The organism is Enterobacter sp. DSM 30060 (genome assembly GCF_013375955.1).
Lineage (GTDB): Bacteria > Pseudomonadota > Gammaproteobacteria > Enterobacterales > Enterobacteriaceae > Enterobacter > Enterobacter intestinihominis.
In genome coordinates, this window is record NZ_CP056118.1 from 1,256,165 (window position 1) to 1,312,473 (window position 56,309).

Consider the following 56,309-nt stretch of genomic DNA (forward strand, 5'->3'; position numbering starts at 1 on the left):
TAGTCGCAGCAGGCTTCGCAGCAGTATCAGCAGCGAAAGACAGCGGCGCATTGAGCGCTACAGCCATAGTGGTCGCCAGCAGCGTAACTTTAAACAGTGATTTCATCCATATCTCCAGGACCTGAGGTCTCTCACCCCAGTGTTAAACGTAAATGAGTGACGTACTATAAAACGTTGTGGAAGAAATCTACAGACAGACTCCCCCGAATGTCGCTTCTTTTCAGACTATTTTTGTTTAAATAAGTTTCTTGTCAGGGAGATGGATACTGTACTTAAGGAAAAAGTCAGATAAACTTCGCCGCCGCTGGTCCATTATGGCGCATGAGAGATAAACGAGGTGAATGATGAAGGATACAACGATCGAAGCGAGACTGGCTGAGCTGGAAAGCCGCCTGGCTTTTCAGGACATCACCATCGAAGAACTGAACCAGACCGTGACGGCTCATGAGCTTGAAATGGCAAAAATGCGCGATTTGATGCGACTTCTCACTGAAAAAGTGAAGGCAACGCAGTCGTCGCACATCGCCTCTCAGGCTGAAGAGACGCCACCACCTCATTATTGAGGCGTAAAAAAAGCGGGATTATCCCGCTTTTTTATTTTCCGCAGTACGGAATCAGTGGCAGCCGCAGCCGCCGTTACCGCAACCACCTTTACCGTGGCCGTGGTCATGACCATGATCGTGGCCGTGACCACCGCAGCAGCCGTCGTGGCCGTGATCGTGGTCATGGTCGTGACCGTGCGCACCATGAACGTGGCCATGAGCCAGCTCTTCTTCGGTCGCTTCACGGATAGCAACAACTTCTACGTTGAACTTCAGGTTCTGACCAGCCAGCATGTGGTTGCCGTCAACCACAACGTGGTCGTCTTCAACTTCTGTGATTTCAACCGGAACCGGACCCTGGTCAGTTTCAGCCAGGAAGCGCATGCCAACCTGCAACTCGTCAACGCCCATGAACACGTCTTTAGGAACGCGCTGAACCAGGTTGTCATCATACTGACCGTAAGCGTCGTTCGCGCCGACAGCAACGTCGAATTTGTCGCCAACTTCATGACCTTCCAGCGCCGTTTCCAGGCCGGAAATCAGGGAACCGTGACCATGCAGGTAGTCCAGCGGCGCACTCACCGGAGACTCATCAACCAACACACCGTCTTCTGTACGTACCTGATAGGCCAGGCTGACCACCAGGTCTTTTGCTACTTTCATGATATCTCCTGAGCGTGGGAAAATTGCTGGCGCAGATTGTAGCGGAATTCTGCACCCGTGTACCCTTAAGCTTAAAAAAACTCAGAGCATATCGCTAGTCTGGATGAAAAATGCCGATCACTTGCTCTTCTTTGCGAACGTGATCGCGGGCTTCTTTGTCGGCCTCACGCATCTGGTGACCGCACTTAACACATTCAACAATATCGATATTATTCTCCCGCCACATGGCCAGCGTATCTTGCGCCTGGCAGGACGGGCATTTTGCGCCCGCGATAAAGCGTTTACGTAAAGCCATCTTTCGTTACCCTTTATTCAAATTCATCCCAGCCGTCGAGCTGGCGTCGTTCCTGTTGCATCTCACGCTGGAAGATCTCCTCCAGTTCGCGACGCGCTTCCCGCACGCGGGAGATCTGCGCCGTGTCGCTGTGCACAGGCATCAGTTCACGCAGCATTCGCATATCCAGCCGGCGGAAATGCATCTGGGCGCGTTGCGCCTGGTGAGGATGCATACCCAGCGAAACCAGCGCCTTGCGCCCCAGCTCCAGCGCGCTGGAGAAGGTTTCGCGGGAGAAGTGTTTCACACCCGCCTGCAAAAGTTCGTGAGCCTCAACACGTCCGCGCGCACGCGCCAGAATATGCAGATGCGGGAAATGCTGCTGGCACAGCTCCACCAGCTTCATTGTGTCTTCCGGATCGTTACAGGTGATGACGATGGACTCCGCAGCCTCTGCCCCCGCCGAGCGCAACAGCTCAAGCTGCGTCGCATCCCCGTAGTACACCTTATAACCATATTTGCGCATCAGGTTGACGGCGCTGATATCGCGCTCCAGCACCGTAATGCGCATTTTATTTGCCATCAACAGGCGACCAATCACCTGTCCGAAGCGGCCAAAGCCCACGACGATCACCTGCGGTTTATCATCTTCCACCCACGGCGCTTCGTCTTCATCGTCTGCGGGATTAAGACGGCGCGACAGCAGTTTGTCCACCAGCTTCATCAGCAGCGGCGTGGTCATCATCGACAGCGTGACCGTCACCAGCAGCAGCGCCATCTGGTCATCTTTGAACAGCTTCTGAGACGACGCAGTGGAAAACAGCACAAACGCAAACTCTCCGCCCTGACTTAACACGCTGGAAAACTGCATCCTTTCCGAGCTGCGCAGCCCGTAAATCCGCGCGAGGAGATACAGCACCAGCGTTTTGACCGCCACCAGCACGGCGACACTCGCAATAACCCACAGCAGATGGGTATAGAGCACGCCAAGATTAAGCGCCATACCCACCGAGATAAAGAACAGCCCTAACAGCAGTCCCTTAAACGGATCGATGGCGGTCTCCAGCTCGTGGCGGTACTCGCTTTCCGCAAGCAGCACCCCGGCGATAAACGTCCCGAGCGCCATCGACAGCCCCAGCGCATCCATAAACAGCGCTGAACCAAGCACCAGCAGCAGCGTTGCGGCGGTGAAGACCTCGCGTACGCCGGATGCCGCAATAAATCGGAACACTGGACGCAGTAAAAACCGTCCGCCGATCAGCATCCCCGCGAAGGCCAGCACCTTCATGGAGATCTTCATCCAGTCGAAATGATCGTCTCCGGAGCCTGCCAGCAGCGGCACCAGCGCCAGCGCCGGGATCACCGCTAAATCCTGGAACAGCAGCACCGAAAAGCCCAGTTGCCCCGCCTCGTTGCGGTTCATCCCTTTGTCGCGCATCAGCTGAAGCGCCATCGCCGTCGACGACATCGCAAGACCGATCCCGCCAATCACCGCGGCCTGCCAGGAAAACTGCGTCAGCATCAGCAGGCCCGCCAGAATGGCGGCGCTGAGCAACACCTGCGCCGCCCCGACGCCAAAAATAGATTGCCGCAGTTGCCACAGCTTGGACGGATTAAGCTCAAGCCCGATGATAAACATCAGGAACACCACGCCCAGCTCGGAGAAGTGGAGAATTTCATCCACATCGCTGATAAACCCAAGCCCCCAGGGACCAATGGCTATCCCCGCCAGCAAATAGCCCAGCACCGCGCCAATGCCGAGACGCGCGGCAAGGGGGACCGCGACGACGGCGGCAAACAAAAACAGCACCCCGGCGAGGAGTAAATTCGAACCGTCCATTAGCGTCCTCCCGCCGGAATCGGTGACGCCAGCCATTCGCCATAGGCCCTGGCATGGCTCGCCAGCGCTTTCGGATCCTGCCGCCGTGCCCAGTAGATAATAATCGGGCTCATCCAGTGCATACGGCACATCGCCGCCGTCAGCTCAAACGGCCGCAGAATGTCGCTCATGGGGTAACGGTTCAGCCCGTCGTGACGGTAAGCGCTTTCCGGCTCACCGGTGGTGATGACACTCCGCCAGTACTTTCCCGCCAGCTGGTTGCCCCCCACCCCGCTGGAAAAGCCCCGGCTCAGCACGCGGTCCAGCCACTCTTTCAGCAGCGCCGGACAGCTATAGGTATAAAGCGGATGCTGGAACACAATCACGTCGTGCTGACGCAGCAGTTCCTGCTCGTAAGGAATATCAATAAAGAAATCGGGGTAGTGCGCGTAGAGATCGTGCACCGTTACGTTACTGAGCTGTGTGGCCGGCTTAAGCAGCACCCGGTTTGCCACCGAGTCCTGTGATTCCGGATGGGCATACAGCAGCAGCACTTTCGCTGTCTGAGACATCACTCCCCTCCCGGTTCTGTTTTTGTGTATTGTTGTCGTTTTGGGCTACCATGGCGGCCCGGTGGGGAAATTGGCCCACACCTTACATTATCATAATGACAAATTAACATAGTCGGAACATACGGCGCTTCTATGATTGTTTTCTCCTCGTTACAAATTCGTCGCGGCGTGCGCGTCCTGCTGGATAACGCGACTGCTACCATCAACCCGGGCCAGAAAGTGGGGCTGGTCGGCAAAAACGGCTGCGGTAAATCCACCCTGCTGGCACTGCTGAAAAACGAGATAAGCGCGGATGGCGGGAACTTTACCTTCCCGGGCAACTGGCAGCTCGCCTGGGTAAACCAGGAGACCCCCGCGCTGAGCGAACCGGCGCTCGACTATGTTATCGACGGCGACCGTGAATACCGCAAGCTCGAAGCGGAGCTCAACGCCGCCAACGAACGCAACGACGGCCACGCCATCGCCACCGTCCACGGCAAGCTGGACGCCATCGACGCCTGGACCATTCGCTCCCGCGCCTCCAGCCTGCTGCACGGCCTGGGCTTCAGCAACGAACAGCTTGAACGCCCGGTGAGCGATTTCTCGGGTGGCTGGCGTATGCGCCTTAACCTGGCGCAGGCGCTGATCTGCCGCTCTGACCTCCTGCTGCTCGATGAACCGACCAACCACCTCGATCTCGATGCGGTTATTTGGCTGGAGAAGTGGCTCAAGAGCTATCAGGGCACTCTGATTCTGATCTCCCACGACCGCGACTTCCTCGACCCGGTGGTGGATAAAATCATTCATATCGAACAGCAAAGCCTGTTCGAGTACACCGGCAACTACAGCTCTTTCGAGCGCCAGCGCGCGACGCGCCTCGCCCAGCAGCAGGCGATGTATGAAAGCCAGCAGCAGCGCGTGGCGCACCTGCAAAGCTTTGTGGATCGCTTCAAGGCCAAGGCGTCAAAAGCCAAGCAGGCGCAGAGCCGCGTCAAAATGCTGGAACGCATGGAGATGATTGCCCCCGCGCACGTGGATAACCCGTTCCACTTCAGCTTCCGCGAGCCGGAGAGCCTGCCGAACCCGCTGCTGAAGATGGAAAAAGTGAGCGCGGGCTATGGCGATCGCATTATTCTCGACTCTATCAAGCTCAACCTGGTGCCGGGTTCACGCATCGGTCTGCTGGGGCGTAACGGCGCCGGTAAATCAACGCTGATCAAGCTGCTGGCGGGCGAGCTTAACCCGGTCAGCGGCGAAATCGGGCTGGCGAAGGGCATCAAGCTTGGCTACTTCGCTCAGCATCAGCTGGAATTTTTACGCGCCGATGAATCGCCGATCCAGCACCTGGCGCGCCTGGCGCCGCAGGAGATGGAGCAGAAGCTGCGCGACTACCTCGGCGGCTTTGGCTTCCAGGGCGATAAGGTGACTGAAAATACAGCGCGTTTCTCCGGCGGCGAAAAAGCGCGTCTGGTGCTGGCGCTGATCGTCTGGCAGCGTCCAAACCTGCTGCTGCTCGATGAACCGACCAACCACCTCGATCTCGACATGCGTCAGGCGCTGACCGAAGCGCTGATCGAGTTCGAAGGGGCGCTGGTTGTCGTTTCGCACGATCGCCACCTGATCCGCTCCACCACCGACGATCTCTATCTGGTTCACGGCGGCAAAGTGGAACCGTTCGACGGCGATCTGGAAGATTACCAGCAGTGGCTGACGGACGTGCAGAAGCAGGAAAACCAGCCGGAAGAGTCAGCGAAAGACAACGCCAACAGCGCCCAGGCGCGTAAAGACCAGAAGCGCCGTGAAGCGGAACTGCGCACCCAGACTCAGCCGCTGCGTAAAGAGATTACCCGTCTCGAAAAAGAGATGGAAAAGCTTAACGCCACGCTTGCCGCCGTCGAAGAGAAGCTGGGCGACAGCGAACTGTACGATCAGAGCCGCAAAGCGGAGCTGACGGACTGTCTGCAAACGCAGGCGAAAACCAAATCCAGTCTCGAAGAGTGCGAAATGGCATGGCTGGACGCGCAGGAACAGCTGGAAGCGATGCTGCAAGCCGACTAACACGCCGGGAGGGTTATGGGCTTCGATACCACGAGCGAGATTACATTCCGTAAGCTCAGCATCTTCATGACGTTCATGGACAAGGGCAATATCGCACGTACCGCCGAAACGCTCGGCCTGAGCGGTGTCAGTGTTCACCGCGCGCTGCATACCCTCGAAGAGAACGTCCGCTGCCCGCTCTTTGCTCACAAAGGGCGTAACCTGATTGCCCTCCCCTCCGCATGGACGCTGCTGGAGTATTGTCAGGAGGTGATGCAGGTGATGGAGCGCGGGCTGGAAGAGTCGCGCAAGATTGCCGGTATCGGCCAGGGACGGTTGCGCGTCGGTACGCTTTACTCGCTGACGCTGGAAACCGTGCCGCGCCTGATAATGGGCATGAAGCTGCGCCGTCCGGATCTGGAGATGGATCTGACGATGGGCTCGAACGAAACCCTGCTCCATATGCTGGATGAGGGGTCGCTGAATGCGATTTTAATCTCTATCTCCGAGAGCGATATCGACCGTAACAGCCTCGAAGTGCTGCCCCTGTTCCATGACGATATTTTCCTTGCCGCACCGGCCTCTGCCACACTGAATACCAGCGGTCCCGCCGATCTGCGTGACTATAAAGATCAGAAGTTTGTCGCCCTCGCGGAAGGGTTCGCCACTTACGCCGGGTTTCAGGAAGCGTTTCATATTGCCGGTTTCGAGCCGGAGATTGTGACGCGGGTAAACGATATTTTCTCGATGCTGAGCCTGGTGCAGGCGGGGGTCGGGTTTACGCTGATGCCGGGCAGGATGAAGAAAGTGTACGAAAATTCGGTGCAGCTACTGAAGCTGGCACAGCCGTACCAGATGCAGCAGCTGATTGCGATCGTCTTTGCCCGCAACCGCGAGCAGGATCCGAGCCTGCGAGCATTGGCCGCGGAAGGGCGGATGTACGCCAGAAGTTTGCAGGACGGAGCCTGAGGCCTTGCCGGGTGGCGACGCGTTGCGTCTTACCCGGCCTACAAAATAATACAACCGAACCCGTAGGCCCGGTAAGGCGCAGCCGCCACCGGGCAAAAAAACTCACGCACGAAGCCGCCCCGCCAGATGCACCGCCACGTCCACCCCGCTGCGCTCCAGCGAAATGGATTCGCCTTCCCACGCCGCATGCCGCGTCAGGCAGGTTAATATGCCTCCCGGCGGCATCTCAATCGCCAGCCGCGCTTCACGCTCGTTAGCGGAAATCACCGCCTCCTGCCAGCGCACGGTTCGCGCCATGTTCATTGCCAGATCGTCGGCAATTTTCTCCGGCTGCCAGAGCACGCGTCCGGTACTGCCGCTCAGGTACGCGCAGCGGGGACGGGAAAGCGTGACCGATTCAAACGCCGCTGCCAGCTTCTTCGCCGGTTCCGCCAGCAGCGCGCAGTGCGATGGCACGCTCACCGCCAGCCGTTTGGCCTTGCTTGCACCCTTCGCCAGCGCGCACTCCGCCACCTGCGCCATACCGTCATCGGTTCCGGCAATCACGATCTGCGTTTCGGCGTTCAGGTTAGCGATATAGGTTCCAGTCCCCTGAATCAGGTTTTCCACCTGCGGCAGGGTCAACCCCATAATCGCCGTCAGGCCGTAGCCGTGCGGATACGCCTGCTCCATCAAATCACCGCGCAGCGCCACCAGCTTCAGCGCATCCGTAAAGTCCAGCGAGCCTGCGATAACCGCCGCAGGATAAGCGCCAATGGACAGACCGCTGACAATATCCGGCGACACGCCGCGACGTTCCAGCTCGCGCGCCCAGGCCACGCCGGCAATCAGCAGTGAAAGCTGAACCGCACGGGTGTGGGTTAACGAGGATGCGCTGTCCAGGGTATCGACTTCCGCCCCCAGCACAGCACGGGCCTGCTCCAGCTCCGTTCCCGGCAGGTTTTGCAGCATACCTTCGTGCTGTGTGCCCTGCCCCGGAAAGGTAAACAGTATTTTCATTACTCCTCCCTGTGCCATGGATCCGCTACCAGGCGCGGTCCACATTGCGTTTTTAGCAGCGTTTTGCCGTCGCGTAACCATTCTGCCAGCGCGAATCCGCCCTCGGGCGTGTCCACCTGCGTATCCGCCCGGCACAACGCACGGCTGAGCTGAGCCTGCCAGTCAGTAAACGCCTCAGGGGAAACGGTACGCGGGGCGCGGATCAGCAGATCGAGATCGCTATCGGCGTGGATCACCGGAATGCCGGTCGCCAGCGCGTAACCCGTACTGCCGGTTATCCCCCACGTCCACGGCCACGACTGCTGCGCAAGCTGAAGCGCCACCTGAACCGGCGGCTGAGTGACAAACGGCGAACGCAGCAGGTCGGCGGCAACGCTCAACTCTTCGGGCGACACCACGCGCAACACGTTCTCAGGCTTCACCCATCCGGCCGCCCGCTGGTCGCGGCGCAATCCGCGCACGCCAACGGGAATACGGCCTTCATTATCAACATCACGCCGCACCACTACCGGCAGCCCGGTATGCCAGGCCGCGTCTGCCCAGGATTCGGTAATCCCTTCCAGGGCGTCGCGCGCGGTAAGCCAGATGAGGTCGTGTGGGCGTAATGTTGCGGTCATGATTACATTCCTGAAGTCAGCGAGATAAACAGCGGCAGCGACAGGATACACAGTATGGAGCTCAACAGCAGCACGGCTTCAGCATCCGGCGACTGCACGCCAAAGCGGTTACCGAACACCACGCCAAAGAAGCCCGCAGACAGCGCAATCATCAGGATGGCGGTGATCGCCACGGAGCCGTGCAGACCGAAGATTAAAACAATACCCCAGGCAATCGCTGGCTGGATCAGCAGCTTGGCGATAGTGGAAGTGATCACCATGGTGTTGATCTGAAGCTTACGCGCGGAGAGGATCACCCCGGTCAGGAACAGCGCCGCAGCGGTCGCGGACAGTCCCAGCGGTTTAATCGCCGCCAGTACCAGCTCCGGCATTTTGATGCCGATAGCGGACAGGATCACCCCCAGCAGCGGGCCCATCACGATCGGTTTTTTAATGGAGCGCCACATCAGCACCGGCAGCATGGAAAGCGTTGAACCGGAGTTATTGCCCTCGGCGCGCGCTTTTTCACGCTCCAGAATAAGCAGGCAGAACGGGGTCATCAGCACCGAACCACAGGCGATGGAGACCGCCACGGAGAGTGAAGTAGAAGAACTTTCACCCAGCACGCTGCCCAGAATCGGCAGGCCGAGCGCCGCATAGTTTGGCAGAGCGACGGTCAGCGTCAGTACGGCCGCATCCTGCGGAGATTTTTTAAAGACTTTGGTGGCGAGGAAGTAGATGGCCGCATAGGTGATCCACATCGCCAGGGTGAGAACCAGGATCAGCGGCGACTGCGCCACAATGCCGGTCCACGGGGTTTGCACGGTGGCGCTGAACAGCGCGGCAGGGAGTGCAAAATCCATAACGAAGATATTCAGCAGGGAAACATTTTTGTTATCGACCATCTTTGCTTTACCGGCCCAGAATCCCAGCAGCATGATGACGAAAATCGGTGCAAGAGCATGAACAATTACGTAAGTCATAAATCACCTGTAGTAAAAAAGTTTAAGCACTGGCGCGATGTTTATTATTTTCAGGATGCAGGTTCCCGCGTGGACGCAACGGGCGCGCCCACGGGGTAATGCATCTGGCAGGTCTCTTTTTACTTACCAGCTGGCTCGCATACGTTCACGTACGAGCGCCGAGCTGCGGCGGTTGTCAGCACCCAGACGGTTTTTCAACGTGGTGTCCTGACGAGCGTCGCTGATGGCCTGTTGCAGGGTAGTTTTCACCCGCGTCAGATCGCTTTCGGAAGGGGCATCCGGGTTGCTGATATCCAGCAGGTCGGAGAGCAGCCCCAGCGTGGCGTAGTTGCTGATGTCGTACGCCATTGGCGGAATGGTTGCCGCCAGTTTTTCCAGCGCCTCCACGGTACGCAGCGTAATGCGCGCCGCAGACTCTTTGCCCATGGCATGGATCAGCACGCCTTTATCGTTGAAGGCAATCAGGCGGTTGGCCTGGTAGCCGTGCGCCAGAAACGCGCCGGACATGGCCTTACCGACGATAAGACCAATCACCGGATGCCCCGCCAGCCGCGCATTGGCATAGGCGGCAGCGGCGCCGGCCAGCGCCTGGTGGATACCAAACGCCTCTTCGCGACGGCCATAGGCCTGGCTTGGGACATCGATCACCGCCACAATCGGGCGCTTCACGGCTTTATCTGCGTCAGCGGCGACGGTTTCGCTGACCACTTTTGCCAGCGTCCAGCCCTCCAGCAGCCCCACTTCCCCTTGCGCCGCGCGCGGGAAGTGGTTGTTGGCGTCCGGCACCACGGCGACAAAGCGCACCGTTTCACCGTTCAGCTCGCCGTCTGCCGCCTGCACGGACGGGCATAACCCCTCCAGACGTTTTGCGTTCGGGGCCAGAGTTTCCAGCCAGAGTTCGCCACGGCTAATTGAGTTAGTCATCATTTCACCTCCCGGGCAAAAAGCGCTTTAATCTGTTCGGCATCGGCCTGTTTGCGGGTGTCGAAATTCGTCAGACGGTTCAGGTAATCGTCATAGTTATCGGTGCGATGTTTCGCCGGTACGCCTTTGGCGATGGCCTCGTTCATCGCGGCTTTCACCGCGTTCACGCCGTCGCCCACCAGCGCGTCCACCAGTCCACTTTCATAGCGCACTTCGCCGCCGGTCATGCTCCAGATAAACGGACGGTCGCGGGAGTCATACTCTTCAATGCCCGCTTCCTGCTCAATAACCTGCGGGCCGTTGAGGCCAAGACGCGCTTCGCGGGTCACAATCAGGTAGCTGCACAGCGCCGCGGCGATAGACATCCCGCCGAAGCAGCCCACGGTCCCGGCGACAATCCCGACAACCGGGGTATAGCGACGCAGGTCAACGATCGCGGCGTGGATATCGGCAATCGCCGCCAGGCCGAGGTTGGCTTCCTGCAAACGTACGCCGCCGGTTTCGAGGCACAGTACCGCCTGAGTCGGAATGCCGTTGCGGTTATCTTCCGCCGCCAGCTCCAGCGCCGCCGCCATTTTGGCACCGGACACTTCGCCCATGCTGCCGCCCTGGAAGGTGCCTTCAATCGCCACCACCACTGCAGGCTGGCCGTTGATGGTCCCTTTCGCGACTACCATGCCGTCATCGGCCTGAGGAACAATCCCCTGTGGCCCAAGCCACGGAGAGATAATGCCTTCAAACGGATCCAGCAGTTCGCGGTAGCTGCCGTCGTCGAGCAGCGCCTGCGCACGCTGGCGCGCTTTTAATTCGATAAAGCTGCTGTCATCACGCATGGTTCACCCCTTCAAAAACCTGTTCGATACGAATGCGTGCCACGCCCGGCGTCGCGCCGAAGTCGTGGATGGTCAGCTTACCTGCGGGCAGGCTGCTGACGGTTTGCAGGCGATTGAACAACGCCTCCCAGCGCCCACGGCTGTTATCGACGGAGGTGGTGATATCAATGGTTAAGGTCTGGCCCGGTTCGGCGGTGAAAAGCACCTCCATATCCCCGGAACCGACTACCCCTGCCAGCGCCCTGCCGCTTACTTCGCGGCTGGCGGGCACGGTCAATGTGATTTTTTCCATAACATCCTCTTAATGCTTTGAATAGGGCGTTTCGACGCGGTCAAGAAACAGCGTGGCGGCAAGCAGGTCTGCGGCTCCGCCCGGCGAGGCGTTAAGCGTCAGCATCTGACGGTCTAACCGCGCCAGCGCCTGCTGCCCCGCAAGTGTTGCGCATCCTCCCGCGTTCAGCACCGCACGGGCACCGTTCTGCATGGCATCCAGCCCCTCCATGCCGGCGCGTGACAGCACGCAGGTGTCGGTGAGCGAGGTCATGATCGCCATCAGCGCGTCGAGTCTGGCCTGCGTTTCGCTGCTGCCGTTGAGACGGCTAAGGTGAAGCTGCGGCAGCGCGCGCTGCATGATGTGCGGAAACGCCTGCTGAGCCTCTTCACGCGCGCCCGGTACACGGTAGCGGTGCGTGACGCGTAACCCCTTGCTGAATACTTTCGGCGCCGCGTCATCCGGCAGTTTCGCCAGCTGAGCGGCGGTGTTCGCGACGGTTTGCGCCCGGGCATCGCCGCCCAGCATCGCCACCGCGCTCACCAGCAATCCCAGCGCCCAGATCGCGCCACGGTGTGTGTTCACGCCGTCGGTAGCGGCCATCATCTGCCGTTCGCCTTCACGACCCAGGCGGCCAACGGTTTGCCTGAGGGCAATATCCGCCGGACGCTGCCAGCTCTGTTGCGCCAGCGCCTGAAACGTGGGGGTCAGGCTGTGAGCGGAGCGCTCCATCAGCGCAAGCGATAAATCGTGATGCGCGCCGTTCCCCCGGCTGTCCACCAGACCGGGCTTCGGGCTTAAACGTGCTTCGTCAATCAGACACTGCGTGGCGGTTCGCGCCAGCCATTCGGCACCGCCTTCAACCTGGATCTGGGGCAGAAGTTTCATTACCAGCTCCGGAATTTCGCAGGTGGGTTATACAGGCCGCCGGACCACTCAACGAGGTCAGCCACGCTGCCCGCAGCCAGCAGAGAGCGGGTGGCATCGGTACGACGAATGCCCATATCTTCCGGATACACAACCTTGCCGCTCTGGCGCAGTTCCGCCACGCGTTTGGCGTCAACGCCCAGACCGATATCGGTGATACCCGCCACGGCGGCGACCATGGCGCGACGCTCTTCCAGATCTTTCGCCCGGTAGAGGTAAGCAATCCCCTCTTCCGTCAGCACGTGGGTGACGTCATCGCCGTAAATCATAACCGGCGCCAGCGGCATGCCGGAGGCTTTCGCCACGTCTACGGCGTCGAGTTTCTCCACGAAGGTTGGCTTCACGCCCGCCTGGAAGGTTTCCACCATCTGCACAACCAGCTTTTTACCGCGCTGCATCGGGTCAGGCTCGGTGATCATGTTCAGCCAGGCCGGTGTGGCGTGGCGACGACCGTGCGGATCGTGGCCCATGTTTGGTGCGCCGCCGAAGCCGGAGAGACGGCCGCGGGTCACGGTTGAGGAGTTAGCGTAACCATCAACCTGTAGCGTAGAGCCGATAAACATATCGACCGCGTACTGACCAGCCAGCTGACAGAAGGCGCGGTTAGAGCGCATGGAGCCGTCAGCACCGGTAAAGAACACGTCCGGACGGGCGCGGATGTACTCTTCCATCCCCAGCTCGCCGCCGAAGCAGTGGACGCTCTCCACCCAGCCGCTTTCGATGGCCGGGATCAGCGTTGGATGCGGGTTCAAAGTCCAGTGTTTACAGATTTTGCCTTTGAGTCCGAGCTGTTCGCCGTAGGTTGGCAGCAGCAGTTCGATCGCTGCGGTATTAAAGCCAATCCCGTGGTTCAGGGACTGCACCTGGTGTTCAGCGTAGATGCCTTTAATCGCCATCATCGCCATCAGGATGTGTTCCTGTTTAATCAGGCGCGGGTCGCGGGTGAAGAGCGGCTCAATAAAGAACGGCTTGTCCGCCACCACCACGTAATCGATCCACGAGCCCGGAATATCGACGCGCGGCAGGTCGCACTCGTCGTCCACCAGCTCGTTCACCTGTGCGATGACGATGCCGTCGTGGAACGCGGCGGCTTCCACCAGCGCCGGGGTATCTTCGGTACTCGCCCCGGTGTAGAGGTTACCTTTACGGTCCGCTTTAAAACCGGCAATCAGCGCCACGTTTGGCGAAAGGTCAACGTATAAACGTGAGTAGAGTTCGATGTAGGTGTGAATCGCCCCGATTTCGAGCTGACCATCCTCCAGCAGCTGCGAAATGCGCAGGCTTTGCGTACCGGAGAAGGAGAAGTCGAGCTTGCGGGCGATGCCTTTCTCAAAGATGTCCAGATGTTCGCTGCGGCCCACGCTCGGCATGATCATATGCAGATCGTGCACGATTTGCGGGTTCACTTCGGCCAGTGAACGGGAAAGGAAATCCGCCTGCTTCTGGTTGTTGCCTTCCAGAACGACTTTGTCGCCTGGTGCGATCAGTTTTTCCAGCATGGCGACAAGATCGCCGGATGGCAGTACCTTGCCCTGCACCGGTACGGACGCCAGACGACGCGCTTTCTCGCTGCGTCGGGTGTTCCATTGCCGGGTGGGTGTTTGCCCAGATAACATTATTAACCTCCTGATTCAGCACATCATTCTGATTTGCTTAACGTTGAGTAAAGTGTGCGCTCTGGTGAGAAAGGCATCAATTAAGCGTAGGACGTAATCATTAGCCTGAGAGTAATAATCAAGGTAAAGAAATGTGATCGGGATCAGTTCATGTTTCGGAAAAACGGGCTAAACGGGGTACAATTCGGAAGGTATAGTTAATTTCTGACAAGAATCAGCATCGCCCTTATGACCCAAATCATTCCCTCAGACTTCGACATTGCAGCCGAAGAGAGCGCAGAGTTCGTGCCCATGCGCGGTGTGGCTAACCCTCACCTGCAAACCATGCTGCCGCGCCTGATCCGCCGCAAGGTGCAGTTCAACCCCCACTGGCAGCGCATTGACCTGCCGGACGGTGACTTTTTGGATCTCGCCTGGAGCGAAGATCCGGATCGGGCCAGACATAAGCACCGTCTGGTGGTGTTTCACGGCCTGGAAGGCAGCCTGCACAGCCCTTACGCACACGGTCTCATTGAGGCGGCGAAAGCCCGCGGCTGGCTTGGGGTGGTGATGCATTTTCGCGGATGCAGCGGCGAGCCTAACCGTCAGAAACGCATTTATCACTCGGGTGAAACCGAGGACGGCTCCTGGTTCCTGCGCTGGCTAAGAGACAATTTCGGCGAAGCACCAACGGCAGCGGTGGGGTATTCGCTGGGCGGGAATATGCTGGCCTGCCTGCTGGCGAAGGAGAGCGACGCCGTACCGCTGGATGCGGCGGTGATTGTCTCTGCGCCCTTTATGCTGGAGCAGTGCAGTTATCATATGGAAAAGGGGTTTTCGCGGGTCTATCAGCGTTATCTGCTCAACCTGCTGAAAGCCAACGCCGCACGTAAACTTAAGGCCTATCCGGATACGCTGCCTGTGACGCTGCAACAGCTCAAACGCGTGAAGCGCCTGCGCGAGTTTGATGATTTGATCACCTCTAAAATTCACGGCTTTGCCGATGCGATTGACTATTACCGTCAGTGCAGCGCCATGCCTTTACTGAATCAAATCACGAAACCCACGCTGATTATCCACGCCAAAGACGATCCATTTATGGATCATCACTCGATCCCCGCCCCTGACTATCTGCCGGATAACGTGGAGTATCAGCTCACCGAGTTCGGCGGGCACGTGGGCTTTGTTGGCGGCACGCTGCGTCGGCCAAAAATGTGGCTTGAGACGCGTATACCCGACTGGTTAACGGCCTATCTGGACGGTAAAAAATGATTATTCCCTGGCAGGATCTCTCTCCCGACACGCTCGATAATCTGATTGAAAGCTTTGTCTTGCGCGAAGGCACCGATTATGGTGAACATGAACGTTCGCTTGAACAAAAGGTCAACGATGTGAAGCGCCAGCTTAAAAGCGGCGACGTGGTGCTGGTATGGTCCGAACTGCATGAGACGGTGAATATCATGCCCCGCAACGCGTTTCATGGCTGATCTTACACTTTTCCAGTCAGGGAGTTGCTATGTCTGCCAGACATCCGGTTATTGCCGTTACGGGTTCGAGTGGGGCGGGAACCACTACCACCAGCCTCGCCTTCCGCAAGATTTTCGCCCAGCTTAACTTACGGGCGGCAGAGGTAGAGGGCGACAGCTTTCACCGCTACACGCGCCCGGAGATGGATATGGCCATCCGCAAGGCGCGCGATCTGGGTAAACACATCAGCTATTTTGGCCCTGAGGCCAATGACTTCGGCCTGCTGGAGCAAACCTTCCGTGAATACGGGCAGAGCGGCACCGGGCAGTCCCGCAAGTATCTCCACACCTACGATGAAGCCGTGCCCTGGAACCAGGTCCCCGGCACGTTCACGCCCTGGCAGCCGCTGCCGGAACCGACTGACGTGCTGTTTTACGAAGGATTGCACGGCGGCGTGGTGACGCCTCAGCACGACGTGGCGCGCCATGTGGATTTGCTGGTGGGGGTGGTGCCGATTGTTAACCTTGAGTGGATCCAGAAGCTGACGCGTGACATGAGCGAGCGCGGCCATTCGCGAGAGGCGGTAATGGATTCGGTGGTGCGCTCCATGGAAGATTACATCAACTTCCTGACGCCGCAGTTCTCCCGAACCCACATTAACTTCCAGCGCGTCCCCACCGTGGACACCTCCAACCCGTTCGCCGCAAAAAGCATCCCTTCCCTGGACGAGAGCTTTGTGGTGATCCACTTCCGCAACCTGGAAGGCATCGATTACCCCTGGCTGCTGGCGATGCTACAAGGTTCGTTTATTTCGCACATGAATACGTTAGTGGTACCGGGCGGAAAAATGGGGCTGGCGATGGAGCTGATCATGACGCCGCTGGTGCAGCGGCTGATGGAAGGAAAGCAAATCGCGTGAGTTGTTTTGCCCGGTGGCGCTGCGCTTACCGGGCCTACGGGCGTGCTTTTGTAGGGCGGGTAAGCGAAGCGCCACCCGCCAAAAATTAAGCCTCGATCACTTCATACGAATGGGTGATGTTTACCGCTTTCTCCAGCATTAATGCCACAGAGCAGTATTTCTCCGCAGACAGGTCAACCGCACGCGAGACCGCCGCATCCTTCAGTTCTTTGCCGGTGACGATAAAGTGCAGATTAATATGCGTGAACAGGCGTGGCGCCTCTTCGCGACGTTCTGACGTCAGCTTCACTTCACAATCGGTCACGTCATGACGGCCTTTTTGCAGGATCGACACCACGTCGATCGCGCTGCATCCACCTGCCGCCATCAGCACCATTTCCATCGGGCTTGGGGCTTTATCGCCGGAGTTGCCATCCATCAAAACCTGGTGCCCGGAAGCAGACTCGCCCAGGAACGTTAACCCTTCAACCCATTTCACGCGCGCTTGCATATTCACTCACTCCAACGTTGCATTTTTTATGACAGATTACGTGTACGTTACATTTCTCGCAACGGAAGGCGACCTGCGTCATGCTGAAGCGAGACACCAGGAGACACGCGGCGAAAGCTATGCTAAAACACTCTGGATGCTACAGTAATACATTGACGTTACACATGTATGCAGAGGACATCAAACTTTACTGGCTGCGAAACGTTACGACAGCCGACTTCCCAGGTATGGGTAAGAATTCGATTGCAACCCCAGAGTCCGGATGCATCTTATGACTCTGGTGACAGCTTATAACAGAGGATAACAGCGCATGGTGCTTGGCAAACCGCAAACAGACCCGACTCTCGAATGGTTCTTGTCTCATTGCCACATTCATAAGTACCCATCAAAGAGCACGCTGATTCACCAGGGTGAAAAAGCGGAAACGTTGTATTACATCGTTAAAGGCTCGGTGGCCGTGCTGATCAAAGATGAAGAAGGGAAAGAGATGATCCTTTCTTATCTGAACCAGGGCGATTTTATCGGTGAACTGGGCCTGTTTGAAGAAGGCCAGGAACGTAGCGCCTGGGTTCGTGCAAAAACAGCATGTGAAGTGGCTGAAATTTCTTACAAGAAATTCCGTCAGCTGATTCAGGTCAACCCTGACATCCTGATGCGTCTTTCTTCCCAGATGGCACGCCGTCTGCAAGTGACCTCTGAGAAGGTGGGTAACCTCGCCTTCCTGGACGTGACCGGTCGTATCGCGCAGACTCTGTTGAACCTGGCGAAACAGCCAGACGCCATGACCCACCCTGACGGTATGCAAATTAAAATTACCCGCCAGGAAATCGGTCAGATCGTCGGCTGCTCCCGTGAAACAGTGGGCCGTATCCTGAAGATGCTGGAAGACCAGAACCTGATCTCCGCCCACGGTAAAACCATCGTGGTTTACGGGACCCGTTAATTCCGGTCAGACGGCGTGCCGCCGCAGGGTGGCACGCCGTTTTTGTCTCTACTCCTTATGTGGCGCAGGCTGATCTATCACCCGGAAGTTAACTACGCACTGCGACAAACGCTGGTGTTGTGTCTTCCCGTGGCCGTGGGCCTGATCCTCGGACATCTTCAGCAAGGCCTGCTGTTTTCCCTCGTGCCCGCCTGCTGCAACATTGCCGGTCTGGACACCCCGCATAAACGCTTTTTCAAACGCCTGATTATTGGCGGCTGCCTGTTTGCCGGCTGTAGCCTTGCCGTGCAACTCTTACTGGCCCGCGACATTCCTCTGCCGCTGATCCTGACCGTGCTGGCGATGACGCTTGGCGTAACCGCTGAAATCAGCTCGCTGCACGCCCGCCTGCTTCCTGCGTCGCTGATTGCCGCCATCTTCACCTTAAGCCTTGCGGGCAATATGCCGGTGTGGGAGCCATTGCTGATCTACGCCCTCGGCACGCTGTGGTACGGGCTGTTTAACTGGTTCTGGTTCTGGTTGTGGCGGGAACAGCCGCTTCGCGAATCCCTGAGCCTGCTCTACGTGCAGCTTGCTGAATACTGTGAAGCAAAATACACCCTGCTCACGCAACATACCGACCCGGAAAAATCCCTGCCGCCGCTGCTGACACGCCAGCAAAAAGTGGTGGATCTGATCAGCCAGTGCTATCAGCAGTTGCACATGCTTGCCGCCAACAAAAATCATGAATATAAGCGGCTGCTGCGTACCTTCCAGGTCGGGCTGGATTTGCAGGAGCATATTTCCGTCAGCCTTCATAATCCGGAAGAGGTGCAAAAGCTGGTGGAGCGCAGCCATGCGGAAGCGGTGATCCGCTGGAACGCGCAGACCGTCGCGGCGCGCCTGCGGGTGCTGGCTGACGATATCCTCTATCACCGCTATCCGACGCGCTTTAACATGGACAAACAGCTCGGCGCGCTGGAAAAGATTGCGCGTCAGCACGCGGATAACCCGGTCGGGCAGTTTGCCGCCTGGCATTTCAGCCGCATCGCCCGGGTGTTGCGCACCCAGCGCCCGCTTTATGCCCGGGACCTGATGGCCGATAAGCAAAAACGACTGCCGTTGCTGCCTGCGCTCAAAAGCTACCTGTCGCTGAAGTCTTCCGCCCTGCGCAACGCCGCAAGAATTAGCGTCATGCTCAGCATCGCCAGCCTGATGGGAATGGCCCTGCACCTGCCGAAACCCTATTGGATCTTAATGACCGTGCTGTTTGTCACCCAGAACGGCTATGGCGCCACGCGGGTGCGCATTCTGCATCGGGCGGGCGGCACGATGGCGGGGCTGATTATCGCGGGCGTAACGTTGCACTTCCACGTGCCGGAAGGGTATACGCTGGTCGGCATGCTGGCGATTACGATGGTGAGTTATCTGATCATCCGTAAAAACTACGGCTGGGCGACGGTGGGCTTTACGGTAACGGCGGTGTACACCCTGCAGTTGCTTACGCTCAACGCCGATCAGTTAATTATTGCCCGCCTGGTCGATACCCTGATTGGCTGCCTGATCGCCTTTGGCGGCATGGTCTGGCTGTGGCCGCAGTGGCAAAGTGGATTACTGAGGCAAAACGCCCACGACGCGCTGGAGGCGGATCAGCAGGCCATTCGCCTGATCCTGAGCGACGACCCGCAGCCGTCTCCGCTGGCCTACGAGCGCATGAAGGTCAACCAGGCGCATAATGCCCTGTTCAACTCCCTTAACCAGGCCATGCAGGAGCCGGGCTTCAACTCGCACTATCTGGCAGATATGAAGCTGTGGGTCACGCACAGCCAGTTTATCGTCGAACACATCAATGCCATGACCACGCTGGCGCGCGAGCACACCATGCTGACGCCGGATCTGGCGCAGCGCTATTTGCAGTCGTGTGAAATTGCCCTCCAGCGCTGTCAGCAGCGTCTGGAGTACGACGCTCCGGGCGAGTCAGGGGATTCGAACATTCTGGAAGCGCCGGAGACGCTGACCCACGGGCCGATGAGCACCCTTGAGCAGCATTTACAGCGCGTTCTCGGGCATCTCAACACCATGCACACCATTTCGTCGGTGGCATGGCGTCAGCGTCCGCATCACGGGATATGGTTAACGCGCCGGTTAAAACGAACCGCGTATTAGCCTCTGACGATCTTCGCCACCGCCGCGGAAAAACGGGTTAACCCGTCTTCGATGTCTTTGTCTTCCACCACCAGCGACGGCGCGAAGCGCATCACGTCCGGCCCGGCGTTGAGCACCATGACGCCTTCGTGCGCGGCGGCGTGCAGGAAATCGCGCGCGCGGCCTTTGTACTGAGGCTTCAGCTCGGCGCCGATCAGCAGTCCCATCCCGCGGATTTCACTGAAGACATCAAACTGTTCGTCAATCTGCTGAAGATGTTTCACAAAAAGGGCGCGTTTCGCATTCACGCCATTCAGGACGTCCGGCGAATTAATGATGTCGAACGCCGCTCCCGCCACGGCGCACGCCAGCGGATTACCGCCGTAAGTGGAGCCGTGTGAGCCCACATGAAATGCGGAAGCAATATCCTGGGTGGTTAGCACCGCGCTGACCGGGAAACCGCCGCCGAGCGCTTTCGCGCTGGTCAGAATATCCGGCGTTACGCCGTAGTGCATATAAGCGAACAGGTCTCCGGTACGCCCCATCCCACACTGCACTTCATCAAACACCAGCAGCGCCTGGTGCTCGTCGCACAGCTCACGCAGACCTTGCAGAAATTCCGGGGTGGCCGCCGTGACGCCGCCTTCCCCCTGAATGGGTTCGACCACCACGGCACAGGTGTGATCGTCCATCACCGCTTTAACGGCGTGCAGATCGTTAAACGGCACGTGGATGATATCCGCAGGTTTCGGACCAAAGCCGTCGGAATACTTCGGCTGGCCGCCAACGGAAACGGTAAAGAACGAGCGACCGTGGAAGGCGTTATGGAAGGCGATGATTTTGGTTTTGTAAGGACTATGACGCGTGGTTGCGTAGTAGCGCGCAAGCTTAAAGGCGGTTTCGTTGGCTTCGGTGCCAGAGTTCATAAACAGCACGCGTTCGGCGAAGGTGGCATCGATGATCTTACGCCCCAGACGCAGCGCCGGTTCGTTAGTGAACACGTTGCTGGTGTGCCACAGCGTTTCGCCCTGCGTTTTCAGCGCGTCCACCAGCGCAGGATGGCAATGGCCCAGCGCCGTCACCGCAATACCGCCTGCGAAATCAACATACTCGTTGCCCTGCTGATCCCAGACGCGGCTGCCTCTCCCTTTCACCGGGATAAACTCAGCCGGTGCATAAATCGGCAGAATCACTTCATCGAATGTCGCGCGGGTAATTGCTGGTTGTTCAGTTGCCATGTCATGACCATCCATTTTTATGTCACAGTGATTGTGAAAATATAATCACAAAATATGCATAAAAAATCACAACAAGGCAACAGATATTCAGCGATTAAGGAAATTGGCCAGCAGCGCGTGCCCCTGTTCGCTGAGAATGCTTTCCGGGTGGAACTGCACCCCTTCCAGATCGTACTCGCGGTGGCGAATGCCCATGATTTCCTGCGTCTCGCTCCAGGCTGTCACTTCAAAGTCTGCGGGCAGGGTCGGCGGATCAATCACCAGAGAATGGTAGCGCGTCACGGTTAACGGATTGTTTAGCCCCAGGAATACGCCGGTACCGGTGTGCGTGATCGGTGAGGTTTTGCCGTGCATGACTTTTGCGGCACGGACAATGCTGGCGCCAAAGACCTGCGCAATGGCCTGGTGACCCAGGCAGACGCCCAGAATCGGCAGCTTGCCCGCATAGTGGCGGATTACCTCCAGCGAGATGCCGGACTCCGACGGCGTACACGGCCCGGGCGAAATCACGATTTTCTGGGGCGCCAGCGCGTCAATGTCAGCCAGCGCGATCTCATCGTTACGGCGGACAACCACCTCTGCCCCCAGCTCACAAAAATACTGGTAAAGGTTCCAGGTAAAGGAATCGTAGTTATCAATCAGCAGAATCATGGCGGCTCCTGAAAAAATGGCCGCCCTATTTTACTCAGATCCCCGCGCTTCGCTCACAACTTTGGCAAAGATAGCATTCAGGGCGGTCAGATCACCCATCGCCCCGCTCTGGTTGGCAGATGCCCAGTCGTCCGGGTCGATCCCCTGCCAGTTCAGCACGTAGCCCGCATGGATCGCCAGCTGTTCAAAGAAGATCCGCTGAGCCACGCCATTACCGCTCATAAACGGATGTAACATGTTGATTTCACAGTAGTAATGACTGATTCTGTCTGTAAACTCTTCTTTCTGAAGGCCCACCAGATATTTATCGCTTTCCAGCGAAGCCATCAGCTCATTACCCACCTTCTCGATGTACTCGAAATGGCAAAATGGAATGTCGCCCTTGGAGATATCGGCGGTGCGCAGCTCGCCAGCGCCTTTCATTTCGTTGCGGAATAAATGGCGGTGAATAAGGCACAGATGGGGTAAACCCGGTGCAGAAGGCCCCAGTGCCAGCGTCTTGATATCGGGTTCAGCGGGACCCTTGCCTTTTTCAAGGAGGCAACTGGCCTGAAGATTGACGCTACGCTGTTGCTCCCAGAGTCGGGATTTTTGCTTGTCGGTGAGTTTTTTCACTACGCCTCCCTGAATAGTCCGTTTGCCACAAGTATAAGCAGCAAAACGCGCTTTCGCAGGGAGGGCGGAAAGACACGGGCAGGATGTGCCCGTGTGAGGGAACGATTACGGCAGCACTTTCGCGGAGAGAATCACCACTGGCTTAGACGGCACATTCTGGTATGGACCGACATCGTGAGTCTGAACCTGAGAGATCTTGTCCGCCACGTCCATGCCTTTCACCACTTTACCGAACACCGCGTAGCCAAAGTCGCGCTGGCCGTGGTCCAGGAAGGCGTTATCCGCCACGTTGAGGAAGAACTGGCTGGTGGCGCTGTCTTTATCCGCCGTACGCGCCATAGAAATGGTGCCGCGCTTGTTCAACAGGCCGTTATCCGCTTCATTTTTGATTGGCGGGTTAGGCTTTTTCTGCTGCATCTGCTCGTTGAAACCGCCGCCCTGAATCATAAAGCCCGGGATCACGCGGTGGAACGTGGTGTTGTTATAAAAACCACTGTTCACGTAGTCGAGGAAGTTTTTCACAGAAACAGGGGCTTTTTGGCTATCCAGCTCCAGCTCAATATTCCCCGCAGAGGTAGTCAGCAGGACGTGAGGGTCTCCTTTGGCTGCCAGCGCAGCAGGGGAAACGGCAGAAAGAGCAAACACAGCTGCGACAGCCGCCAGTGTTGATTTGAGCATGAGAATTCCTTAACAAAGCGCAGTATAAAAAGCGAATGGCTTGATTCTAAAGAGCAGTATGACCCCAGACCAGTCTTTTACCTAATTTTACGAAATTGAAACAATTATTACCGCGCAAACGATTGCTCACCCCGCGATTTAATGTGATCTCCATCACGTTAAAGCCTGCAATTGTGCTCAATATTTTCTGAAAAGATTTAATTAGATCACTTTCGCGACTAAAATCTGCCCGCTCAAACGCAGTCATTGCGTTTTTCTTTACTTTTAACAGGCCAGACATGACTAACAGCAATCGCATCAAGCTCACATGGATCAGCTTCTTCTCCTACGCCCTGACCGGCGCGTTGGTGATCGTCACCGGGATGGTGATGGGAAATATCGCAGACTATTTCCAGTTGCCCGTTTCCAGCATGAGCAATACCTTCACTTTCCTGAACGCGGGGATCCTGATCTCTATTTTCCTTAATGCCTGGCTGATGGAAATCGTGCCGCTGAAAACCCAGCTGCGCTTCGGCTTCGTGCTGATGGTTGCCGCCGTGGCGGGCCTGGTGCTGAGCCACAGCATCGCCCTCTTCTCTGCCGCCATGTTCGTGCTGGGCCTGGTGAGCGGGATCACCATGTCGATCGGTACGTTCCTGATCACCCATATGTATGAAGGTCGCCAGCGCGGCGCGCGTCTGCTGTTCACCGACTCCTTCTTCAGCATGGCCGGGATGATTTTCCCGATGGTCGCCGCGTATCTTCTGGCGCGCAGCATTGAGTGGTACTGGGTGTACGCCTGCATTGGTCTGGTCTATGTCGCGATCTTTATTCTCACCTTCGGCTGCGAGTTCCCGGTGCTGGGCAAAAAAGCGCAGACCACGTCTGAGCCAGTTGCGAAAGAAAAATGGGGTATCGGCGTACTGTTCCTTTCCATCGCCGCGCTGTGTTACATCCTGGGCCAGCTGGGCTTTATCTCCTGGGTTCCTGAGTATGCGAAAGGTCTGGGCATGAGTCTGAACGACGCGGGTAAACTGGTGAGCGATTTCTGGATGTCTTACATGTTCGGCATGTGGGCGTTTAGCTTTATCCTGCGCTTCTTCGACCTGCAACGGATCCTGACCGTTCTGGCGGGTCTGGCAACCGTGCTGATGTATCTGTTCATCAACGGTTCCCCGGAGCATATGCCGTGGTTCATCCTGACCCTGGGCTTCTTCTCCAGCGCGATTTATACCTCGATCATCACCCTTGGCTCTCTTCAGACCAAAGTGGCCTCGCCAAAACTGGTGAACTTCGTGCTGACCTGCGGCACCATCGGCACCATGCTGACCTTCGTGGTCACGGGCCCAATTGTGGCGCACAGCGGCCCGCTGGCGGCGCTGCATACCGCTAACGGTCTGTACGCCGTGGTGTTCATCATGTGTTTCGTGCTGGGCTTTGTGACCCGTCACCGTCAACACAACCCGGTAACAGCTACCCACTAATCGCCGTAACCCCTTTGCGTACTGCAAAGGGGTTTTCCCCTGCTCACCCGCCCTGCCCGCCGATGGGTAAAAAACCCCACCAAAATTGTGCGAAAAACAAGCAAGCACAAAAATCAAACAATATCCGTAACTTATAAAAATCCTGACAAATCATAGATATACCCCCTAAGGGGTAGGTGAAGGCGTATTTGATTTGCATCAATAAGTGCCCCTGCTGAATCGTTAAGGTAGGCAGTAATAGAAAAGAAATCGAGGCAAAAATGAGCAAAGTCAGACTCGCTATCATCGGTAACGGCATGGTCGGCCACCGCTTTATTGAGGATCTTCTCGATAAAGCCGATGCTAACCAGTTCGATATTACCGTGTTCTGTGAAGAACCCCGCAAGGCGTACGACCGTGTGCACTTGTCTTCCTACTTCTCTCACCATACCGCCGAAGAACTCTCTCTGGTGCGTGAAGGTTTCTACGAGAAGCATGGCGTAAAAGTGCTGGTGGGCGAACGCGCTATCACCATCAACCGTCAGGAGAAAGTGATCCACTCCAGCGCCGGACGCACGGTTTTTTACGATAAGCTGATCATGGCGACAGGCTCGTATCCGTGGATCCCGCCGATTAAAGGTTCGGAAACCCAGGATTGCTTCGTTTACCGTACCATTGAAGACCTCAACGCCATTGAATCCTGCGCACGTCGAAGCAAACGTGGCGCGGTTGTCGGCGGTGGTCTGCTGGGTCTGGAAGCGGCAGGCGCACTGAAAAACCTCGGCGTTGAAACCCACGTCATCGAATTTGCCCCGATGCTGATGGCGGAGCAGCTGGACCATATGGGTGGCGACCAGTTACGCCGTAAAATCGAAAGCATGGGCGTGAAGGTTCACACCAGCAAGAACACCAAAGAGATCGTGCAGGAAGGCACTGAAGCGCGTAAAACCATGCGCTTTGCCGACGGCAGCGAGCTGGAAGTGGATTTCATCGTCTTCTCCACCGGCATTCGCCCGCGCGACAAGCTGGCTACTCAGTGCGGTCTGGCCGTTGCGCAGCGCGGCGGGATCATGATCAACGATACCTGCCAGACCTCCGATCCGGACATCTACGCCATCGGCGAATGCGCCAGCTGGAATAACCGCGTATACGGTCTGGTTGCACCTGGGTACAAAATGGCGCAGGTCGCCGTTGACCATATCCTCGGCAGCGAAAACGCCTTCACCGGCGCAGACATGAGCGCGAAGCTGAAGCTGCTGGGCGTGGACGTGGGCGGTATTGGCGATGCGCATGGTCGCACCCCGAACTCCCGCAGCTATGTTTATCTGGACGAAAGCAAAGAAGTCTACAAACGTCTTATCGTCAGCCAGGACAACAAAACCCTGCTCGGGGCGGTGCTGGTGGGCGACACCAGCGACTTCGGCAACCTGCTCCAGCTGGTGCTGAACGCCATTGAGCTGCCGGAAAACCCGGACGCGCTGATCCTCCCGGCGCACGCCTCCAGCGGTAAGCCGTCCATTGGCGTGGATAAACTGCCGGACAGCGCGCAAATCTGCTCCTGCTTCGACGTGACCAAAGGCATGCTGATCTCCGCCATTAACAAAGGCTGCCACACCGTTGCGGCGCTGAAGGCGGAAACCAAAGCCGGGACCGGCTGCGGCGGCTGTATCCCGCTGGTTACCCAGGTGCTGAACGCCGAGCTGGCAAAACAGGGCATTGAAGTGAACAACAACCTGTGCGAGCACTTCGCTTACTCTCGCCAGGAGCTGTATCACCTGATCCGCGTGGAGGGCATTAAGTCCTTCGACGAACTGCTGGAGAAACACGGCCAGGGCTACGGCTGTGAAGTATGTAAGCCTACCGTCGGTTCCCTGCTGGCGTCCTGCTGGAACGAATATGTGCTCAAACCAGAACACACTCCGCTTCAGGACACCAACGATAACTTCCTGGCCAATATTCAGAAAGACGGGACTTACTCGGTGATCCCGCGTTCTGCCGGGGGAGAAATTACCCCTGAGGGGCTGGTCGCCGTGGGCCGTATCGCCCGTGAGTTTAATCTGTACACCAAAATCACCGGTTCCCAGCGTATCGGCCTGTTTGGTGCGCAGAAAGATGATCTGCCGGAAATCTGGCGTCAGCTGATTGAGGCGGGCTTCGAAACCGGTCACGCATACGCTAAGGCGCTGCGCATGGCGAAAACCTGCGTGGGCAGCACCTGGTGCCGCTACGGAGTGGGCGACAGCGTGGGCTTCGGCGTCGAGCTGGAAAACCGCTACAAAGGTATCCGTACGCCGCACAAAATGAAGTTCGGCGTCTCAGGGTGTACCCGTGAATGTGCGGAAGCACAGGGTAAAGACGTGGGTATTATCGCCACCGAGAAAGGCTGGAACCTGTACGTGTGCGGTAACGGCGGGATGAAACCTCGCCACGCCGATCTGCTGGCTGCCGATCTCGATCGCGATACGCTGATCAAATACCTCGACCGCTTCATGATGTTCTACATTCGTACCGCCGATAAGCTGACCCGTACCGCGTCCTGGCTGGATAATCTCGAAGGCGGCATCGACTATCTGAAGTCAGTCATTATCGACGACAAGCTGGGCCTGAATGAACAGCTGGAATCCGAGATGACTCGCCTGCGCGAGGCGGTTATCTGCGAGTGGACCGAAACCGTGAACACGCCAGCGGCGCAGACGCGCTTCAAACACTTTATCAACAGCACCCAGCGCGACCCGAACGTGCAGGTGGTGCCGGAGCGCGAACAGCATCGTCCAGCGACCCCGTATGAACGTATTCCGGTGATGCTGGTGGAGGAAAACGCATGAGCCAGTGGGTAAACATCTGCAACATTAACGACATTCTGCCAGCAACCGGCGTCTGTGCCCTGCTGGGCAACGAGCAGGTAGCGATTTTCCGCCCTCACCACGATGAACAGGTTTTTGCCATCAGCAATATCGACCCGTTCTTCGAGGCCAGCGTGCTCTCCCGCGGTCTGATTGCGGAGCACCAGGGCGAACTGTGGGTTGCCAGCCCGCTGAAAAAGCAGCGCTTCCGCTTAACCGACGGGCGCTGCATGGAAGATGAAAGCTTCTCGGTCAAACACTACGACGTCCGCGTGAAGGACGGCGAGGTGCAGCTGAAAGCGTAACCCCTCGCCTTTTCAATAGGAAAGGCTTATGACCCCTTATGGGTAACGGCAGGAAAAACCGTATGTTCTGTACGATTCCTGCTGTTATCCTGACGTCAATTCTTCCCCCGCCATGAATGCTGTGAGGTAACGTCGTGGATCACCTGCCGATTTTTTGTCAATTACGCAACCGCGACTGCCTGCTCGTGGGCGGCGGCGATGTGGCTGAACGCAAGGCGCGCCTGCTGTTAGAGGCGGGCGCCCGACTGACCGTTAACGCCCTCACCTTCGCCCCACAGTTTGACGTCTGGGCGCAGGAAGGGATGCTCACGCAGGTGCAGGGCGAATTTGATGAATCCCTGCTGGATACTTGCTGGCTGACCATCGCCGCAACGGATAACGATGACGTTAACCAGCGCGTCAGCGACGCCTGCGAAGCGCGCCGCATCTTCTGTAACGTGGTGGATGCGCCGAAAGAGGCGAGCTTTATCATGCCATCCATTATCGACCGCTCGCCGCTGATGATTGCGGTGTCGTCCGGTGGCCGCTCGCCCGTTCTTGCCCGTCTGCTGCGGGAAAAACTGGAAGCCGTGCTGCCTCAACACCTTGGTCAGATTGCCCATTACGCCGGGCAGCTGCGTTCCCGCGTGAAGCAAACCTTCGCAACCGTGGGCGAACGCCGTCGCTTCTGGGAGAAGTTCTTTGTCAACGACAGGCTGGCGCAGTCGTTGGCCAATCAGGACACCAAAGCGGTTGAAGAGACGACCGAGCAACTCCTCTCTGAACCGCTGGATCATCGCGGTGAAGTGGTACTGGTGGGCGCGGGTCCCGGCGATGCGGGCTTGCTGACGCTGAAGGGTCTCCAGCAGATCCAGCAGGCGGACATCGTGGTATATGACCGTCTGGTCTCTGATGACATCATGAATCTGGTGCGCCGCGATGCTGACCGCGTATTCGTCGGCAAACGGGCAGGTTATCACTGCGTACCGCAGGAGGAGATCAACCAGATCCTGCTGCGGGAAGCGCAAAAAGGTAAGCGCGTGGTGCGTTTGAAAGGGGGCGATCCGTTTATCTTTGGTCGCGGCGGCGAGGAGCTGGAAACTCTCTGCAACGCGGGCATTCCGTTCTCCGTGGTGCCGGGCATTACGGCGGCATCCGGCTGTTCTGCCTATTCCGGCATTCCGTTAACCCATCGCGACTATGCCCAGAGCGTGCGCCTGGTGACAGGCCACCTGAAAACCGGCAGCGAACTGGACTGGCATAATCTGGCCGCTGAAAAGCAGACGTTGGTCTTCTATATGGGGCTAAATCAGGCAGCCACGATTCAGGCGAAACTGCTGGAGCACGGCATGGAAGCAGATATGCCGGTCGCGCTGGTAGAAAACGGTACCGCCATTACGCAGCGCGTGGTCGATGGCGTACTGACGCAGCTGGGCGAGCTGGCGCAGCAGGTTGAAAGCCCGGCGCTGATCGTGGTGGGCCGCGTGGTAGCACTGCGTGAAAAACTGAACTGGTTCTCCAACCACTAACGCACAATCTCTCTCCCGGGAGTAGTCTTGAAGCGGACTACTCCCTTCTTACCTCAGTCGATAACATACCGCCCGCGTAATGGAACTTTTCCATTTATTCCCTCGTGTTACATCCAATTTTTTGATTTTATTGACAAGGAATGCGTATGTTCAAACTGGCAAAAGCTGCCGTACTGGTCGGCCTGTTAACAACTCTGACGGCCTGCACCGGTCACGTTCAAAATACTAAAAATAATTGCAGCTACGATTACCTGCTGCATCCGGCAATCTCCATTTCGAAGATCATCGGCGGTTGCGGCCCGGCGGCACAGCAGTAAGCGTTTTTCAGGCGTAAAAAAACCGGGAATTTCCCGGTTTTTTTGTTTCGTCAGTTTTGTCGGGTGGCGGCTCCGCCTTACCCGACCTACACGGTCCTGTAGGCCGGGTAAGCGTAAGCGCCACCCGGCAAAGCGGCTTAAGGTTTCGCCACAAACCCAATCGCCTCGTACACCGCTTTCAGGGTTTCGGAGGCGCGCGCGCTGGCTTTTTCCGCGCCCTCTTTCATCACTTTTTGCAGGAAAGCTTCGTCGTTACGGTAACGGTGATAGCGCTCCTGCAACTCGGTCAGCATGCCGGAAACGGCGTCTGCCACTTCACCTTTCAGGTGGCCGTACATCTTGCCTTCAAAGTGTTTTTCCAGCTCAGGGATGCTCTGTCCGGTCACACCGGAGAGAATGTCCAGCAGGTTGGATACGCCCGCTTTGTTCTGCACGTCGTAGCGCACCACTGGCGGCTCGTCGGAGTCGGTCACCGCACGCTTGAGCTTTTTCACCACCGATTTCGGATCTTCCAGCAGGCCGATAACGTTGTTGCGGTTATCGTCAGACTTGGACATCTTTTTGGTCGGCTCCAGCAGCGACATCACGCGCGCGCCGGATTTCGGAATAAACGGCTCAGGCACTTTGAACACGTCGCCGTAAAGCGCATTGAAGCGCTGGGCGATATCGCGGCTCAGCTCCAGGTGCTGCTTCTGATCTTCGCCCACTGGTACCTGGTTGGTCTGGTACAGCAGAATATCTGCCGCCATCAGCACCGGATAATCAAACAGACCGGCGTTGATGTTTTCAGAGTAGCGCGCAGATTTATCCTTGAACTGGGTCATGCGGCTCAGCTCGCCGAAATAGGTGTAGCAGTTCAGCGCCCAGCCCAGCTGCGCGTGCTCTGGCACGTGAGACTGAACGAAAATGGTGCTCTTCTCTGGATCGATACCGCACGCCAGGTACAGCGCCAGCGTATCGAGCGTCGCCTTGCGCAGCTTCTCGGGATCCTGACGCGCGGTGATAGCATGCAAATCCACGATGCAGTAAATGCAGTGGTAGTCATCCTGCATGCTCACCCACTGACGTAACGCACCCATGTAGTTACCAATGGTCAGTTCACCTGAAGGCTGTGCGCCACTAAAAACGATGGGCTTAGTCATTATTCAATTCCTGATGTTCACTGTGCGAGAGCCCGAGTGCGGGCAACAAATCTTTGAAGTGGTCGAACACAACGTCCGGCTCACTCAACGTAATGGCTTCACCGTAGTTGTAGCCGTAGGTCAACCCAACAGACGGGCAACCTGCCGCTCTGGCAGCCAGAATATCATTGCGGGAATCCCCGACAAAGAGCAGCTCCGCAGGCGCTAATGATAATTTTCCTGCCACCAGCAATAGCGGTTCCGGATGCGGCTTTTTATTCTGCACGTCATCGCCGCCCACAATTACGGAGAAGTATTTCGCGATATCCAGCGCTTCCAGCAGAGGCGCAACGAACGGTGTTGGCTTGTTGGTCACCAGCCCCAGCGGGATGCCTTTCGCATGTAGCGCGCTCAGCGTTTCAGCGACATCCGGGAACAGGAAGCTGCCCTCTTCGACGGTCTCTTCGTAGAAACGGTCGAACAGTTTGCGCAGAATACGCTGCTGCTCATCCTGGGGAATATCCGCGTGGTCAACACTCGGTTTCCCTTGCGCAGAACGCTGAGAGGCACGTTCCTGACGAGCCCAGGTCAGCGCGCGCTCCATCAGCACGTCTGCACCGTTACCAATCCACGTCACGACGCGCTCTTCGCCCGCAACGGGGAGTTCAAGGGCATACAGCGCCTGATCGACGGCGCGGGTTAATCCTGGCGCGCTGTCGACCAGCGTGCCGTCGAGGTCAAATGCTACACCCCGAATAGCCTGCAATTTATCCATGACTTACCTTCGCCAGTTCACGGCGCATTTCATCAATGACTTTTTTGTAATCCGGTTGATCGAAGATGGCGGAGCCTGCGACGAACATATCCGCCCCTGCCGCCGCAATCTCACCGATGTTATTGACCTTCACGCCGCCGTCCACTTCCAGACGAATATCATAGCCAGACTCATCAATGCGGCGGCGCACTTCACGCAACTTGTCGAGCGTCTGAGGAATAAACGACTGGCCGCCAAAGCCCGGGTTGACGGACATCAGCAGGATCACGTCCAGCTTGTCCATCACGTAGTCGAGATAGCTCAGCGGGGTCGCCGGGTTAAAGACCAGCCCCGCCTTACAGCCGTTCTCTTTGATCAGCTGTAGCGTGCGGTCAACGTGTTCGGAGGCTTCCGGGTGGAAAGTGATGATGCTGGCACCCGCCGCGGCGAAATCAGGCACGATGCGATCAACCGGTTTCACCATCAGATGCACGTCAATGGGCGCGGTGATCCCGTAGTTACGCAGCGCTTTAAGCACCATCGGACCGATGGTCAGGTTGGGAACGTAGTGGTTATCCATAACGTCGAAATGGACGACATCCGCGCCAGCCGCGAGAGCTTTGGCAGTGTCTTCACCCAGGCGGGCAAAATCGGCCGACAGAATTGAGGGGGCAATCAAAAACTGTTTCATCCGCATCTCCTTGAAATGTGTTTACCGGCGGGCAAAGGCTCAGGGTCGATAAAGCGCCAGAAGTTCGTCCACCTTTTTACGTGTGCCGCCGTTGCTGCTAATGCTACGCCGCACTTTTACCTGAAAATGCTTCGCGGCTTTGTACCATTCGCGCGTATCAGGCGTGTCGTGATTCGAAATTAACACCGGAATTCTTTTGCTGACCAGCTTTTCCGCCATCTCAGCCAGACGCGCCTGCTCGGCCGGGCTGAAGCTGTTGGTGTGGTAGGCGGTGAAATTTGCCGTGGCAGACAGCGGCGCGTAAGGCGGGTCGCAGTAGACCACCGAGTTTACGCCCGCCAGCTCCATGCACTCTTCATAGGAGAGACAGTAGAACTCGGCATTCTGCGCTTTTTCAGCAAAGTGATACAGCTCGTCCTGCGGGAAATAGGGACGCTTATAGCGGCCAAACGGCACGTTAAACTCGCCACGCAGATTATACCGGCACAGACCGTTGTAGCCATGGCGGTTGAGATAAAGAAACAACAGCGCGCGACGGAACGGGTCCTGGCTCTGATTAAACTCAGCGCGGAACTGATAGTAAATGTCCGGGTTGTTGTTCTCTGGCGTAAACAGCTTCCGCGCCTCTTCCACATACTCATCGGTACGCAGTTTGACGATGTTATAGAGGCTGATAAGGTCGCTGTTGATATCCGCCAGGATATAACGAGAAAAATCGGTATTCAGGAATACCGATCCAGCACCCACGAAGGGCTCGATAAGACACTCGCCTTTCGGCAGGTGCTTTTTAATATCGTCGAGCAGGGGGTATTTCCCCCCTGCCCATTTCAGAAAAGCGCGATTTTTTTTCATGCTGACTAACTGATTACACCTTCTCCGGCTGTGGAGAAAGCTCCGACAGCATCCTGCGCTTTAAACATTACTTCAGATCGGCCTGCACCTGATGAATCGGCTTCGCCCACGGGTTTTTCGCCTGCACATCGGCTGGCAGCGTGGAAACGGCACGTTTTGCTTCATCTTTTGAGGCATAAACTCCGCTTACCAGAACGTACCAAGGCTGTCCGTTACGGGTCGTCTGATAAACCACATAGTTTTTCAGATTCGATTTCTTCGCCCAGGCGTTGAGGTTGTCGTAGTTAGACGAACTGCTCAGCTGCAACGTGTAGTTGCTGGATGATGCGGATTTCAGAGAACCCACGTTACCCGTCGTTTTACCTGCCGCGGTGCTGGATGCGCTAGCGGTTGGCGTAGCAGCCGGTGCCGCAGTTGCAGCAGGCGCGGTTGTGGTCGCCGTTGCTTTAGGTGCAGCGGTTGCCGCAGGCGTTGGCGCTTTAACCGGTTGGCTCACCGCAGGTTTTGTCTGCGCTGGCGCTTTCGTTTCTGGCGCTTTTGCCACGGTCTGCGGTTTCGTCTCACGCTTCGGCTCAATCACAGCCTGCTTACGCTCCTGACGCGGCGCAGTCGGCGTCTGGCGCGGTTTGGTTTCCGTTGCCGCCGTTTGCTGCTGGGCATTGCTGCCATGAACTGGCGCAACGGTGGCAGGTTCAGTAGGCAGCGTGGAGTTCACCACGGCAGCGTTAACCTGCTCCTGATTCTGCGGCTGCGTCAGCGCGTTATTCAGATCGCCCTGAACTTCAACACGCTGCTGGCCCTCCGGCGTAACAGGCGCCTGGCCCTGAGTTGGGGTCGCAGAGACGGGCGGGAGAGAGATATCCTGACCGGCGCTGGTGTTACCTGCGGTCTGCTCTGCGGAAGTGGTGCCCGGCGCTGGCTGAGCGCCATTCGCCTGGTTGCTCGCATCGTTACCAGACAGGTCGATGCTCTTCTCGGCAGACGCTGTCTGCTCGGTAGAATGGGTAGAAGGTGCTTTTAGCGCGAAACCAATGCCGACAATCAGCAATACCAGAACCAGAACGCCAAGGCCCATCATGATGTACTGACGGGAGGCCGGTTTTGCCGCTACCGCTTTTTTACGTTTGCGCGGACGACGTTCAACAGGCTGTTCATCCATTAACTCTTCTTCGGATTCATACTCCTCGTCTTCACGCTCATTTCGCGCGTTACGGCTACGCGAAGGGCGACGATCGTCTGCATCCAGATCGACATCGTCAAAGTTGATCTGCGGCTCGTTATCACGTTCTGAAGATTGACGAGAACGACCAGTACGACGATCGCTGGGATCGGGTTTCAGCTCGTCTTCTGGTTTGAATTCATCCATTTAACACCCCACTCAAAGGCTTCTGCCAACGACTCTGCATTTACCTGAAGCTAAAACGACCACCTGTTACAGCAGCCTGACCTTTCTAGTTGTTACGCCTGCTGACAATCAGCAATAGCGCCAAGTACGACTTCGTGCGGCACTCCGCCGCGCACTTCACTTTTCCCTATTGCAAGCGGGAGTACCAGACGCATCTCACCTGCCAATACTTTTTTATCGCGCATCATGTGGGGAAGGTACGCTTGCGCAGACATTTCCTGCGGACCATTCACCGGCAAGCCAGCACGTTTAAGCAACGTGATGATACGTGCTGTCTCTTCCGGCCTGAACTGCCCCAGACGTTCAGAGGCACGGGCCGCCATGACCATTCCGGCAGCGACAGCTTCACCGTGAAGCCAGTTACCGTAGCCCATTTCGGCTTCGATCGCATGACCAAACGTATGCCCCAGATTCAGTAAAGCACGTAAGCCGGTTTCACGCTCATCTGCGGCAACGACTTCTGCTTTCAGCTCACAGCAACGGCGAATACAGTAGGCCATTGCCTGCCCATCGAGGCGCAGCAGCGCATCCATATTCTCTTCCAGCCAGGTGAAGAACTCACCGTCAAGAATAATGCCGTATTTGATCACTTCTGCAAGGCCGGACGCCAGTTCGCGCGCTGGCAAGGTTTGCAGACAGTCGAGATCCACCACCACCGATGCAGGCTGGTAGAACGCGCCAATCATGTTTTTGCCGAGCGGATGGTTAACCGCCGTTTTACCGCCCACAGAAGAATCGACCTGTGAGAGCAACGTGGTTGGAATTTGAATAAAGCGCACACCGCGCTGGTAGCTGGCGGCTGCAAAACCGGTCAGATCGCCCACAACGCCGCCGCCCAGGGCAAGCAGTGTTGTATCACGACCGTGCGGTTTTTGCAGAAGTGCGGTAAAGACGGTATCCAGTACCGTCAGGCTTTTGTACTGCTCGCCATCGGGCAGAATCACACTGTCGACCTTCACGCCCGCCTGCTCAAGCAGGTGGCGTACACGGTCGAGATAAAGCGGAGCCAGCGTCTCGTTGGTGACCAGCATCGCCTGATCACCCGCTTTCAGTGGTAAGAAGGAAGCTGGATCGTTAAACAAACCAGCCGCGATGGTGATAGGGTAACTACGTTCCCCGAGAGTAACTGTAATCCTCTCCATGACGCGACATCCACCTTAAATGCTTTTACCCGCAGGCGAGTGTATATAAAGCCAGAATCAGTTGCTTTCCAGCATATGAATAATCTGGTTTGCAACCACTTTAGCGCTTTGATCGTCAGTACGAATGGTCACATCAGCAATCTCTTCGTACAGAGGATTGCGTTCATCGGCCAAAGCTTCCAGAACTTCACGTGGCGGTGTTTCAACCTGCAACAACGGGCGCTTTTTATCACGCTGCGTGCGTGCCAGCTGTTTTTCGATGGTCGTCTCAAGATAGACCACTACGCCACGGGCGGAGAGACGGTTGCGGGTTTCGCGAGATTTTACAGAGCCGCCGCCTGTTGCCAGCACAATGCCCTGTTTTTCCGTGAGTTCGTTGATCACTTTTTCTTCTCGGTCACGGAAACCTTCTTCGCCTTCTACGTCGAAGACCCAGCCCACATCCGCTCCGGTTCGTTTCTCAATCTCTTGATCAGAATCGTAAAATTCCATATTGAGTTGTTGAGCTAACTGACGCCCAATAGTGCTTTTGCCGGCACCCATAGGCCCAACCAGAAAGATATTGCGTTTCTCTGCCATTTTTTCGGTACTACTAAGACTATTCGTTAATGGTAATCCCCGCTGCGCAGACACCCGGCGTAGCAGGACATGAACTGAAACCTCATTTGCAATAGAGCGAGAGTCAGACGAAAAATTATCTCAATACTCCGGCTTGTTTGGCAACTGATTAAATCACCGTTCCCGGCGCATAAGGAAATAAGACGTAAGTCCAACTCAAATCGGTACTCCTTGTATGCTAATTCATGCCCCACGTCAAACATCTGCAACAAACTGAATGCAAAATCATTGCGGGGATCGTTACCCATTAATGAATACTGACCAGACGTGGCGTGATAAACACCACTAACTCGCGCCGTTCGTTATCTTTTCCGTCATGGCGGAACAACTGACCCAGCCACGGAATGTTGCCCAGCACGGGCACGCTGTCGCGTCCGGTTTTATTCTTTTGCGAAAAGATCCCGCCCAGCGCGAGCGTTTCCCCACTTTTTACCTCTACCTGCGTTTCGATCTCCTGCTTATCAATCGCCAGCGTTTCGCCGTCCGCCTGTTGCAGCACCTGGCCAGGCATATTTTCACTGATATGCAGCTTCAGTCGAACGCGGCCGCCCGGGAGCACCACCGGCGTGACCTCCATGCCTAATACCGCCTCTTTAAACTCAACGGAGGTCGCCCCGCTTTCGCCGCTGGAAACCTGATACGGGATTTCGCTGCCCTGCTTGATGCTGGCCGGCTGCATGTGTGACGCCAGTAGCCGCGGGCTGGCGATGATATCCACCTGCTGCTTTTGCTCAAGCGCCGACAACTCAAGATCCAGCATCCTGCCGTTGATGCGCCCGATATTAAACCCAACGTGTGTGGTTGCACTGGCCACCGACAGGTCAGCGCCCAACGTCGTGACCTGACCCACCTTACCGGCCTCCGTTGCGTCAGCGAGGTTCCATTTCACCCCCAGTTCACGCAGGCTTTTTTCACTAATGGTCACAATCTGCGCCGCCAGTTCTACCTGCTCGACGGGCAGATCCATCTGCGCTGCCCAGCGCTGGAGCATATCCACCACCGACTTGTTATCCCTGACCAGGAGACGGTTGGTGCGCTTGTCGACGGAGAGACTGCCTTTCGGGCTTAAGAGCTTTTCCGCCGCTTTTTGCAATTCGGCCGCATCCGCATAAGCAAACGGAATGCTGTGAGAGAGCAGCGGAGCGTCGAGCAGACGCTGGGCCCGCTCCTGCTCTTTACGCGTCTGTTGCTCCCGCTGCCAGGCCGCCGTATGCACATAAAAAATGCCGCCCTCTTCCCGCAATACCAGCCCGGCACTGTTCACTACCGTCTGAAGCGCCTGCCTCCAGGGCACCCGCGTTAGATTCAGCGAAAGCGAACCGCTGACATCCGGCGACACCACCAGATTGCGATCCTCCTGCGCTACCATCGCCTGTAATACCTGCACCACCGGGACATCATCCACCAGCAGGGTGACCGGTTTTGGCGTCGCGGCCCACAGGGGCTGGCTGAGTGCCGCCAGTAACAGCCCTATCCATATCTTCACTTTTTTTCGTTCCTTCTCGCTGCCATGTCCATCGCTTCGGCTCGCACATCTCGCCGACATCAACGGTCAGTTGTTGTGTATCTATCGCACTCACCCGCCAGCCTGGCGGTAACCGCATCTGCGTTTTTACCCGGTGCCAGCGGTTCTGCCCGTCCTGCATAAGGCCGATATCCCTGCTGCCGCTGACTACTCCCTGATACCGCCACTGGCTGAGTTGCCCTGCTGCGCAACGCTCTTCCGGCGCGGAGAAGGGATCCCGCATCCCGGTCAGGAAAAGCGGAGAAAGCAGGATCAGCAAACGGGTTTTACTGCGCATGACCTATCTCCAGTTGCAGGCTAAGGCGTAGCTGTTTTCCCTGTGGGGTGATGGAAAACGCGCTCACCCGCACGTTCTCAAGCGCCAGCCGGGAAAAGAGCGCCGGAACTGCGCCCCACAAGGCATCCAGCGCCAGCTCTCCCCCACTCTGCTGCGGTTTCCAGTACACCAGCCTTGCGTCCTCACGCTGAAATGCCAGCGGAGAAAAGGGCTGCACCGGCTTCACTTGCGTAACCACAGGTCGCCGCCCGGCCTTTGGCCACAGCGAGGCGTTGATTCGCTTCGCACTGCTGGCCTGCGCCTGAATATCGGCGTAGCACAGAGCAGCGGGTCTGAGCAGCGCTCCCCAAATCGCAAACGCAACGATCCCCGACGCGATCAACCAGCAAAGGACGCGCCGGGAAGGACGTGCATCTGTCCAGCGTTGATACCAGATGCCCACTGGCTACCTCCGGCTATGCAGTTGAAAAGAGAACATCCATCGCCCCTGGCTATCCTGTTGCAGTTCGCCTGCCGGTCCGGGGTTAAACCCCGTCACCCTTTTCAGCGCATCGGTCATGGCGGAGAGCGTCGGGAGTGAGGTGGTATAGCCCGTCAGGATCAGCGAGGGTGGCTGATAACGCAGCGCCGTCAGCCACGCCTGCCGGGGCATTGCACTGGCAAGGGATTCAAGCGCGGGTTGCCATGCCACCGTCTCAGGCGGCTGCGAAGGGGGTTCCAGCCCCGCAGACTGCGGCTGACGGGCTTTCAATACCTTCTGCACCGCACGCGTTCCCGCCAGATCGCTCTGCAACGCCTGTGACGCGAGAGTCTGCGTCGCCCGAAGGCTGACGCCTCCCGCCAGCATCACCAACAATGAGGCGGTAAACAGCAGCCCCCAAAAACGCAGGCGCTGATTACGTTGCTGCCGACGCCAGGGTAAAAGATTGGGCATGCTCATTACGGCGCCTCGCTCATGGCCAGCGCCAGGGCGACGGTGTAATTAGCACCACATTCTGGCAACGGCGGCTGACACAGCGTCACCGCTTCCCACGGATCGCGGGCAGCATCAAACACGGCGATATCAGAAGGAGAAAGCGCAAGCAACGCCGCCAGCTCATTCACCGTCGCCGCTTCTGTGGTGTAGCGCCGCCCCCACTGGTGACGCATCGCCCACAGCCACTGGTCTTTATCCCTCCAGGCTACGCACCGGACGGGGGCAACAGCAGAGAGAAGATTAGCCAGCGCGCCGGCATCCGGGACGATTGCGGCCAGGCGCAAACGCAGCGCTTTCGCCAGCGACAACAGGGTATCGACCTCTCTGTTTTGCGCGGCGGTAACCTGAAAAGTGTTGCTGAACGTATCCTGCGCGTAGTCAAAGCAGAGCGTATCGGGAGGCATCTCCAGCTCACGCGCTAATGCGGCGCCTACCCAGGTGAGCTGTTCGCTGTCACGCAAGTTAACGGATGGACGGGGCAACGCGCGTTGCAGAACGCGCGTTGCCGGAAATGAGAGAAATACCCGATGCGAGTGCGGCAATGTTTTCCGCCAGCCACGTAATGCGTTAACCAGTTGTTCTGGCTTAAGTATTTTGCCTTCACCCATAACCCCGTCCGACAGCGGCACCGCCCACCAGCGCCGTAAACGCCAGCCGGCCCGCTCTCTGGTCAGCGCCACGGCAATCACCTTATCCTGTTGAATATGAACGCCTGTTTGCCACGTTTTAAAAGCCATGCTTCACGATCTCCTTATCGCCCGTCGGAGTGACGGCTATATCAATGAATCAGGCTTGCCTTTATACTACCGCGCGATTGTTTAGAAACTGCCCAGGCTAAACCAAATGGGAAATCTCCGGTGAAGTTCGTAAAGTATTTATTGATCCTTGCAGTCTGTTGCATTCTGCTGGGAGCAGGCTCGATTATTGGTTTGTACAAATATGTCGAGCCGCAACTCCCTGATGTCGCCACACTTCGTGATGTGCGGCTTCAGATCCCTATGCAGGTCTATAGCGCCGATGGTGAACTGATGGCGCAATACGGCGAGAAACGTCGTATCCCACTGACCTTAAATCAAATTCCACCCGTGATGGTGAAGGCTTTTATCGCCACCGAGGACAGCCGTTTTTACGAGCACCACGGTGTCGATCCGGTCGGTATTTTCCGTGCGGCAAGCGTGGCGCTGTTCTCCGGTCATGCCTCTCAGGGGGCAAGTACCATTACCCAGCAGCTGGCGCGTAACTTCTTCCTCAGCCCGGAAAAGACGCTGATACGTAAGATCAAAGAAGTGTTCCTCGCGATCCGCATTGAGCAACTGCTGAGCAAAGACGAGATCCTTGAGCTTTACCTCAACAAGATCTATCTGGGCTACCGCGCCTATGGTGTAGGGGCTGCGGCTCAGGTCTATTTCGGTAAGTCGATCGATCAGCTCACGCTGAGCGAAATGGCGACCATTGCCGGCCTGCCAAAAGCGCCATCAACGTTTAACCCGCTCTACTCGCTGGACCGCGCCACCGCGCGCCGTAACGTTGTGCTATCGCGTATGTTGAGCGAAGGCTACATCAGCCAGGATGAGTACGATCGGGCACGCAGCGATGTGATTGATGCCAATTACCATGCACCGGAAATTGCTTTCTCATCGCCGTATCTGACGGAAATGGTTCGCCAGGAGATGGTGCGCCGCTACGGCGACAAAGCATATGAAGACGGCTATCGCGTTTATACCACCGTGACCCGCAAGGTGCAGCAGGCTGCCCAGCAGGCGGTGCGTAATAACGTGATGGATTACGATATGCGTCACGGCTATCGCGGCCCGTCCAACGTGCTGTGGAGAGTGGGCGAAGGCGCATGGGACAGCAAAAAAATCACTGATTCCCTGAAAGCGCTGCCGACCTATGGCCCGCTGCGTCCGGCGGTGGTCACCCAGGCCGATCCGCAGGAAGCGGTGGCGATGATGGCCGATGGTACATCCGTTTCGCTGCGTATGGAGGGTATCCGCTGGGCGCGTCCGTACCGTTCTGACACCCTTCAGGGGCCTACTCCACGTAAAGTGACGGATGTGGTACAAACCGGACAACAAATCTGGGTGCGTCAGGTAGGCGATGCCTGGTGGCTGGCACAGGTGCCGGACGTCAACTCTGCCCTGGTCTCCATCAATCCGCAGAACGGTGCCGTGATGGCGCTGGTTGGCGGGTTCGATTTCAACCAGAGCAAATTTAACCGCGCAACCCAGGCGCTGCGTCAGGTCGGTTCGAACATCAAACCGTTCCTGTATACCGCGGCGATGGACAAGGGGCTAACGCTCGCCAGCATTCTCAACGACGTGCCAATCTCCCGATGGGATGCCGGTGCGGGCTCTGACTGGCAGCCGAAGAACTCTCCGGCGCAATACGCTGGCCCTATCCGTCTGCGTCAGGGCCTTGGCCAGTCGAAGAACGTGGTCATGGTTCGCGCGATGCGTGCGATGGGCGTTGATTATGCGGCAGAGTATCTGCAACGCTTCGGCTTCCCGGCGCAAAACATCGTTCATACCGAATCTTTGGCGCTCGGCTCCGCGTCCTTCACGCCGCTCCAGGTCGCACGTGGCTACTCGGTAATGGCAAACGGCGGCTTCCTGGTCGATCCGTATTTCATCAGCAAAATCGAGAACGATCAGGGCGGCGTACTGTTTGAAGCGAAGCCGAAAATTGCCTGCCCTGAATGCGATATTCCGGTGATTTACGGCGACACGCCAAAATCCAATGTCCTTGAAAACAAGGATATGGAAGATGTTGCCATCTCTCAGGAACGTCAGAATCTGGCGGTGCCGCAGCCTCAGCTGGAACAGGCCAATCAGGCGCTGGTCGCCCAGAGTGGCGCGCAGGAGTATGCTCCACACGTGATCAGCACGCCGCTGTCGTTCCTGATTAAGAGCGCGCTGAACACCAACATCTTTGGCGAACCGGGCTGGCAAGGCACCGGCTGGCGAGCGGGCCGCGATTTGCAGCGCCGCGACATCGGCGGCAAAACAGGCACAACCAACAGCTCAAAAGATGCCTGGTTCTCAGGTTATGGCCCGGGCGTTGTCACCTCGGTCTGGATTGGTTTTGACGATCACCGCCGCACTCTGGGGCGCACAACCGCTTCTGGCGCGATTAAAGATCAGATTTCCGGTTACGAGGGCGGGGCTAAGAGTGCGCAACCGGCCTGGGATGCTTACATGAAGGCCGCTCTCGAGGGCGTGCCGGAGCAGCCGCTAACGCCTCCGCCGGGCATTGTCACGATCAATATTGACCGCAGCACCGGACAGCTCGCGAATGGCGGCAACAGCCGTGCCGAGTATTTCATCGAGGGTACGCAGCCAACCACGCAGGCGGTGCATGAGGTGGGTACCGAAATCATTGATAACGGCGAAACGCACGAGCTCTTCTGACGCCAACAAAAAAGCCGGGCGGTGGCGACGCCTGACCCGGCCTACAGCGTAATGCAAAACGGCAACCTTCGGTTGCCGTTTTTAATGGTGGCGCTACAAACGCCCCTGCCCCTTCAGCCACTCCCGCACCAGGAACAGTGCGCTCACGTTGCGTGCCTCGTTAAAGTCAGGATCTTCCAGCAAATCCATCAGATGAGCCAGCGGCCAGCGAACCTGCGGCAGCGGTTCCGGCTCGTCTCCTTCCAGCGATTCAGGATAGAGATCTTCCGCGACAACAATGTTCATTTTGCTGGAGAAATAGGACGGCGCCATGCTCAGCTTTTTCAGGAACGTCAGCTCTTTCGCGCCAAAGCCGACCTCTTCTTTCAGCTCCCGGTTTGCCGCTTCAAACACCGTTTCGCCCGGATCGATCAGTCCTTTGGAGAAGCCCAGCTCGTAGGATTCTGTGCCCACGGCGTATTCACGAATGAGGATCAGGTGCTCGTCGACGATAGGCACTATCATCACCGCTTCACGCGAGGAGGGGCGCATACGCTCATAAACACGACGCACACCGTTGCTGAACTCCAGATCCACACTTTCAACATTAAACAGACGCGATTTTGCGACGGTTTCAACATTCAGAATGGTGGGCTTTTGTAAGGGTTTGGTCATCTTGACGGGTCTTTGCTGGGTGAACTGGCTTTATTGTGCGATACGCCGCACGGTTTCGGCAATGTCAATTGCTCTTTATTTACATTTATGCAACGTAACTGTAGGCAATTCTCATTTCAAAACAAATGTCAAGAGGTTGAAAAGTTTCCAGGAATTTGCTGATATCGCGCCGGAACAGGCTTTGTTATCATTACCGGTCACTGGGATGCGCGTCAACATGCTCAAGTTAGACTCCATACTTGCCGATAGCCGACCACAGAATCTCATTCATTGTACAAAAGGTGCGACTGACAACACCTGTAAGAAGATAAGTAAGATGGGGAAAGCATGAGCACCATTTTGATTTTTCTCGCTGCTGTGCTGGCCTGCGCGTCGATTGCGGTGTGGGTATTCAGGCGCCGCGTACATCGCCGTTATCGGCTGCCCTTTTTGAACGCGTTTGCCGGGGCAAACACGCGCAAGCTTTCGCCAGAGGAACGCAGCACCGTTGAGCAGTATCTCGACACGCTGAACCGATCCCGGCTTTCGCCTGGCCCTACCGGCGCCAGCACCGCCCCCGTATCGCTCAACCTGAACGCCCAAAGCGACACCGTTCTGTGCGTAACGCGCTCTATTACCCGCTACGGCATCACAACCGACGATCCCAACAAATGGCGTTACTATCTCGACTCTGTTGAAGTGCACCTGCCTCCCTTCTGGGAGCAGTATATCAACGACGAAAACAGCGTCGAGCTCATCCATACCGATACGCTGCCGCTGGTTATCTCCCTTAATGGTCATACTCTGAGCGAATATGTTCAGGAAGCGCCACGCTTTGCGCTGGAACGCGCAAGCGGAACGCAGGCCTCTATTCGTGGTGAAGAGACAGAGCAGATTGAACTGCTCAACATCCGCCAGGAAACGCATGAAGAGTACGTCCTGAGCCGCCCGGATGGCATTCGCGAAGCGGTGCTGATTGTCGTCTCGTTCCTGCTCTTTTTCATCTGCCTGCTGACGCCGGACGTGTTTGTTCCGTGGCTCGCGGGTGGCGCAGTACTGCTTCTGGCCGCCGGGCTGTGGGGCATATTTGCCCCGCCGGCAAAAACGTCATTACGCGAAATTCACTGCCTGCGCGGAACCCCAAAACGCTGGGGACTGTTCGGCGAGAACGATCAGGAACATATCAACAATATCTCGCTCGGGATCATCGATCTTATCTATCCGCGCCACTGGCAGCCGTGGATTGCGCAGGACCTGGGCCACAAAACGGATATTGATATCTATCTCGACCGCCACGTTGTACGCCAGGGACGTTACTTATCCCTGCACGACGAAGTAAAAAACTTCCCGCTTCAGCACTGGCTTCGCAGCGCGGTGATTGCCGGTGGCGCCGCGTTAATCTTCCTCATGCTGCTGCTTTTCGTGCCGCTGGATATGCCGATTAAATTTACCCTGTCATGGATCAAAGGGGCGCAAACCGTGGAAGCCACCAGCGTACAGCAGCTCGAAGAAGCGGGTGTACGCGTGGGGGATACGTTGCGGCTGAAAGGCACCGGGATGTGTAATATCCACTCACCGGGCGCCTGGAACACGCGCCAGAACTCGCCGTTCGCGCCGTTCGACTGCTCTCAGATCATCTGGAATGACGCCTCTCCGCTGCCGCTTCCGGAATCGGATGTGGTCAATAAGGCCACCGCGCTCACCCAGACGATTAATCGCCAGCTCCATCCAAAACCGGATGATGATTCTCGCGTCAGCCCTGCCCTGCGTTCGGCCATTCAGAAGTCCGGCATGGTGCTGCTGGATGACTTTGGCGAAATCGTCCTGAAAACAGAAGATCTCTGCTCAGCTCAGGATGACTGTATCCGGCTGAAGAACGCGCTGGTCAACCTCGGCAACAGCAAAGACTGGGACGCGCTGGTGAAACGCGCCGAAGCGGGACGCCTCGATGGTGTGAATGTGCTTTTGCGTCCGGTCAGCGCCGAGTCGCTGGATAACCTGGTGGCGACCTCTACCGCCCCCTTCGTGATGCGTGAAACCACCCGTGCCGCCCAGGCGCTTAACAGTCCGGCGCCGGGTGGTTTTGTGATTGCCAGCGATGAAGGCAGCGACCTGGTGGATCAACCCTATCCGCAGGTTTCGCTGTATGACTATCCTGCCCAGGAGCAGTGGAGCGAATTCCAGCGTCTGGCGCAGATGCTGATGCAGACGCCATTCAGCGCGGAAGGGATCGTCACCACCCTCTTTACCGATGCCAACGGCACGCGTCATATTGGCCTGCACCGTATGCCGGATAGCGCTGGCCTGTGGCGCTATGTAGGGACATCCCTGCTGCTGATTGCGATGCTGGCGTGTATTATCTGGAACGGTTATCAGGCCGTACGCCGCTATCAGCGCTCCCGCACGCGACTGGCAGAAATCCAGGCCTACTACGAAAATTGCCTAAACCCGAAACTGATCTCCTCTTCTGAGAGCCTGATCGGATAACGTCTCTGCGCGACAAGTTGTGCTACCCTGTCGCGCACGTTTCTTCTGGCTGGAGTTCCCCCTTATGCATCTTAATATCGACTGGCAGGCGGTCGATACCGTCCTGCTTGATATGGACGGCACGCTGCTTGATCTCGCCTTTGATAACTATTTCTGGCAAAAGCTGGTTCCGGAAACGTACGGTGAACAGCAGGGGATCTCCCCGGCGGAAGCGCAGGAATTCATTCGTTCGCAATATAGCGCGGTGCAGCATACGCTAAACTGGTACTGTCTTGACTACTGGAGCGAGCGACTCGGTCTGGATATTTGCGCCATGACCACCGCCCAGGGCGCACGCGCCGTTCTGCGCGAAGATACGGTCCCGTTCCTGGACGCGCTGAAAGCCTGCGGTAAGCGCCGTATTTTGCTGACAAATGCGCATCCCCATAACCTGGCCGTGAAGCTGGAACATACCGGTCTTGCTTCGCACCTTGATTTATTGCTTTCCACCCACACATTTGGTTATCCGAAAGAGGATCAGCGGTTGTGGCATGCCGTGGTGGAAGAGACCGGTTTACAGCCGGAACGCACGCTGTTCATTGACGACAGCGAGCCGATTCTGGATTCTGCGGCCGCATTTGGCATTCGCTATTGTCTGGGCGTGACCAATCCTGATTCCGGCCTGGCTGAAAAAAGCTATCTGCGACATCCGGGGCTGAACGACTATCGCCGGATGATCCCCTCACTCACCGTGAAGGAGACGCCATGAAAGAAAAACCCTCTGATGGGGTAAGACTGGATAAATGGCTGTGGGCCGCCCGTTTTTACAAAACGCGCGCCCTTGCCCGAGAAATGGTTGACGGCGGAAAGGTGCATTACAACGGTCAGCGCAGCAAACCGAGCAAGCTGGTTGAACTGAATGCCACGTTAACGCTTCGCCAGGGCAACGATGAGAAAACGGTGGTGGTGAAAGCCATTACCGAACAGCGGCGGCCCGCAACCGAAGCCGTTTTGCTGTATGAAGAGACGGCCGAAAGCATAGAGAAGCGCGAGAAAACCGCGCTGGCGCGCAAAATGAACGCGCTGACTATGCCTCACCCGGACCGGCGACCGGATAAAAAAGAGCGCCGCGATCTGATGAAATTTAAACACGGTGAGAGCGAGTAACCCTCACCTGCATGAGAGATGAAAATGGCCCAACACGACCAATTACACCGCTATCTGTTTGAACAATTCGCCGTGCGCGGCGAGCTGGTCACCGTATCCGAAACCTGGAAACAGATTCTGGAAAACCACAACTACCCGCTGCCGGTAAAAACCCTGTTGGGCGAACTGCTGGTTGCCACCAGCCTGCTGACCGCCACGCTGAAGTTTGCTGGCGATATTACCGTCCAGTTGCAGGGCGATGGCCCAATGTCGCTGGCGGTGATCAACGGCAATAACCAGCAGCAGATGCGCGGCGTGGCGCGCGTTCAGGGCGATATCCCTGAAAATGCGGATCTGAAAACGCTGGTCGGTAACGGCTACCTGGTCATCACGATTTCGCCTGAAGAGGGGGAACGCTATCAGGGCGTTGTCGGTCTGGAAGGCGATACGCTTGCCGCCTGCCTGGAAGATTATTTCATGCGTTCCGAACAGCTGCCAACCCGTCTGTTCATCCGCACCGGTGAAGTGGATGGTCAGCCTGCTGCCGGCGGTATGCTGCTTCAGGTTCTGCCTGCGCAGGATGCGCAGACCAATGATTTCGAACATCTGGCAACGCTGACGGAAACCATCAAAGCGGAAGAGCTGTTCACCCTGTCGGCGACCGACGTGCTGTGGCGTCTCTACCACGAAGAAGAAGTGACGGTTTACGATCCGCAGGCGGTGGAATTTAAGTGCACCTGCTCCCGCGAGCGTTGTGCTGGCGCCCTGAAAACGCTGCCGGATGAAGAGATCGACAGCATCATGGCGGAAGACGGTGAAATCGATATGCACTGTGACTACTGCGGTACGCACTACGTGTTCAATTCGATGGATATCGCGGAGATCCGCAATAACGCCTCTCCGGCGGATCCGCAGGTTCACTAAGCTCTGAGCCTGTTGCCCGGCGGCGCTACGCTTGCACGGGCCTACAATGAATTGTGCAATTTTTTGATATGATTGCTAATTGTAGGCCGGGTAAGCGTAGCGCCACCCGGCAAGAAAGAGCACTAACGCCGCTGCGCATTATTGTAACTGTCGTAGCTCATATCGACACGCTCCCCAAAAATCTCAATATCCGCCCAGGGCTTCACGACAGATTTCACTTTCCTCTGCCTTAATGCGCGGTCAAGTTCTTCTCTGGTCAATGCCTCCGGCATTTTCCACGCGTCCCCGGCGATCCTCCAGCCCGTGTTGGTTTGTGTGTAAGCCACGATCGTGCGATCGGTAAATTGAAATAGCACGGCTTCAGGCTTGCCGTCGCCGTTAAGATCCAGCGGCATGAGTAAACAGTTACTCTGGGCGCTATCGCAGCTCTCAAAGCGATACTGATTGCTGAGCATGGCTTGCCACAATGCCTTATCAGGACGAGCCATTCCCGGTGCGAGCTGGACCTGTTTTTCCAGCATCGCGGCGGTCATCTTACCTGCTCCGCCAGCGTTCCTGGAGAGAAGACCATTTATTTCACGCTGGCGTTTTGGATTAGAGATAAACTGCGGATCGTTTTGCAGCGTGAGCATCGCCTCCCGCCCCTTTCGTCCAGCGTTACTGAGCATATACAGGCTGACTTGATCCGCAGTTATTCTGCCGTCCTGATAGCGGGCCATATGGCTTGCAACGCTTATTCGCCACGGATCCAGCACGGGGGTATGGATCAACGCCAGGAAGATGAGGGAAAGCAGCCCGGTCGTCGGGATGACGTACGCATGGATCTTCTGCGGCTCACGGCGCTGAATCAGAACGCTGGCGCAAAAACCGACCGCCCAGACCAGCGCCACGATGGTTATCAATACCCCGTACAGACGCTCGGGTGACCAGCCGTATTGCGAAATGCGTAGCCACAGCGCCCACCCCGCCAGAACCGGATACGCGGGTACGATAGCCACAGCAAGGCGAATCATCCCTCGCAGCGGGGCATAGTAAGGCAGCGTTTGACGCTGTGGATGCCACACTATCGTCACCAGGAATAACAGCAGCAGCGCTAAGGTGGTCAGCAAGCCCGCGGCGGATATTCTGGCTGAAATGGATTCAAAGCCGACAAAAGGCAACGCGCCAATAAAGAGCAGCGCCAGCGCCGCCATCAGGGGAAGCAGACCGGTGGCGATGAGGGTCAGCAGATTTTGCAGGGCAAGGATTAACCTTACCTGCATGCGCGTGAGCACGGCCGCACTGGCTGAAACCACGCCAATCGCCACTGAAATAAACCCGTCAGAATGAAAGAAAAGCCGATCAAAAAAGCCGATGCCGATAAGTTCGAAAAGCTCGGCCCAGAGGAAAAGCACCAGCCAGAAGAGACCATTCGAAACAAAAATAATGAGAAGTGTCAGCGCGTTATGCCAGTTTCGTTGATAAAAGTCACTGTAGAACGAGGTAGTCGGGACGGGATCCAGACGCCGCTGAAGCCATGGCAACACGAACAGCGTCATCAGCAGCAGATGAAAGCCGAAAACGAGCATCTCATCTCTGAGATTCCAGCTTTCGAGTCCTGCAACGCTCCACTTAAACCAGCCGCCCATACCCGCGACTGCCGCGCCGATCATCCCGAGTGACAGCCACAAAAATGGCTTTCTGAATGACGTCATGGCAAGAGACAACGTGGTTGTCATTACCACGGTGGCAGGTACTACACACATCAGCCACAGCGTATCCGATGGCAATTTTGCGTACTCGATATACCACGTAATTACATAGCAAATTACGCCCTGTAGAGCCCCCGCTAGCACGACGGCTACGCGCGTTGAAGGAGATAACGTCTCACGGTTTTCCATTTCTCATCCCTTGTTCATGAAAAAACTATTGTCTCATCAAGGCAAAACTCTGGCCCCCACCTCAAACTCTGAAAATAGCTGGCCCAAGAGACCTGAATCGTTTTCCCAATGTAACTCTTACGTAATTTTCTTTCATGTATGCGATTACATTCACATTCTTCTGGATAAATTCACCAGAGATTAACCTTTTAAGAACATTTTCCCCAACCAAAAAGCGATTCCTGCGATAATCTGCCCGCCCTGTGACTGGAGTCGCAGCGTTTTCCGTTAGTAAGGGTTTTGACCAGATACGTAAATCTATGAGCCCCGTCGCGGTTAACATCCCCAGAAAAACCCTACAATTTCAGGCAGTACATATTGGCTAAGGAGCAGTGATATGCGTGTTAATGGTTTAACCCCGCAAGATCTCAAGGCTTATGGTATTCACGACGTCCAGGAAGTGGTCTACAACCCCGATTACGATACGCTGTATCAGGAAGAGCTCAATCCGGCACTGGAAGGATACGAGCGAGGTGTGTTGACGAATCTTGGTGCTATCGCCGTCGATACCGGTATTTTTACCGGCCGTTCGCCGAAAGATAAATACATCGTCCGAGATGATACCACCCGCGATACGCTGTGGTGGGCCGATAAAGGCAAAGGGAAGAACGATAACAAACCGCTCTCTCCTGAAACCTGGCAGCATCTGAAAGGGCTCGTCACCCATCAGCTTTCCGGCAAGCGTCTGTTCATCGTCGATGCTTTCTGCGGCGCTAACGCCGACACCCGTCTCTCCGTTCGGTTTATCACTGAAGTGGCCTGGCAGGCGCATTTCGTGAAGAACATGTTCATTCGTCCGACCGATGAAGAACTGCAAAACTTCACCCCTGACTTTATCGTGATGAACGGCGCGAAATGCACCAACCCGCAGTGGAAAGAGCAGGGTCTGAACTCCGAAAACTTCATCGCCTTCAACCTGACCGAGCGTATCCAGCTGATCGGCGGTACCTGGTACGGCGGCGAAATGAAGAAAGGGATGTTCTCGGTCATGAACTACCTGCTGCCGCTGCGCGGTATCGCCTCCATGCACTGCTCGGCGAACGTCGGTGAAAAAGGTGACGTGGCGGTGTTCTTCGGCCTTTCCGGCACCGGTAAAACGACGCTGTCCACCGATCCAAAACGTCGTCTGATTGGCGACGACGAGCACGGCTGGGACGACGACGGTGTGTTTAACTTTGAAGGCGGCTGCTACGCGAAAACCATTCGCCTGTCTGAAGAGGCAGAGCCGGATATCTACCACGCGATTCGCCGCGATGCGCTGCTGGAAAACGTCACCGTGCGTGCCGATGGCTCTGTCGACTTCGACGATGCGTCCAAAACCGAAAACACCCGCGTGTCTTACCCGATTTACCACATCGACAACATCGTGAAGCCGGTGTCGAAGGCGGGCCACGCCACGAAGGTGATTTTTCTGACCGCGGATGCGTTCGGCGTGCTGCCACCGGTTTCCCGCCTGACCGCCAGCCAGACGCAGTACCATTTCCTCTCCGGCTTTACCGCTAAGCTGGCGGGTACCGAGCGCGGTGTGACCGAGCCAACCCCAACCTTCTCCGCCTGCTTCGGCGCAGCGTTCCTGTCGCTACACCCAACGCAGTATGCGGAAGTGCTGGTGAAACGCATGCAGGCGTCCGGCGCCCAGGCCTATCTGGTGAACACCGGCTGGAACGGTACCGGCAAGCGTATCTCCATCAAAGATACCCGCGCCATCATCGACGCGATTCTGGATGGTTCATTGGATAACGCCGAGACCTTTACGCTGCCGATGTTCAATCTGGCGATCCCAACAGAGCTGCCTGGCGTGGATACGCGTATCCTCGATCCGCGTAACACCTACGGTTCACCGGAACAGTGGCGTGAGAAGGCAGAATCGCTGGCGAAACTGTTTATCGAAAACTTCGAGAAGTATACCGACACCCCGGCGGGTGCTGCGCTGGTGAGTGCGGGACCAAGGTAAAAGCAAAAAGGCAACGAAAGTTGCCTTTTTTAATGTTTTCTCCCTCTCCCCGTGGGAGAGGGCCGGGGTGAGGGCATCAGGCCCCACCCTTTTTTAACTCTCTTTCACCTGCCCCCGTAAAACCGGCACCGGTAACCATGCGCGAATGCTCAAACCCCCCCGTTCGCTGGTGCCAATTTCCAGCAGTCCGTTATGGTTATCAACAATACGCTGCACAATCGCCAGGCCTAAGCCGGTTCCGCTGGTGCTGCGCGCGCTGTCGCCGCGCACAAACGGCTGGAACAGGTGCTTACGCTGCTCAGGCTTGATGCCCGGGCCATCGTCTTCCACCTGGAACCAGGCGCGGTTGAGTTCCGTACCGCTGCTGACTTTGATCCAACCGTTGCCGTAGCGCGCCGCGTTGACCACCATATTCGCCACCGCGCGTTTTATGGAGAGCGGGTGCATACGTACCTGAATCTCACCCGCCTGAAGGTCGGTCGCAATTTCACGTTCGTAGCCGCTTTCGGCAGCAACAACTTCGCCCAGAACCGCGTTCAGATCCGCCATCTCCATCGGCATCTCCTGCCCGGTACGCAGGTAGTCGATAAACTGCTCGATGATGGCGTTACACTCTTCGATATCCTTGTTGATGGACTCTGCAAGATAACCATCCTGCTCGCCCATCATCTCTGTTGCCAGCCGGATACGTGTCAGCGGGGTGCGAAGGTCATGGCTAACCCCCGCCATCAGCAGCGTACGGTCGTCAGCCAGCTGTTTAACGCCTGCCGCCATGTGGTTAAAAGCACGCGTTACCGAGCGCACTTCCGATGCGCCATACTCGCGCAGCGGCGGTGGGATAATACCTTTACCAACCTGCAATGCCGCATGCTCCAGGTCGACCAGCGGTCGGTTCTGGATACGAATAAACAGCCATGCGCCGCCGATAGCCAGCAGCATGATCGCCAGGGTGTATCGGAACAGCGGTGAGAAGTCGCCCTGATGAATCTCGGTGAGCGGAACACGCACCCAGATGTTGGGTGACAGCCAGGTTTTCAGCCAGACAACCGGCGAGCTTTTATTGACCTCAACGCGCACTTCCGTCGGGCCGCCAAGCTGCTGCGCCATCTGCTGGCTAAGGAATTCATAGTGCTGCGCCCAGCGCAGGCCGGCATCTTCCGCCGCTTCGTTCGAGTAGAGAGAAATGCCCAACTCACGGTAGATTTCCCGACGGAATGCCGGGGGAACAACCAACTGCGTGCCGTCCTCCAGTTGCAGTTTGTCGGTCATCAGCATACGCACTTCGTATGCCAGCACCTTATTAAACTGCTGAAGGCTCGGCAGGATCGCAAAGTTCAGCACCACCAGGTAGGTCGTCACCAGGCTGACAAACAGCAGGGTGACGATCAATAACAGCGTGCGGGCAAACGAACTTCGCGGCGAGAAGCGCATTCGCCTCATGCTTTAGAGCCGTCCGGGACAAACACGTAGCCCAGACCCCACACGGTCTGAATATAACGAGGATGCGCCGGATCTTCTTCCACCATGCGGCGCAGACGAGAGATCTGCACGTCGATAGAACGTTCCATTGCGGAGTATTCACGGCCGCGCGCCAGGTTCATCAGCTTGTCACGTGAAAGCGGTTCACGCGGGTGGCTGACCAGCGCTTTCAGTACCGCAAACTCGCCGCTGGTGAGCGGCATTGGCTCATCTTCACGGAACATTTCACGGGTGCCGAGGTTCAGCTTGAACTTACCGAATGCAATGACGGCCTCTTCCTGAGACGGCGCGCCCGGCAGCTCGTTCGCCTGACGACGCAGCACGGCGCGAATACGCGCCAGCAGTTCACGCGGGTTGAACGGCTTAGGAATGTAGTCATCAGCGCCAATCTCAAGGCCGACGATACGGTCAACTTCTTCACCCTTCGCCGTCACCATGATGATTGGCATCGGGTTGCTCTGGCTACGCAGACGACGGCAAATAGAGAGCCCATCTTCGCCAGGCAGCATCAGGTCCAACACCATCAGGTGGAAGGATTCACGCGTCAGCAGACGATCCATCTGTTCCGCGTTCGCGACGCTACGAACCTGGAAGCCCTGCTCGGTCAGATAACGTTCCAGCAGCGCACGCAGGCGCATGTCGTCATCTACGACCAGAATTTTGTAGTTCTCTTGCATTGTGTGTACTCCCAAAGGTTCGGATAAGCCTGGAACAGCGTATTCTAAAAAAGTGCACGGGTTCGACCAGCAAATTCTGGTATAAATTCTAGACGAAATTGTTACAAAGCATATTTAACAGCAGCTTATCTGTTCATTTCATCACATAAATCATTATTAATCTTGTCTGTTACACTGTGCGCTACGTATTGTGCGCAAAGACAGTTAACCGGCATTAAAGGCAGCACCATGAAAACGCCTCTGATCACCCGCGAAGGGTACGAGAAACTCAAAAAAGAGATGGATTACCTGTGGCGCGAAGAGCGTCCGGAAGTGACCAAAAAAGTCACCTGGGCCGCAAGTCTGGGCGACCGCAGCGAGAATGCGGACTATCAGTACAATAAAAAGCGACTGCGCGAAATCGATCGCCGGGTACGCTACCTGACGAAGTGCCTCGAGAATCTCAAAATTGTCGATTACTCCCCGCAGCAGGAAGGTAAAGTGTTTTTCGGCGCGTGGGTCGAAATTGAAAACGACAACGGCGACACCCTGCGTTTTCGTATCGTCGGCTATGATGAAATTTTCGGTCGTAAGGATTACATTTCTATCGATTCACCCATGGCCCGCGCCCTGCTGAAAAAAGAGGTGGGCGATTTAGCCGTTGTCCAGACGCCCGCGGGTGAAGCAAGCTGGTACGTCAACGAAATCGAGTATGTTAAATAGTCCGAGAGCGCCCTCCCCGGCTGGCATTTTTTGGTGTCAGCCCGTATAACTATCCCCCTGATTTTCGATCCACAAGATGAACTGACCATGATGAAAGAGTCGCTCTGCCGCATTATTGCGGGTGATATTCAGGCCAGAGCCGAACAGGTAGAAGCTGCCGTTCGTCTGCTTGATGAAGGGAACACCGTGCCGTTTATTGCACGTTATCGTAAAGAAGTCACCGGCGGTCTGGATGACACGCAGCTGCGTAACCTTGAGACCCGTCTGGGCTATCTGCGCGAGCTGGAAGACCGACGTCAGGCGATCCTCAAATCTATCGGCGAGCAGGGCAAGCTGACCAGTGACCTGGAAAAAGCCATTAACGGTACCCTGAGCAAAACCGAACTTGAAGATCTCTATCTGCCGTACAAACCGAAGCGCCGCACGCGCGGGCAGATTGCGATCGAAGCCGGCCTTGAGCCGCTGGCCGACCTGCTGTGGAACGAGCCGTCTCACGATCCGGAAACCGAAGCCGCCAGATTTATCGACGCCGAAAAAGGCGTAGCGGACACCAAAGCCGCGCTGGACGGCGCTCGCTACATTCTGATGGAGCGCTTCGCCGAAGACGCGGCGCTGCTGGCCAAAGTGCGTGATTACCTGTGGAAGAACGCCGATATCGTCTCCACCGTGGTGTCCGGCAAAGAGGACGAAGGCGCGAAATTCCGCGACTACTTCGATCACCACGAACCCATTTCTACCGCGCCGTCTCACCGCGCGCTGGCGATGTTCCGCGGTCGTAACGAAGGCGTGCTGCAGCTCTCCCTGAATGCCGATCCGCAGTTTGACGAGCCGCCTAAAGAGAGCCACTGTGAGCAGATCATTATGGATCACCTCGGTCTGCGCCTGAACAACGCCCCGGCGGACAGCTGGCGCAAAGGCGTGGTGAGCTGGACCTGGCGCATCAAGGTGCTCATGCACCTCGAAACCGAGCTGATGGGCACCGTGCGCGAGCGCGCCGAAGACGAAGCGATCAACGTCTTCGCCCGTAACCTGCACGACCTGCTGATGGCTGCGCCGGCTGGCCTGCGCGCCACCATGGGTCTCGATCCGGGTCTGCGCACCGGCGTGAAGGTGGCCGTGGTTGACGGCACCGGCAAGCTGGTTGCCACCGACACCATTTACCCGCACACCGGTCAGGCAGCGAAAGCGGCTGTCGTGGTCGCCGCGCTGTGCGAGAAGTACAACGTTGAGCTGGTTGCCATCGGTAACGGTACGGCGTCCCGCGAAACCGAACGTTTCTATCTCGACGTGCAGAAGCAGTTCCCGAAAGTGACGGCGCAGAAAGTGATCGTCAGCGAAGCGGGGGCATCTGTCTATTCCGCCTCTGAGCTGGCAGCGCAGGAGTTCCCGGAACTGGACGTTTCCCTGCGCGGTGCGGTCTCTATCGCCCGTCGTTTGCAGGATCCGCTGGCGGAGCTGGTGAAAATTGACCCGAAATCCATCGGCGTGGGCCAGTATCAGCACGACGTGAGCCAGACGCAACTGGCGCGCAAGCTGGATGCGGTGGTGGAAGACTGCGTTAACGCCGTCGGCGTGGACCTGAACACCGCTTCCGTTCCGCTGCTGACCCGCGTAGCAGGCCTGACCCGTATGATGGCGCAGAATATCGTCGCCTGGCGTGATGAGAACGGTCAGTTCCAGAACCGCCAGCAGCTGCTGAAGGTGAGCCGTCTGGGGCCGAAAGCTTTTGAGCAGTGCGCGGGCTTCCTGCGCATCAACCACGGCGATAACCCGCTGGATGCCTCTACCGTTCACCCGGAAGCCTATCCGGTTGTCGAGCGTATCCTGGCCGCCACCCAGCAGGCGCTGAAAGACCTGATGGGCGACAGCAGCGCGCTGCGTAACCTGAAAGCGGTGGATTTTACCGACGAACAGTTCGGCGTGCCGACGGTCACTGACATCATCAAAGAGCTGGAAAAACCGGGCCGCGATCCGCGTCCTGAGTTTAAAACCGCGACCTTTGCTGACGGCGTGGAAACCATGAACGACCTGCTGCCGGGCATGGTGCTGGAAGGGGCGGTAACCAACGTCACCAACTTTGGCGCGTTTGTGGATATCGGCGTGCATCAGGACGGT

General features: G+C 56.9%; 55 protein-coding genes (2 of these 55 running past the window's edge). 21 read left to right on the forward strand and 34 right to left on the reverse strand.

Annotation, left to right across the window (positions count from 1 at the left end):
- Nucleotides 1–106 carry the 5' portion of an FKBP-type peptidyl-prolyl cis-trans isomerase gene (gene fkpA / locus HWQ15_RS06050; protein WP_003861695.1) on the reverse strand. It extends 713 nt beyond the left edge of the window, so 106 of the gene's 819 nt are visible here — the first part of the coding sequence; it begins with the start codon at nucleotides 104–106; the stop codon falls past the left edge of the window.
- Between the two features lie 238 nt (nucleotides 107–344).
- Here fkpA and HWQ15_RS06055 point away from each other — a divergent pair, with 238 nt between their 5' ends.
- Complete coding sequence (locus tag HWQ15_RS06055) at nucleotides 345–563, forward strand: protein SlyX (RefSeq protein WP_023298761.1); 219 nt, start codon at nucleotides 345–347, stop codon at nucleotides 561–563.
- A 51-nt stretch (nucleotides 564–614) separates the two neighbouring features.
- On the opposite strand, the gene slyD is transcribed toward HWQ15_RS06055, so the two are convergent.
- The 4 genes from slyD to kefG form a co-directional block, all read right to left on the reverse strand.
- Nucleotides 615–1,205, reverse strand: a complete 591-nt coding sequence (gene slyD / locus HWQ15_RS06060) for a peptidylprolyl isomerase (RefSeq protein ID WP_003861691.1) — start codon at nucleotides 1,203–1,205, stop codon at nucleotides 615–617.
- Nucleotides 1,206–1,299: 94 nt separating this feature from the next.
- Nucleotides 1,300–1,500, reverse strand: a complete 201-nt coding sequence (locus HWQ15_RS06065; RefSeq protein WP_022649597.1) for a YheV family putative zinc ribbon protein — start codon at nucleotides 1,498–1,500, stop codon at nucleotides 1,300–1,302.
- Nucleotides 1,501–1,513: 13 nt separating this feature from the next.
- A complete protein-coding gene (gene kefB, locus HWQ15_RS06070; protein ID WP_003861688.1) occupies nucleotides 1,514–3,319 on the reverse strand; it encodes a glutathione-regulated potassium-efflux system protein KefB in 1,806 nt (601 codons plus the stop codon).
- Nucleotides 3,319–3,870, reverse strand: coding sequence for a glutathione-regulated potassium-efflux system ancillary protein KefG (gene kefG, locus HWQ15_RS06075; protein ID WP_003861686.1), 552 nt, complete (start codon nucleotides 3,868–3,870; stop codon nucleotides 3,319–3,321). The genes kefB and kefG overlap by 1 nt, the downstream gene beginning before the upstream one ends.
- A 132-nt stretch (nucleotides 3,871–4,002) precedes the next feature.
- On the opposite strand from kefG, the gene HWQ15_RS06080 reads away from it, so the two are divergent.
- Together HWQ15_RS06080 and HWQ15_RS06085 are read left to right on the forward strand one after the other, a co-directional pair.
- Nucleotides 4,003–5,907, forward strand: coding sequence for an ABC transporter ATP-binding protein (locus HWQ15_RS06080; protein ID WP_023298762.1), 1,905 nt, complete (start codon nucleotides 4,003–4,005; stop codon nucleotides 5,905–5,907).
- A gap of 15 nt (nucleotides 5,908–5,922) precedes the next feature.
- Nucleotides 5,923–6,855, forward strand: a complete 933-nt coding sequence (locus HWQ15_RS06085) for a LysR substrate-binding domain-containing protein (protein WP_063216062.1) — start codon at nucleotides 5,923–5,925, stop codon at nucleotides 6,853–6,855.
- A gap of 102 nt (nucleotides 6,856–6,957) precedes the next feature.
- Here the strand turns inward: HWQ15_RS06085 and mdcH are convergent, their stop codons facing one another.
- From mdcH to mdcA, 8 genes are all read right to left on the reverse strand, one after another.
- A complete protein-coding gene (gene mdcH, locus HWQ15_RS06090; protein ID WP_063149303.1) occupies nucleotides 6,958–7,854 on the reverse strand; it encodes a malonate decarboxylase subunit epsilon in 897 nt (298 codons plus the stop codon).
- Nucleotides 7,854–8,471: a malonate decarboxylase holo-ACP synthase gene (locus tag HWQ15_RS06095; RefSeq protein WP_063149302.1), complete on the reverse strand. Its 618-nt coding sequence runs from the start codon at nucleotides 8,469–8,471 to the stop codon at nucleotides 7,854–7,856. Before HWQ15_RS06095 ends, mdcH begins: the two co-directional genes overlap by 1 nt.
- A 2-nt stretch (nucleotides 8,472–8,473) precedes the next feature.
- Nucleotides 8,474–9,433, reverse strand: a complete 960-nt coding sequence (locus HWQ15_RS06100; protein ID WP_023307100.1) for an AEC family transporter — start codon at nucleotides 9,431–9,433, stop codon at nucleotides 8,474–8,476.
- A 123-nt stretch (nucleotides 9,434–9,556) separates the two neighbouring features.
- Nucleotides 9,557–10,357 (reverse strand): biotin-independent malonate decarboxylase subunit gamma, encoded by an 801-nt coding sequence (gene mdcE / locus HWQ15_RS06105; RefSeq protein WP_003861675.1) that lies wholly within the window; start codon nucleotides 10,355–10,357, stop codon nucleotides 9,557–9,559.
- The gene (locus HWQ15_RS06110; protein ID WP_003861672.1) at nucleotides 10,357–11,190 is read right to left on the reverse strand and encodes a biotin-independent malonate decarboxylase subunit beta; all 834 of its coding nucleotides are present in this window, start codon (nucleotides 11,188–11,190) and stop codon (nucleotides 10,357–10,359) included. The genes mdcE and HWQ15_RS06110 overlap by 1 nt, the downstream gene beginning before the upstream one ends.
- The gene (mdcC, locus tag HWQ15_RS06115; protein WP_000411786.1) at nucleotides 11,183–11,482 is read right to left on the reverse strand and encodes a malonate decarboxylase acyl carrier protein; all 300 of its coding nucleotides are present in this window, start codon (nucleotides 11,480–11,482) and stop codon (nucleotides 11,183–11,185) included. Before mdcC ends, HWQ15_RS06110 begins: the two co-directional genes overlap by 8 nt.
- 9 nt (nucleotides 11,483–11,491) lie before the next feature.
- The gene (locus HWQ15_RS06120) at nucleotides 11,492–12,349 is read right to left on the reverse strand and encodes a triphosphoribosyl-dephospho-CoA synthase (RefSeq protein ID WP_022649605.1); all 858 of its coding nucleotides are present in this window, start codon (nucleotides 12,347–12,349) and stop codon (nucleotides 11,492–11,494) included.
- A complete protein-coding gene (gene mdcA, locus HWQ15_RS06125; RefSeq protein ID WP_063149301.1) occupies nucleotides 12,349–14,004 on the reverse strand; it encodes a malonate decarboxylase subunit alpha in 1,656 nt (551 codons plus the stop codon). Before mdcA ends, HWQ15_RS06120 begins: the two co-directional genes overlap by 1 nt.
- A gap of 228 nt (nucleotides 14,005–14,232) precedes the next feature.
- On the opposite strand from mdcA, the gene HWQ15_RS06130 reads away from it, so the two are divergent.
- From HWQ15_RS06130 to HWQ15_RS06140, 3 genes are read left to right on the forward strand one after another with little or no spacing between them, the layout of a single operon-like run.
- Nucleotides 14,233–15,255: a hydrolase gene (locus HWQ15_RS06130; RefSeq protein ID WP_063149300.1), complete on the forward strand. Its 1,023-nt coding sequence runs from the start codon at nucleotides 14,233–14,235 to the stop codon at nucleotides 15,253–15,255.
- The gene (locus HWQ15_RS06135; protein WP_014171926.1) at nucleotides 15,252–15,470 is read left to right on the forward strand and encodes a YheU family protein; all 219 of its coding nucleotides are present in this window, start codon (nucleotides 15,252–15,254) and stop codon (nucleotides 15,468–15,470) included. The genes HWQ15_RS06130 and HWQ15_RS06135 overlap by 4 nt, the downstream gene beginning before the upstream one ends.
- A 29-nt stretch (nucleotides 15,471–15,499) precedes the next feature.
- On the forward strand, nucleotides 15,500–16,369 hold the full coding sequence (locus tag HWQ15_RS06140) for a phosphoribulokinase (protein WP_003861663.1): 870 nt from the start codon (nucleotides 15,500–15,502) through the stop codon (nucleotides 16,367–16,369).
- 85 nt (nucleotides 16,370–16,454) lie between these two features.
- Here the strand turns inward: HWQ15_RS06140 and HWQ15_RS06145 are convergent, their stop codons facing one another.
- Nucleotides 16,455–16,859 carry an OsmC family protein gene (locus HWQ15_RS06145; protein ID WP_022649609.1) on the reverse strand — a complete coding sequence of 135 codons (405 nt, stop codon included), beginning with the start codon at nucleotides 16,857–16,859 and terminating at the stop codon, nucleotides 16,455–16,457.
- Between the two features lie 310 nt (nucleotides 16,860–17,169).
- Here HWQ15_RS06145 and crp point away from each other — a divergent pair, with 310 nt between their 5' ends.
- Together crp and HWQ15_RS06155 are read left to right on the forward strand one after the other, a co-directional pair.
- On the forward strand, nucleotides 17,170–17,802 hold the full coding sequence (gene crp, locus HWQ15_RS06150; RefSeq protein WP_000242758.1) for a cAMP-activated global transcriptional regulator CRP: 633 nt from the start codon (nucleotides 17,170–17,172) through the stop codon (nucleotides 17,800–17,802).
- Nucleotides 17,803–17,859: 57 nt separating this feature from the next.
- Complete coding sequence (locus HWQ15_RS06155) at nucleotides 17,860–19,947, forward strand: YccS/YhfK family putative transporter (protein WP_063149299.1); 2,088 nt, start codon at nucleotides 17,860–17,862, stop codon at nucleotides 19,945–19,947.
- On the opposite strand, the gene HWQ15_RS06160 is transcribed toward HWQ15_RS06155, so the two are convergent.
- From HWQ15_RS06160 to ppiA, 4 genes are all read right to left on the reverse strand, one after another.
- Nucleotides 19,944–21,164 (reverse strand): aspartate aminotransferase family protein, encoded by a 1,221-nt coding sequence (locus tag HWQ15_RS06160; protein WP_176587383.1) that lies wholly within the window; start codon nucleotides 21,162–21,164, stop codon nucleotides 19,944–19,946. The two genes, HWQ15_RS06155 and HWQ15_RS06160, sit on opposite strands and share 4 nt — an antisense overlap.
- A gap of 87 nt (nucleotides 21,165–21,251) precedes the next feature.
- A complete protein-coding gene (gene pabA / locus HWQ15_RS06165) occupies nucleotides 21,252–21,815 on the reverse strand; it encodes an aminodeoxychorismate synthase component 2 (RefSeq protein ID WP_063149297.1) in 564 nt (187 codons plus the stop codon).
- Nucleotides 21,816–21,845: 30 nt separating this feature from the next.
- Nucleotides 21,846–22,430 (reverse strand): putative adenosine monophosphate-protein transferase Fic, encoded by a 585-nt coding sequence (locus HWQ15_RS06170; protein WP_063149296.1) that lies wholly within the window; start codon nucleotides 22,428–22,430, stop codon nucleotides 21,846–21,848.
- A gap of 105 nt (nucleotides 22,431–22,535) precedes the next feature.
- Entirely contained in the window at nucleotides 22,536–23,108 is a 573-nt protein-coding gene (ppiA, locus tag HWQ15_RS06175) for a peptidylprolyl isomerase A (RefSeq protein WP_022649614.1), read from the reverse strand.
- Nucleotides 23,109–23,386: 278 nt separating this feature from the next.
- On the opposite strand from ppiA, the gene tsgA reads away from it, so the two are divergent.
- From tsgA to HWQ15_RS06200, 5 genes are all read left to right on the forward strand, one after another.
- Nucleotides 23,387–24,571, forward strand: coding sequence for an MFS transporter TsgA (gene tsgA / locus HWQ15_RS06180; protein ID WP_063149295.1), 1,185 nt, complete (start codon nucleotides 23,387–23,389; stop codon nucleotides 24,569–24,571).
- A 260-nt stretch (nucleotides 24,572–24,831) separates the two neighbouring features.
- Entirely contained in the window at nucleotides 24,832–27,375 is a 2,544-nt protein-coding gene (nirB, locus tag HWQ15_RS06185; protein ID WP_022649616.1) for a nitrite reductase large subunit NirB, read from the forward strand.
- Entirely contained in the window at nucleotides 27,372–27,698 is a 327-nt protein-coding gene (gene nirD / locus HWQ15_RS06190; RefSeq protein ID WP_063149294.1) for a nitrite reductase small subunit NirD, read from the forward strand. The genes nirB and nirD overlap by 4 nt, the downstream gene beginning before the upstream one ends.
- 134 nt (nucleotides 27,699–27,832) lie before the next feature.
- Nucleotides 27,833–29,206, forward strand: coding sequence for a siroheme synthase CysG (gene cysG / locus HWQ15_RS06195; RefSeq protein ID WP_063149293.1), 1,374 nt, complete (start codon nucleotides 27,833–27,835; stop codon nucleotides 29,204–29,206).
- 146 nt (nucleotides 29,207–29,352) lie between these two features.
- The gene (locus HWQ15_RS06200; RefSeq protein WP_003861638.1) at nucleotides 29,353–29,523 is read left to right on the forward strand and encodes a YhfL family protein; all 171 of its coding nucleotides are present in this window, start codon (nucleotides 29,353–29,355) and stop codon (nucleotides 29,521–29,523) included.
- A gap of 137 nt (nucleotides 29,524–29,660) precedes the next feature.
- Here the strand turns inward: HWQ15_RS06200 and trpS are convergent, their stop codons facing one another.
- From trpS to pilM, 12 genes are all read right to left on the reverse strand, one after another.
- Nucleotides 29,661–30,665 carry a tryptophan--tRNA ligase gene (gene trpS / locus HWQ15_RS06205; RefSeq protein ID WP_023298773.1) on the reverse strand — a complete coding sequence of 335 codons (1,005 nt, stop codon included), beginning with the start codon at nucleotides 30,663–30,665 and terminating at the stop codon, nucleotides 29,661–29,663.
- Entirely contained in the window at nucleotides 30,658–31,419 is a 762-nt protein-coding gene (gene gph, locus HWQ15_RS06210) for a phosphoglycolate phosphatase (protein WP_017384158.1), read from the reverse strand. The genes trpS and gph overlap by 8 nt, the downstream gene beginning before the upstream one ends.
- On the reverse strand, nucleotides 31,412–32,089 hold the full coding sequence (gene rpe / locus HWQ15_RS06215; protein ID WP_003861634.1) for a ribulose-phosphate 3-epimerase: 678 nt from the start codon (nucleotides 32,087–32,089) through the stop codon (nucleotides 31,412–31,414). Before rpe ends, gph begins: the two co-directional genes overlap by 8 nt.
- Before the next feature lie 39 nt (nucleotides 32,090–32,128).
- On the reverse strand, nucleotides 32,129–32,941 hold the full coding sequence (gene dam, locus HWQ15_RS06220) for an adenine-specific DNA-methyltransferase (RefSeq protein ID WP_022649620.1): 813 nt from the start codon (nucleotides 32,939–32,941) through the stop codon (nucleotides 32,129–32,131).
- A gap of 67 nt (nucleotides 32,942–33,008) precedes the next feature.
- Nucleotides 33,009–34,307: a cell division protein DamX gene (gene damX, locus HWQ15_RS06225; RefSeq protein WP_063149292.1), complete on the reverse strand. Its 1,299-nt coding sequence runs from the start codon at nucleotides 34,305–34,307 to the stop codon at nucleotides 33,009–33,011.
- A gap of 92 nt (nucleotides 34,308–34,399) precedes the next feature.
- Nucleotides 34,400–35,488 (reverse strand): 3-dehydroquinate synthase, encoded by a 1,089-nt coding sequence (aroB, locus tag HWQ15_RS06230; protein WP_038416842.1) that lies wholly within the window; start codon nucleotides 35,486–35,488, stop codon nucleotides 34,400–34,402.
- A 57-nt stretch (nucleotides 35,489–35,545) separates the two neighbouring features.
- Nucleotides 35,546–36,067, reverse strand: coding sequence for a shikimate kinase AroK (gene aroK, locus HWQ15_RS06235; RefSeq protein WP_003861630.1), 522 nt, complete (start codon nucleotides 36,065–36,067; stop codon nucleotides 35,546–35,548).
- A gap of 286 nt (nucleotides 36,068–36,353) precedes the next feature.
- Entirely contained in the window at nucleotides 36,354–37,592 is a 1,239-nt protein-coding gene (gene hofQ, locus HWQ15_RS06240; protein WP_045308978.1) for a DNA uptake porin HofQ, read from the reverse strand.
- The gene (locus tag HWQ15_RS06245) at nucleotides 37,504–37,908 is read right to left on the reverse strand and encodes a HofP DNA utilization family protein (protein WP_063149291.1); all 405 of its coding nucleotides are present in this window, start codon (nucleotides 37,906–37,908) and stop codon (nucleotides 37,504–37,506) included. Before HWQ15_RS06245 ends, hofQ begins: the two co-directional genes overlap by 89 nt.
- A complete protein-coding gene (locus HWQ15_RS06250) occupies nucleotides 37,898–38,350 on the reverse strand; it encodes a hypothetical protein (RefSeq protein ID WP_023298776.1) in 453 nt (150 codons plus the stop codon). The genes HWQ15_RS06245 and HWQ15_RS06250 overlap by 11 nt, the downstream gene beginning before the upstream one ends.
- A gap of 3 nt (nucleotides 38,351–38,353) precedes the next feature.
- Nucleotides 38,354–38,848, reverse strand: coding sequence for a PilN domain-containing protein (locus HWQ15_RS06255; RefSeq protein ID WP_022649625.1), 495 nt, complete (start codon nucleotides 38,846–38,848; stop codon nucleotides 38,354–38,356).
- Nucleotides 38,848–39,621, reverse strand: a complete 774-nt coding sequence (gene pilM, locus HWQ15_RS06260; RefSeq protein ID WP_063149290.1) for a pilus assembly protein PilM — start codon at nucleotides 39,619–39,621, stop codon at nucleotides 38,848–38,850. The genes HWQ15_RS06255 and pilM overlap by 1 nt, the downstream gene beginning before the upstream one ends.
- A gap of 120 nt (nucleotides 39,622–39,741) precedes the next feature.
- On the opposite strand from pilM, the gene mrcA reads away from it, so the two are divergent.
- Nucleotides 39,742–42,294: a peptidoglycan glycosyltransferase/peptidoglycan DD-transpeptidase MrcA gene (mrcA, locus tag HWQ15_RS06265; protein ID WP_045308980.1), complete on the forward strand. Its 2,553-nt coding sequence runs from the start codon at nucleotides 39,742–39,744 to the stop codon at nucleotides 42,292–42,294.
- A gap of 93 nt (nucleotides 42,295–42,387) precedes the next feature.
- On the opposite strand, the gene nudE is transcribed toward mrcA, so the two are convergent.
- Complete coding sequence (nudE, locus tag HWQ15_RS06270; protein WP_003861622.1) at nucleotides 42,388–42,948, reverse strand: ADP compounds hydrolase NudE; 561 nt, start codon at nucleotides 42,946–42,948, stop codon at nucleotides 42,388–42,390.
- Between the two features lie 327 nt (nucleotides 42,949–43,275).
- On the opposite strand from nudE, the gene HWQ15_RS06275 reads away from it, so the two are divergent.
- The 4 genes from HWQ15_RS06275 to hslO all read left to right on the forward strand — a co-directional run bounded on the left by HWQ15_RS06275 (nucleotide 43,276) and on the right by hslO (nucleotide 47,463).
- Entirely contained in the window at nucleotides 43,276–45,414 is a 2,139-nt protein-coding gene (locus HWQ15_RS06275; protein ID WP_045621728.1) for an intracellular growth attenuator family protein, read from the forward strand.
- 64 nt (nucleotides 45,415–45,478) lie between these two features.
- Complete coding sequence (yrfG, locus tag HWQ15_RS06280) at nucleotides 45,479–46,162, forward strand: GMP/IMP nucleotidase (protein ID WP_003861619.1); 684 nt, start codon at nucleotides 45,479–45,481, stop codon at nucleotides 46,160–46,162.
- Nucleotides 46,159–46,560 (forward strand): ribosome-associated heat shock protein Hsp15, encoded by a 402-nt coding sequence (gene hslR / locus HWQ15_RS06285; RefSeq protein ID WP_003861618.1) that lies wholly within the window; start codon nucleotides 46,159–46,161, stop codon nucleotides 46,558–46,560. Before yrfG ends, hslR begins: the two co-directional genes overlap by 4 nt.
- Nucleotides 46,561–46,578: 18 nt before the next feature.
- Entirely contained in the window at nucleotides 46,579–47,463 is an 885-nt protein-coding gene (hslO, locus tag HWQ15_RS06290; RefSeq protein WP_006812239.1) for an Hsp33 family molecular chaperone HslO, read from the forward strand.
- A gap of 122 nt (nucleotides 47,464–47,585) precedes the next feature.
- On the opposite strand, the gene HWQ15_RS06295 is transcribed toward hslO, so the two are convergent.
- Nucleotides 47,586–49,343, reverse strand: a complete 1,758-nt coding sequence (locus tag HWQ15_RS06295) for a DUF4153 domain-containing protein (RefSeq protein ID WP_063149289.1) — start codon at nucleotides 49,341–49,343, stop codon at nucleotides 47,586–47,588.
- A 376-nt stretch (nucleotides 49,344–49,719) separates the two neighbouring features.
- Between HWQ15_RS06295 and pckA the strand changes: the two genes are divergently transcribed.
- Nucleotides 49,720–51,336 (forward strand): phosphoenolpyruvate carboxykinase (ATP), encoded by a 1,617-nt coding sequence (gene pckA / locus HWQ15_RS06300; RefSeq protein ID WP_046620356.1) that lies wholly within the window; start codon nucleotides 49,720–49,722, stop codon nucleotides 51,334–51,336.
- 93 nt (nucleotides 51,337–51,429) lie between these two features.
- Here pckA and envZ read toward each other — a convergent pair whose 3' ends face one another.
- Both envZ and ompR read right to left on the reverse strand, forming a co-directional pair.
- A complete protein-coding gene (gene envZ, locus HWQ15_RS06305) occupies nucleotides 51,430–52,776 on the reverse strand; it encodes a two-component system sensor histidine kinase EnvZ (RefSeq protein ID WP_003861615.1) in 1,347 nt (448 codons plus the stop codon).
- Entirely contained in the window at nucleotides 52,773–53,492 is a 720-nt protein-coding gene (gene ompR / locus HWQ15_RS06310) for a two-component system response regulator OmpR (RefSeq protein ID WP_001157751.1), read from the reverse strand. The genes envZ and ompR overlap by 4 nt, the downstream gene beginning before the upstream one ends.
- A gap of 228 nt (nucleotides 53,493–53,720) precedes the next feature.
- On the opposite strand from ompR, the gene greB reads away from it, so the two are divergent.
- Nucleotides 53,721–54,194 (forward strand): transcription elongation factor GreB, encoded by a 474-nt coding sequence (gene greB / locus HWQ15_RS06315; protein ID WP_022649631.1) that lies wholly within the window; start codon nucleotides 53,721–53,723, stop codon nucleotides 54,192–54,194.
- Nucleotides 54,195–54,281: 87 nt separating this feature from the next.
- Nucleotides 54,282–56,309, forward strand: the 5' portion of a protein-coding gene (locus HWQ15_RS06320) for a Tex family protein (protein ID WP_063149308.1). Its footprint extends 303 nt past the window's final position; the window shows 2,028 of its 2,331 coding nt (coding positions 1–2,028); the start codon lies at nucleotides 54,282–54,284; its stop codon lies off the right edge, out of view.

What these genes read in the sequence shown, in the direction of transcription:
- HWQ15_RS06055 (WP_023298761.1), top strand. Translation starts at nt 345, where the DNA reads ATGAAGGATACAACGATCGAAGCGAGACTGGCTGAGCTGGAAAGCCGC.
- slyD (WP_003861691.1), bottom strand. Translation starts at nt 1,205, where the DNA reads ATGAAAGTAGCAAAAGACCTGGTGGTCAGCCTGGCCTATCAGGTACGT.
- HWQ15_RS06065 (WP_022649597.1), bottom strand. Translation starts at nt 1,500, where the DNA reads ATGGCTTTACGTAAACGCTTTATCGCGGGCGCAAAATGCCCGTCCTGC.
- kefB (WP_003861688.1), bottom strand. Translation starts at nt 3,319, where the DNA reads ATGGACGGTTCGAATTTACTCCTCGCCGGGGTGCTGTTTTTGTTTGCC.
- kefG (WP_003861686.1), bottom strand. Translation starts at nt 3,870, where the DNA reads ATGTCTCAGACAGCGAAAGTGCTGCTGCTGTATGCCCATCCGGAATCA.
- HWQ15_RS06080 (WP_023298762.1), top strand. Translation starts at nt 4,003, where the DNA reads ATGATTGTTTTCTCCTCGTTACAAATTCGTCGCGGCGTGCGCGTCCTG.
- HWQ15_RS06085 (WP_063216062.1), top strand. Translation starts at nt 5,923, where the DNA reads ATGGGCTTCGATACCACGAGCGAGATTACATTCCGTAAGCTCAGCATC.
- mdcH (WP_063149303.1), bottom strand. Translation starts at nt 7,854, where the DNA reads ATGAAAATACTGTTTACCTTTCCGGGGCAGGGCACACAGCACGAAGGT.
- HWQ15_RS06095 (WP_063149302.1), bottom strand. Translation starts at nt 8,471, where the DNA reads ATGACCGCAACATTACGCCCACACGACCTCATCTGGCTTACCGCGCGC.
- HWQ15_RS06100 (WP_023307100.1), bottom strand. Translation starts at nt 9,433, where the DNA reads ATGACTTACGTAATTGTTCATGCTCTTGCACCGATTTTCGTCATCATG.
- mdcE (WP_003861675.1), bottom strand. Translation starts at nt 10,357, where the DNA reads ATGACTAACTCAATTAGCCGTGGCGAACTCTGGCTGGAAACTCTGGCC.
- HWQ15_RS06110 (WP_003861672.1), bottom strand. Translation starts at nt 11,190, where the DNA reads ATGCGTGATGACAGCAGCTTTATCGAATTAAAAGCGCGCCAGCGTGCG.
- mdcC (WP_000411786.1), bottom strand. Translation starts at nt 11,482, where the DNA reads ATGGAAAAAATCACATTGACCGTGCCCGCCAGCCGCGAAGTAAGCGGC.
- HWQ15_RS06120 (WP_022649605.1), bottom strand. Translation starts at nt 12,349, where the DNA reads ATGAAACTTCTGCCCCAGATCCAGGTTGAAGGCGGTGCCGAATGGCTG.
- mdcA (WP_063149301.1), bottom strand. Translation starts at nt 14,004, where the DNA reads ATGTTATCTGGGCAAACACCCACCCGGCAATGGAACACCCGACGCAGC.
- HWQ15_RS06130 (WP_063149300.1), top strand. Translation starts at nt 14,233, where the DNA reads ATGACCCAAATCATTCCCTCAGACTTCGACATTGCAGCCGAAGAGAGC.
- HWQ15_RS06135 (WP_014171926.1), top strand. Translation starts at nt 15,252, where the DNA reads ATGATTATTCCCTGGCAGGATCTCTCTCCCGACACGCTCGATAATCTG.
- HWQ15_RS06140 (WP_003861663.1), top strand. Translation starts at nt 15,500, where the DNA reads ATGTCTGCCAGACATCCGGTTATTGCCGTTACGGGTTCGAGTGGGGCG.
- HWQ15_RS06145 (WP_022649609.1), bottom strand. Translation starts at nt 16,859, where the DNA reads ATGCAAGCGCGCGTGAAATGGGTTGAAGGGTTAACGTTCCTGGGCGAG.
- crp (WP_000242758.1), top strand. Translation starts at nt 17,170, where the DNA reads ATGGTGCTTGGCAAACCGCAAACAGACCCGACTCTCGAATGGTTCTTG.
- HWQ15_RS06155 (WP_063149299.1), top strand. Translation starts at nt 17,860, where the DNA reads ATGTGGCGCAGGCTGATCTATCACCCGGAAGTTAACTACGCACTGCGA.
- HWQ15_RS06160 (WP_176587383.1), bottom strand. Translation starts at nt 21,164, where the DNA reads ATGGCAACTGAACAACCAGCAATTACCCGCGCGACATTCGATGAAGTG.
- pabA (WP_063149297.1), bottom strand. Translation starts at nt 21,815, where the DNA reads ATGATTCTGCTGATTGATAACTACGATTCCTTTACCTGGAACCTTTAC.
- ppiA (WP_022649614.1), bottom strand. Translation starts at nt 23,108, where the DNA reads ATGCTCAAATCAACACTGGCGGCTGTCGCAGCTGTGTTTGCTCTTTCT.
- tsgA (WP_063149295.1), top strand. Translation starts at nt 23,387, where the DNA reads ATGACTAACAGCAATCGCATCAAGCTCACATGGATCAGCTTCTTCTCC.
- nirB (WP_022649616.1), top strand. Translation starts at nt 24,832, where the DNA reads ATGAGCAAAGTCAGACTCGCTATCATCGGTAACGGCATGGTCGGCCAC.
- nirD (WP_063149294.1), top strand. Translation starts at nt 27,372, where the DNA reads ATGAGCCAGTGGGTAAACATCTGCAACATTAACGACATTCTGCCAGCA.
- HWQ15_RS06200 (WP_003861638.1), top strand. Translation starts at nt 29,353, where the DNA reads ATGTTCAAACTGGCAAAAGCTGCCGTACTGGTCGGCCTGTTAACAACT.
- trpS (WP_023298773.1), bottom strand. Translation starts at nt 30,665, where the DNA reads ATGACTAAGCCCATCGTTTTTAGTGGCGCACAGCCTTCAGGTGAACTG.
- gph (WP_017384158.1), bottom strand. Translation starts at nt 31,419, where the DNA reads ATGGATAAATTGCAGGCTATTCGGGGTGTAGCATTTGACCTCGACGGC.
- rpe (WP_003861634.1), bottom strand. Translation starts at nt 32,089, where the DNA reads ATGAAACAGTTTTTGATTGCCCCCTCAATTCTGTCGGCCGATTTTGCC.
- dam (WP_022649620.1), bottom strand. Translation starts at nt 32,941, where the DNA reads ATGAAAAAAAATCGCGCTTTTCTGAAATGGGCAGGGGGGAAATACCCC.
- damX (WP_063149292.1), bottom strand. Translation starts at nt 34,307, where the DNA reads ATGGATGAATTCAAACCAGAAGACGAGCTGAAACCCGATCCCAGCGAT.
- aroB (WP_038416842.1), bottom strand. Translation starts at nt 35,488, where the DNA reads ATGGAGAGGATTACAGTTACTCTCGGGGAACGTAGTTACCCTATCACC.
- aroK (WP_003861630.1), bottom strand. Translation starts at nt 36,067, where the DNA reads ATGGCAGAGAAACGCAATATCTTTCTGGTTGGGCCTATGGGTGCCGGC.
- HWQ15_RS06245 (WP_063149291.1), bottom strand. Translation starts at nt 37,908, where the DNA reads ATGCGCAGTAAAACCCGTTTGCTGATCCTGCTTTCTCCGCTTTTCCTG.
- HWQ15_RS06255 (WP_022649625.1), bottom strand. Translation starts at nt 38,848, where the DNA reads ATGAGCATGCCCAATCTTTTACCCTGGCGTCGGCAGCAACGTAATCAG.
- pilM (WP_063149290.1), bottom strand. Translation starts at nt 39,621, where the DNA reads ATGGCTTTTAAAACGTGGCAAACAGGCGTTCATATTCAACAGGATAAG.
- nudE (WP_003861622.1), bottom strand. Translation starts at nt 42,948, where the DNA reads ATGACCAAACCCTTACAAAAGCCCACCATTCTGAATGTTGAAACCGTC.
- HWQ15_RS06275 (WP_045621728.1), top strand. Translation starts at nt 43,276, where the DNA reads ATGAGCACCATTTTGATTTTTCTCGCTGCTGTGCTGGCCTGCGCGTCG.
- yrfG (WP_003861619.1), top strand. Translation starts at nt 45,479, where the DNA reads ATGCATCTTAATATCGACTGGCAGGCGGTCGATACCGTCCTGCTTGAT.
- hslR (WP_003861618.1), top strand. Translation starts at nt 46,159, where the DNA reads ATGAAAGAAAAACCCTCTGATGGGGTAAGACTGGATAAATGGCTGTGG.
- hslO (WP_006812239.1), top strand. Translation starts at nt 46,579, where the DNA reads ATGAAAATGGCCCAACACGACCAATTACACCGCTATCTGTTTGAACAA.
- HWQ15_RS06295 (WP_063149289.1), bottom strand. Translation starts at nt 49,343, where the DNA reads ATGGAAAACCGTGAGACGTTATCTCCTTCAACGCGCGTAGCCGTCGTG.
- pckA (WP_046620356.1), top strand. Translation starts at nt 49,720, where the DNA reads ATGCGTGTTAATGGTTTAACCCCGCAAGATCTCAAGGCTTATGGTATT.
- envZ (WP_003861615.1), bottom strand. Translation starts at nt 52,776, where the DNA reads ATGAGGCGAATGCGCTTCTCGCCGCGAAGTTCGTTTGCCCGCACGCTG.
- ompR (WP_001157751.1), bottom strand. Translation starts at nt 53,492, where the DNA reads ATGCAAGAGAACTACAAAATTCTGGTCGTAGATGACGACATGCGCCTG.
- greB (WP_022649631.1), top strand. Translation starts at nt 53,721, where the DNA reads ATGAAAACGCCTCTGATCACCCGCGAAGGGTACGAGAAACTCAAAAAA.